57 protein-coding genes (2 of these 57 only partly in view) are annotated in these 54,966 nt (G+C 65.2%); 16 read left to right on the top strand and 41 right to left on the bottom strand.

The annotated features are described in order from the left end of the window. The 4 genes in view from truA to tolB are tightly spaced (at most 44 nt apart) and all read right to left on the bottom strand, a layout consistent with a single transcriptional unit that may run on beyond the window. Positions 1 to 735, bottom strand: the 5' portion of a protein-coding gene (truA, locus tag D619_RS0113445; RefSeq protein WP_026091052.1) for a tRNA pseudouridine(38-40) synthase TruA. 27 nt of this gene lie to the left of the window's left edge; only the first 735 of its 762 coding nucleotides appear in the window; the start codon lies at positions 733 to 735; its stop codon lies off the left edge, out of view. After that, positions 732 to 1,649, bottom strand: coding sequence for a methionyl-tRNA formyltransferase (gene fmt / locus D619_RS0113450; protein WP_033373635.1), 918 nt, complete (start codon positions 1,647 to 1,649; stop codon positions 732 to 734). Before fmt ends, truA begins: the two co-directional genes overlap by 4 nt. Before the next feature lie 44 nt (positions 1,650 to 1,693). Continuing rightward, positions 1,694 to 2,239, bottom strand: a complete 546-nt coding sequence (gene pal / locus D619_RS0113455) for a peptidoglycan-associated lipoprotein Pal (RefSeq protein ID WP_017669122.1) — start codon at positions 2,237 to 2,239, stop codon at positions 1,694 to 1,696. A 30-nt stretch (positions 2,240 to 2,269) separates the two neighbouring features. Beyond that, entirely contained in the window at positions 2,270 to 3,589 is a 1,320-nt protein-coding gene (gene tolB / locus D619_RS0113460; RefSeq protein WP_026091053.1) for a Tol-Pal system beta propeller repeat protein TolB, read from the bottom strand. Positions 3,590 to 3,713: 124 nt separating this feature from the next. Between tolB and D619_RS0113465 the strand changes: the two genes are divergently transcribed. Next, the gene (locus D619_RS0113465) at positions 3,714 to 5,645 is read left to right on the top strand and encodes a S9 family peptidase (RefSeq protein ID WP_017669124.1); all 1,932 of its coding nucleotides are present in this window, start codon (positions 3,714 to 3,716) and stop codon (positions 5,643 to 5,645) included. Continuing rightward, a complete protein-coding gene (locus D619_RS0113470) occupies positions 5,642 to 7,309 on the top strand; it encodes an amidohydrolase (protein ID WP_017669125.1) in 1,668 nt (555 codons plus the stop codon). The genes D619_RS0113465 and D619_RS0113470 overlap by 4 nt, the downstream gene beginning before the upstream one ends. An 18-nt stretch (positions 7,310 to 7,327) precedes the next feature. On the opposite strand, the gene D619_RS18445 is transcribed toward D619_RS0113470, so the two are convergent. The 9 genes from D619_RS18445 to ffh form a co-directional block, all read right to left on the bottom strand. Further along, positions 7,328 to 8,113 (bottom strand): hypothetical protein, encoded by a 786-nt coding sequence (locus D619_RS18445; protein ID WP_017669126.1) that lies wholly within the window; start codon positions 8,111 to 8,113, stop codon positions 7,328 to 7,330. Further along, entirely contained in the window at positions 8,110 to 8,511 is a 402-nt protein-coding gene (tolR, locus tag D619_RS0113480; RefSeq protein ID WP_017669127.1) for a protein TolR, read from the bottom strand. Before tolR ends, D619_RS18445 begins: the two co-directional genes overlap by 4 nt. A 41-nt stretch (positions 8,512 to 8,552) precedes the next feature. Next, positions 8,553 to 9,263: a protein TolQ gene (gene tolQ / locus D619_RS0113485; protein WP_026091056.1), complete on the bottom strand. Its 711-nt coding sequence runs from the start codon at positions 9,261 to 9,263 to the stop codon at positions 8,553 to 8,555. Beyond that, positions 9,263 to 9,709, bottom strand: coding sequence for a YbgC/FadM family acyl-CoA thioesterase (locus D619_RS0113490; protein WP_017669129.1), 447 nt, complete (start codon positions 9,707 to 9,709; stop codon positions 9,263 to 9,265). The genes tolQ and D619_RS0113490 overlap by 1 nt, the downstream gene beginning before the upstream one ends. A 105-nt stretch (positions 9,710 to 9,814) precedes the next feature. After that, positions 9,815 to 10,192: a 50S ribosomal protein L19 gene (gene rplS / locus D619_RS0113495; protein ID WP_017669130.1), complete on the bottom strand. Its 378-nt coding sequence runs from the start codon at positions 10,190 to 10,192 to the stop codon at positions 9,815 to 9,817. A gap of 1 nt (position 10,193) precedes the next feature. After that, positions 10,194 to 10,925 (bottom strand): tRNA (guanosine(37)-N1)-methyltransferase TrmD, encoded by a 732-nt coding sequence (trmD, locus tag D619_RS0113500; protein WP_017669131.1) that lies wholly within the window; start codon positions 10,923 to 10,925, stop codon positions 10,194 to 10,196. Then, a complete protein-coding gene (gene rimM, locus D619_RS0113505; RefSeq protein ID WP_017669132.1) occupies positions 10,922 to 11,410 on the bottom strand; it encodes a ribosome maturation factor RimM in 489 nt (162 codons plus the stop codon). Before rimM ends, trmD begins: the two co-directional genes overlap by 4 nt. Positions 11,411 to 11,422: 12 nt before the next feature. Continuing rightward, entirely contained in the window at positions 11,423 to 11,944 is a 522-nt protein-coding gene (gene rpsP / locus D619_RS16735; protein ID WP_033373642.1) for a 30S ribosomal protein S16, read from the bottom strand. A 35-nt stretch (positions 11,945 to 11,979) separates the two neighbouring features. Then, positions 11,980 to 13,464 (bottom strand): signal recognition particle protein, encoded by a 1,485-nt coding sequence (ffh, locus tag D619_RS0113515; protein WP_017669134.1) that lies wholly within the window; start codon positions 13,462 to 13,464, stop codon positions 11,980 to 11,982. 266 nt (positions 13,465 to 13,730) lie between these two features. Here ffh and D619_RS0113520 point away from each other — a divergent pair, with 266 nt between their 5' ends. After that, a complete protein-coding gene (locus tag D619_RS0113520) occupies positions 13,731 to 16,037 on the top strand; it encodes an EAL domain-containing protein (RefSeq protein ID WP_017669135.1) in 2,307 nt (768 codons plus the stop codon). A 14-nt stretch (positions 16,038 to 16,051) separates the two neighbouring features. Here D619_RS0113520 and ftsY read toward each other — a convergent pair whose 3' ends face one another. The 6 genes from ftsY to D619_RS0113550 are packed head-to-tail and all read right to left on the bottom strand — an operon-like array spanning position 16,052 to position 19,797. Beyond that, the gene (gene ftsY / locus D619_RS0113525; RefSeq protein WP_017669136.1) at positions 16,052 to 16,966 is read right to left on the bottom strand and encodes a signal recognition particle-docking protein FtsY; all 915 of its coding nucleotides are present in this window, start codon (positions 16,964 to 16,966) and stop codon (positions 16,052 to 16,054) included. After that, complete coding sequence (dapF, locus tag D619_RS0113530; protein WP_017669137.1) at positions 16,963 to 17,766, bottom strand: diaminopimelate epimerase; 804 nt, start codon at positions 17,764 to 17,766, stop codon at positions 16,963 to 16,965. The genes ftsY and dapF overlap by 4 nt, the downstream gene beginning before the upstream one ends. Positions 17,767 to 17,775: 9 nt before the next feature. After that, complete coding sequence (locus D619_RS0113535; RefSeq protein WP_033373644.1) at positions 17,776 to 18,612, bottom strand: PhzF family phenazine biosynthesis protein; 837 nt, start codon at positions 18,610 to 18,612, stop codon at positions 17,776 to 17,778. After that, positions 18,609 to 19,196, bottom strand: a complete 588-nt coding sequence (gene pdxH / locus D619_RS0113540; RefSeq protein ID WP_017669139.1) for a pyridoxamine 5'-phosphate oxidase — start codon at positions 19,194 to 19,196, stop codon at positions 18,609 to 18,611. The genes D619_RS0113535 and pdxH overlap by 4 nt, the downstream gene beginning before the upstream one ends. A gap of 41 nt (positions 19,197 to 19,237) precedes the next feature. After that, positions 19,238 to 19,552, bottom strand: coding sequence for a TraR/DksA family transcriptional regulator (locus D619_RS0113545; RefSeq protein WP_017669140.1), 315 nt, complete (start codon positions 19,550 to 19,552; stop codon positions 19,238 to 19,240). Continuing rightward, positions 19,549 to 19,797: a DUF465 domain-containing protein gene (locus D619_RS0113550; RefSeq protein WP_017669141.1), complete on the bottom strand. Its 249-nt coding sequence runs from the start codon at positions 19,795 to 19,797 to the stop codon at positions 19,549 to 19,551. Before D619_RS0113550 ends, D619_RS0113545 begins: the two co-directional genes overlap by 4 nt. 199 nt (positions 19,798 to 19,996) lie before the next feature. Here D619_RS0113550 and D619_RS0113555 point away from each other — a divergent pair, with 199 nt between their 5' ends. Continuing rightward, positions 19,997 to 20,869: a MipA/OmpV family protein gene (locus D619_RS0113555; protein WP_017669142.1), complete on the top strand. Its 873-nt coding sequence runs from the start codon at positions 19,997 to 19,999 to the stop codon at positions 20,867 to 20,869. Positions 20,870 to 21,018: 149 nt separating this feature from the next. Here D619_RS0113555 and D619_RS16740 read toward each other — a convergent pair whose 3' ends face one another. After that, positions 21,019 to 22,509 carry a hypothetical protein gene (locus tag D619_RS16740; RefSeq protein ID WP_017669143.1) on the bottom strand — a complete coding sequence of 497 codons (1,491 nt, stop codon included), beginning with the start codon at positions 22,507 to 22,509 and terminating at the stop codon, positions 21,019 to 21,021. Positions 22,510 to 23,155: 646 nt separating this feature from the next. On the opposite strand from D619_RS16740, the gene D619_RS17955 reads away from it, so the two are divergent. Next, positions 23,156 to 24,604, top strand: coding sequence for a hypothetical protein (locus D619_RS17955; RefSeq protein ID WP_152417466.1), 1,449 nt, complete (start codon positions 23,156 to 23,158; stop codon positions 24,602 to 24,604). A gap of 255 nt (positions 24,605 to 24,859) precedes the next feature. On the opposite strand, the gene D619_RS0113570 is transcribed toward D619_RS17955, so the two are convergent. The 7 genes from D619_RS0113570 to D619_RS17465 form a co-directional block, all read right to left on the bottom strand. Then, positions 24,860 to 25,054, bottom strand: coding sequence for a hypothetical protein (locus D619_RS0113570; RefSeq protein WP_017669145.1), 195 nt, complete (start codon positions 25,052 to 25,054; stop codon positions 24,860 to 24,862). A 9-nt stretch (positions 25,055 to 25,063) separates the two neighbouring features. Then, complete coding sequence (locus tag D619_RS0113575) at positions 25,064 to 25,255, bottom strand: hypothetical protein (RefSeq protein WP_017669146.1); 192 nt, start codon at positions 25,253 to 25,255, stop codon at positions 25,064 to 25,066. Next, on the bottom strand, positions 25,227 to 25,778 hold the full coding sequence (locus tag D619_RS0113580) for a hypothetical protein (protein WP_017669147.1): 552 nt from the start codon (positions 25,776 to 25,778) through the stop codon (positions 25,227 to 25,229). Before D619_RS0113580 ends, D619_RS0113575 begins: the two co-directional genes overlap by 29 nt. Then, positions 25,775 to 28,720 (bottom strand): excinuclease ABC subunit UvrA, encoded by a 2,946-nt coding sequence (gene uvrA / locus D619_RS0113585; protein ID WP_017669148.1) that lies wholly within the window; start codon positions 28,718 to 28,720, stop codon positions 25,775 to 25,777. Before uvrA ends, D619_RS0113580 begins: the two co-directional genes overlap by 4 nt. A 215-nt stretch (positions 28,721 to 28,935) precedes the next feature. Further along, entirely contained in the window at positions 28,936 to 29,349 is a 414-nt protein-coding gene (locus D619_RS17460; protein ID WP_017669149.1) for a hypothetical protein, read from the bottom strand. Positions 29,350 to 29,431: 82 nt separating this feature from the next. Continuing rightward, complete coding sequence (locus tag D619_RS0113595) at positions 29,432 to 29,788, bottom strand: hypothetical protein (RefSeq protein ID WP_017669150.1); 357 nt, start codon at positions 29,786 to 29,788, stop codon at positions 29,432 to 29,434. A 95-nt stretch (positions 29,789 to 29,883) separates the two neighbouring features. Then, entirely contained in the window at positions 29,884 to 30,663 is a 780-nt protein-coding gene (locus D619_RS17465) for a helix-turn-helix transcriptional regulator (protein WP_193743314.1), read from the bottom strand. A 362-nt stretch (positions 30,664 to 31,025) separates the two neighbouring features. On the opposite strand from D619_RS17465, the gene D619_RS0113605 reads away from it, so the two are divergent. Further along, complete coding sequence (locus tag D619_RS0113605; RefSeq protein WP_017669152.1) at positions 31,026 to 32,573, top strand: carboxyl transferase domain-containing protein; 1,548 nt, start codon at positions 31,026 to 31,028, stop codon at positions 32,571 to 32,573. Positions 32,574 to 32,584: 11 nt separating this feature from the next. On the opposite strand, the gene D619_RS16755 is transcribed toward D619_RS0113605, so the two are convergent. Continuing rightward, on the bottom strand, positions 32,585 to 32,854 hold the full coding sequence (locus tag D619_RS16755) for a hypothetical protein (protein ID WP_017669153.1): 270 nt from the start codon (positions 32,852 to 32,854) through the stop codon (positions 32,585 to 32,587). Positions 32,855 to 32,954: 100 nt separating this feature from the next. After that, positions 32,955 to 33,767 (bottom strand): NUDIX domain-containing protein, encoded by an 813-nt coding sequence (locus D619_RS0113615; RefSeq protein WP_017669154.1) that lies wholly within the window; start codon positions 33,765 to 33,767, stop codon positions 32,955 to 32,957. 128 nt (positions 33,768 to 33,895) lie between these two features. Here D619_RS0113615 and ispG point away from each other — a divergent pair, with 128 nt between their 5' ends. The 5 genes from ispG to D619_RS0113640 all read left to right on the top strand — a co-directional run bounded on the left by ispG (position 33,896) and on the right by D619_RS0113640 (position 37,014). Beyond that, complete coding sequence (ispG, locus tag D619_RS0113620) at positions 33,896 to 35,020, top strand: flavodoxin-dependent (E)-4-hydroxy-3-methylbut-2-enyl-diphosphate synthase (protein WP_017669155.1); 1,125 nt, start codon at positions 33,896 to 33,898, stop codon at positions 35,018 to 35,020. Between the two features lie 45 nt (positions 35,021 to 35,065). After that, a complete protein-coding gene (locus tag D619_RS0113625; RefSeq protein ID WP_152417467.1) occupies positions 35,066 to 35,353 on the top strand; it encodes a hypothetical protein in 288 nt (95 codons plus the stop codon). A 111-nt stretch (positions 35,354 to 35,464) separates the two neighbouring features. Then, the gene (locus D619_RS0113630) at positions 35,465 to 36,328 is read left to right on the top strand and encodes a PEPxxWA-CTERM sorting domain-containing protein (protein ID WP_017669157.1); all 864 of its coding nucleotides are present in this window, start codon (positions 35,465 to 35,467) and stop codon (positions 36,326 to 36,328) included. 23 nt (positions 36,329 to 36,351) lie between these two features. Next, positions 36,352 to 36,522 (top strand): hypothetical protein, encoded by a 171-nt coding sequence (locus D619_RS18165; RefSeq protein ID WP_017669158.1) that lies wholly within the window; start codon positions 36,352 to 36,354, stop codon positions 36,520 to 36,522. 21 nt (positions 36,523 to 36,543) lie between these two features. Further along, complete coding sequence (locus tag D619_RS0113640) at positions 36,544 to 37,014, top strand: GNAT family N-acetyltransferase (RefSeq protein WP_017669159.1); 471 nt, start codon at positions 36,544 to 36,546, stop codon at positions 37,012 to 37,014. Positions 37,015 to 37,075: 61 nt separating this feature from the next. Here the strand turns inward: D619_RS0113640 and ppa are convergent, their stop codons facing one another. The 3 genes from ppa to D619_RS0113655 all read right to left on the bottom strand — a co-directional run bounded on the left by ppa (position 37,076) and on the right by D619_RS0113655 (position 40,725). Continuing rightward, complete coding sequence (ppa, locus tag D619_RS16760) at positions 37,076 to 37,660, bottom strand: inorganic diphosphatase (protein WP_051033513.1); 585 nt, start codon at positions 37,658 to 37,660, stop codon at positions 37,076 to 37,078. A gap of 104 nt (positions 37,661 to 37,764) precedes the next feature. Beyond that, positions 37,765 to 39,678 carry a M61 family metallopeptidase gene (locus D619_RS0113650; protein ID WP_017669161.1) on the bottom strand — a complete coding sequence of 638 codons (1,914 nt, stop codon included), beginning with the start codon at positions 39,676 to 39,678 and terminating at the stop codon, positions 37,765 to 37,767. A gap of 39 nt (positions 39,679 to 39,717) precedes the next feature. Continuing rightward, positions 39,718 to 40,725 (bottom strand): cytochrome D1 domain-containing protein, encoded by a 1,008-nt coding sequence (locus tag D619_RS0113655; RefSeq protein WP_033373649.1) that lies wholly within the window; start codon positions 40,723 to 40,725, stop codon positions 39,718 to 39,720. A gap of 114 nt (positions 40,726 to 40,839) precedes the next feature. On the opposite strand from D619_RS0113655, the gene hisS reads away from it, so the two are divergent. Genes hisS through prmC form a run of 3 tightly spaced genes read left to right on the top strand, consistent with a single transcriptional unit; the run spans position 40,840 to position 44,021 of the window. Continuing rightward, positions 40,840 to 42,120 (top strand): histidine--tRNA ligase, encoded by a 1,281-nt coding sequence (gene hisS, locus D619_RS0113660; RefSeq protein ID WP_026091058.1) that lies wholly within the window; start codon positions 40,840 to 40,842, stop codon positions 42,118 to 42,120. Continuing rightward, positions 42,117 to 43,181 carry a peptide chain release factor 1 gene (prfA, locus tag D619_RS0113665; RefSeq protein ID WP_017669164.1) on the top strand — a complete coding sequence of 355 codons (1,065 nt, stop codon included), beginning with the start codon at positions 42,117 to 42,119 and terminating at the stop codon, positions 43,179 to 43,181. The genes hisS and prfA overlap by 4 nt, the downstream gene beginning before the upstream one ends. An 18-nt stretch (positions 43,182 to 43,199) precedes the next feature. Continuing rightward, complete coding sequence (gene prmC, locus D619_RS16765; protein WP_051033514.1) at positions 43,200 to 44,021, top strand: peptide chain release factor N(5)-glutamine methyltransferase; 822 nt, start codon at positions 43,200 to 43,202, stop codon at positions 44,019 to 44,021. On the opposite strand, the gene D619_RS0113675 is transcribed toward prmC, so the two are convergent. Together D619_RS0113675 and mazG are read right to left on the bottom strand one after the other, a co-directional pair. Then, positions 43,989 to 45,653 (bottom strand): serine hydrolase domain-containing protein, encoded by a 1,665-nt coding sequence (locus tag D619_RS0113675; protein WP_017669166.1) that lies wholly within the window; start codon positions 45,651 to 45,653, stop codon positions 43,989 to 43,991. The genes prmC and D619_RS0113675 overlap by 33 nt on opposite strands. Positions 45,654 to 45,690: 37 nt before the next feature. Beyond that, positions 45,691 to 46,497 carry a nucleoside triphosphate pyrophosphohydrolase gene (gene mazG / locus D619_RS0113680; protein WP_017669167.1) on the bottom strand — a complete coding sequence of 269 codons (807 nt, stop codon included), beginning with the start codon at positions 46,495 to 46,497 and terminating at the stop codon, positions 45,691 to 45,693. Between the two features lie 80 nt (positions 46,498 to 46,577). Here mazG and D619_RS0113685 point away from each other — a divergent pair, with 80 nt between their 5' ends. After that, positions 46,578 to 47,165 carry a glutathione S-transferase family protein gene (locus D619_RS0113685; RefSeq protein ID WP_017669168.1) on the top strand — a complete coding sequence of 196 codons (588 nt, stop codon included), beginning with the start codon at positions 46,578 to 46,580 and terminating at the stop codon, positions 47,163 to 47,165. Here D619_RS0113685 and D619_RS0113690 read toward each other — a convergent pair. Next, the gene (locus tag D619_RS0113690; protein WP_017669169.1) at positions 47,162 to 48,127 is read right to left on the bottom strand and encodes an alpha/beta hydrolase; all 966 of its coding nucleotides are present in this window, start codon (positions 48,125 to 48,127) and stop codon (positions 47,162 to 47,164) included. The two genes, D619_RS0113685 and D619_RS0113690, sit on opposite strands and share 4 nt — an antisense overlap. Before the next feature lie 198 nt (positions 48,128 to 48,325). On the opposite strand from D619_RS0113690, the gene D619_RS0113695 reads away from it, so the two are divergent. Continuing rightward, on the top strand, positions 48,326 to 49,375 hold the full coding sequence (locus D619_RS0113695) for a putative sulfate exporter family transporter (protein ID WP_017669170.1): 1,050 nt from the start codon (positions 48,326 to 48,328) through the stop codon (positions 49,373 to 49,375). Here the strand turns inward: D619_RS0113695 and D619_RS0113700 are convergent. The 6 genes in view from D619_RS0113700 to D619_RS0113725 are tightly spaced (at most 33 nt apart) and all read right to left on the bottom strand, a layout consistent with a single transcriptional unit that may run on beyond the window. Next, positions 49,370 to 50,149, bottom strand: a complete 780-nt coding sequence (locus D619_RS0113700) for an MBL fold metallo-hydrolase (protein WP_017669171.1) — start codon at positions 50,147 to 50,149, stop codon at positions 49,370 to 49,372. The two genes, D619_RS0113695 and D619_RS0113700, sit on opposite strands and share 6 nt — an antisense overlap. Further along, positions 50,146 to 50,916, bottom strand: a complete 771-nt coding sequence (locus tag D619_RS0113705) for a TatD family hydrolase (RefSeq protein ID WP_017669172.1) — start codon at positions 50,914 to 50,916, stop codon at positions 50,146 to 50,148. The genes D619_RS0113700 and D619_RS0113705 overlap by 4 nt, the downstream gene beginning before the upstream one ends. 1 nt (position 50,917) lies before the next feature. Continuing rightward, on the bottom strand, positions 50,918 to 52,456 hold the full coding sequence (gene metG, locus D619_RS0113710; RefSeq protein WP_033373697.1) for a methionine--tRNA ligase: 1,539 nt from the start codon (positions 52,454 to 52,456) through the stop codon (positions 50,918 to 50,920). 33 nt (positions 52,457 to 52,489) lie between these two features. Next, positions 52,490 to 53,458, bottom strand: coding sequence for an AAA family ATPase (locus D619_RS0113715; protein ID WP_017669174.1), 969 nt, complete (start codon positions 53,456 to 53,458; stop codon positions 52,490 to 52,492). Beyond that, positions 53,452 to 54,075 (bottom strand): dTMP kinase, encoded by a 624-nt coding sequence (gene tmk / locus D619_RS0113720; RefSeq protein WP_017669175.1) that lies wholly within the window; start codon positions 54,073 to 54,075, stop codon positions 53,452 to 53,454. Before tmk ends, D619_RS0113715 begins: the two co-directional genes overlap by 7 nt. Next, on the bottom strand, positions 54,075 to 54,966 hold the 3' portion of the coding sequence (locus D619_RS0113725) for a D-alanyl-D-alanine carboxypeptidase family protein (protein ID WP_033373698.1). The gene runs 260 nt beyond the window's last position; only the last 892 of its 1,152 coding nucleotides appear in the window; its start codon lies off the right edge, out of view; the stop codon is at positions 54,075 to 54,077. The genes tmk and D619_RS0113725 overlap by 1 nt, the downstream gene beginning before the upstream one ends.

Genomic DNA, 54,966 nt, shown 5'->3' on the forward strand with positions numbered 1-54,966 from the left:
CGGGTAAATTGCACCGACAAAATAGAGTCCATCCGGCGGTGCGTTGAGCCCCAGCGCGTCCCGATCCCGGGCTGCCAGCGCCGCGGCCAGATCGTCGGCGCTCCATTGGCCTGATCCGACCATCTTCAGGCAGCCGACCATCGATCGCACCTGGTGATGCAGGAAACTGCGGGCGGCGGCGACGACATGAATCTCCTCGCCAATGCGGGTGACGTCGAGCCGGTCGAGCGTGCGCAGCGGCGAACTGGCCTGGCATTGCGCCGATCGGAAGGTGGTGAAATCATGCCGGCCCACCAGGCGCTGGGCAGCGGCGTGCATGGCATCGGCGTCGAGCGGAGTCGGCACCCGCCAGGCCAGGCCGGCATCGAACGTGAGTGGCGCGCGGCGGTTGACGATGCGATAGCGATAGCGCCGGCCGGTGCAATCGAAGCGCGCGTGCCAGTCCGGCGCTTCCGCACAGTCCAGGATCGCCACCGGTTGCGGTTTCAGCCGGGCGTTGATCGCCTCCATCAGGCGAAACGGCGTGATGGTCTTTTCGATATCGGCGTGGGCCGGCATGGCGTGGGCATGCACCCCGGCGTCGGTCCGGCCTGATGCGAAAACCTCCACCGTCTCGCCGGTGATATCCATGATCGCCGCCGCGATGGCGCCCTGCACCGATGGGCCATGCGCCTGCCGCTGCCAGCCCATGAAGGGGCGGCCATCATATTCGACCGTGAAGCGGAAGCGGGTCACGCCACGCGGGTTCCCGCCGGCACCCGCCAACCGTTGAGCAAGGCGCCCACCGGCATGGCCGGCTTGCCGGCACGCTGCACCAGCGTCGGCCGCAGCACGCCATCGGCGGTGCCCAGCCCAAGCCGATCATCCACCGTCACGCCCGGCGCGGCGGTGCCTGGTTCGACTTCGGCAGCGAGGATCTTCACTCGCTCCCCGCCAATTTCCGCCCAAGCGCCTGGCGCCGGATTGAAGCCGCGCACCTGGCGTTCCAGCACGGCGGCGGGCAGGGTGGGGGAAAGATGGGCTTCGGCCTTGTCGATGCGCGTGGCCAGCGTGACCCCGTCTTCTGGTTGCGGCACGGCGGCACGTGGGTGCGCAAGCACATCGATCAGCAGATCAGCACCCAATGTGGCCAGTTCGCTGAACAGATCGCCACTGGTCTTGGTGCCAATGGGCGTTTCCACGGTCGCCAGCATCGGCCCGGTGTCGAGGCCTTCCTCCATCTGCATGATGGTGACGCCGGTAACGGCATCGCCGGCCAGCACGGCACGCTGGATCGGCGCGGCTCCGCGCCAGCGCGGCAGCAGGGAACCGTGGATGTTGAGGCAACCGAGGCGCGGCGCATCCAGCACGGCGCGCGGCAGGATCAGGCCATAGGCGGCAACCACCGCCACGTCACAGCCTTGCGCCACCGCCAGAAACTGTTCGACCGCTGCCGGATCGCGGAACGTGCGCGGCGTGAAGACCGGGATACCCAGTGCCTCGGCCCGAGCATGCACCGGGCTCATCTGCAACTGCTTGCCGCGCCCCGCCGGCTTGGGTGCGCGGGTATAGACCGCCATGATCTCGTGCCCGGCCGCCACCAGCGCTTCGAGCGCCGGAACCGCAAAAAAGGGCGTGCCCATGTGGATGATCCGAAGTCTCAGTCCCATGGCGCACGCCTGTTATCGGGTAACCCAAGCCGAGGGAAGGGGCCTCAGCGGCTCATCACCATGGTCACGGCGCGGCGGTTCTGCGCGTGGGCGGCTTCGTCGCTGCCTTCCACGGCCGGGCGTTCCTTGCCATAGGAAATGGTCGACAGGCGGCTCACGTCGATGCCCTGCGAGGCCAGGAAATTCTTCGCCGAATTGGCCCGGCGATCACCCAGTGCCAAATTATACTCGCGGGTGCCGCGTTCATCGCAATGGCCTTCCAGCGTGACGCGCACGGCCGGATTGGCGCGCAGCCAGGCGGCATGCTTGGTCAGCGTGGCGCGGGCCTCGCCATCCAGTTCATAGCTGTCATAGCCAAACAGCACCGTGTCGCTGCCGGCCTGGGCGCGCAGATCGTCCTGGCTGCCGGGGATGATGCTGCTCGGTCCGGTCTCGACCGTGGCAGGCCGTTCCGTCGGTGTGGGTGCCGGTGCTTCGGGCCGGGCCGTGGCAGGTGGCGCCTCCATCATCGCCGGCGGCTTCTTGGGTGTACAGGCAGCAGCGATCAGGACGAGCGCGAGCAGGGGCAGTTTCGGCAGCTGGCGGGTCATTTGGGGGCTCCTTTCCAGTTACGGCAACGATTAAGGCAACAAGGGCGACCAGGCCGGATCGGATGCATCCAGCGGGGTGGCGATCCGACGCTCATTCAAACCGGAAATATCAACGGACCACAAGCCCGATTGCCCCGAACGGTCGCCGCGGGCAAACAGGATGACGCGGCCATTGGGCGACCAGGACGGGCCTTCATCCTGATAACCATTGGTCAGCAGGCGCTCGCCCGATCCATCGGGGCGCATGACGCCAATGCCGAAGCGGCCGCCGCCGATGCGGGTGAAGGCGATGTAATCGCCGCGCGGGCTCCACACCGGGCTGGCGGAACGACCCTCGCCAAAGCTGATGCGTTGTTGGCCGGTGCCATCGGCGTTCATCACATAGACCTGCTGGCTGCCGCCACGATCGCTTTCAAACACGATCTTGGCTCCATCGGGCGAATAGCTGGGCGAGGTATCGATGCCCGGCCCGCTGGTCAGTCGCGAGGTGGCACGGGTGGCGATGTTGAAACGATAGATATCGGTATTGCCGCCCACGGCCATGGAAAACACCAGATTCTGGCCATCCGGCGAGAATCGTGGTGCAAACGTCATGCCGGTGAAAGCGCCCACCGCTTCCTGCCGGCCGCTGCCCAGCGTGTAGAGCCACACCCGGGGCCGGTTGTTCTCGAAGCTCATGTAGGTGATGGTCTGCTGCCCCGGCGCAAAGCGCGGGGTAAGCACCAGATTCTGGCCCGAGGTGAGGAAACGGTGGCCGGCGCCATCCTGATCCATGATGGCCAGGCGCTTGATGCGCCTGGTGCGGGCGCCGGTTTCGCTGACGTAGACGATCCGACTGTCGAAATAGCCGGATTCGCCGGTGAGGCGGGAATAGACGAGATCCGCACATTTGTGCGCCGCCCGCCGCCAACCCGCCGCCGTCGTGACAAAGCCCTGGCGCGCGATTTCGGCGCCGGCAAACACATCATAGGCATAACAGGCCAGCGTTATGCCGCCATCGGGATTGGCCGTCACCGTGCCGGTCACCAGCGCCTGCGCCGCAATCGTGCGCCAGGCCGGGAAATCGGGTTTCAGTACATCATCGATGCCCACGCTGGTCGTGTAGGCGGCCGGATCGATCGGCTTGAACAGGCCTGAGGAGCGCAGATCGCCCGCGATCACCTGTGCCGCCCGCTCCCCCAGCGCCGTGGTGGTGCCGGCTTCGGTGCTGGCCCCGTTGCCCGGCGCGAACGACGGGACGGCAATCGGCATCGGCTGCATCAGCCCGGCATTGATATCCACGCGCAACGGTGCGGATTGGGCGAGAACCGGGGCAGCTGCCAAGCCGGTGACAAGCAGAATCAGTCGCATGGTGCGACCATATCAGTCCGGCCGGATGAACGGGAGTAAAACCGGCAACTATGCTTGCAGAGGGGCCAAGGTTCGTGCGACGATAGTGTATTGCAGAAACAACACACGGACTTTGGGGGGCCTCATGATCAAGTCGACCATCCTTCGCGCGGCGCTGTTGCTGGCAGCGGCACCGGCCCTTGCCGCCGTGCCAACGCCGCCACGCCCGCTCACCGATCCGGCGCTGCTGGTCTCCCCGATCAACCCCAACGCCAGGCCGTTGCCGGTGGCCGATCTGGTCTTCACGCGCAGCGCCGGCGATCAGGTGTGGAGCGCCGATGGCAAGTCCCTGTTTCTCGTCACCAACCTGTCGGGCCGTTTCAACATCTGGCGCATGAGCAGCCATGGCAGTTGGCCGGTGCAGATGGTCCAATCCGATGATGTTCAGTCCGGCCTGGCCGCATCCGCCGATGGTCGCTGGCTCTATTTCACGCAGGACAAGGGCGGCAATGAATATTCCGACCTGTTCCGCATGCCCAGCGGCGGTGGCGCCATCGAGCAGGTGACCCGCACCGATGACGTGAGCGAGGATGAGCCGCTGCTGGCCAAGAGCGGCGCCATCGCCATCGCCCACAAGCGCAAGGAAGCCGCGCAGACCAATATCGCCGTGCTCGAAGCCGGCAGCGTGCGCCTGCTGACTGACGAGAAGGACCCGCAATGGAACTGGCAGGCGGTGGCCTGGGTCGCGAACGACAGCGCCCTGATTGCCAATCGCAGCACCACCGGCGGCACCGAAGGCCAGATCTGGCGCATCGAGGTGGCGAGCGGCAAGGCGACCCTGCTGATCGGAAAGAAGGGCGTCACCTATGCCGCTTCGGCCGCCAGCCCGGATGGCAATGCCATCGCCATCACCAGCGATGAAGGCAGCGGCCAGGATCATGCCGGCGTGCTCGATGCCGGCAGCGGCAAACTGCGCTGGCTGCCGGCGACGCCGTGGGAACAAACATCGGGCGCAATGAGCCCGGATGGCAAATCCCTGCTGGTGCGCACCAACGAGGATGGCCGCTCCACCCTGGCGCTGGTGGATGTCGCCACGCTCGCCGCCCGCCCGCTGCCACTGCCGCCTGGCGTCAACAGTGCGCCGGGCGCCGCGTTCGCGCCCGATGGCCGCAGCCTGATCTTCACCCACGCCGGGGCCGACACGCCGGCCGATCTGTTCCGTTATGATGTTGCCAGCGGCGCCAGCCACGCCATCACCCAAACGGCGATGGCCAGCCTGAATCCGGCGACGTTGCCGAAATCCCACATTGTCACCTTCAAGGGGTTTGACGGCACGCTGCTCAGCGCTGTGCTGACCATGCCGTTGAACCTGAAGCGCGACGGCAGTGCGCCGGCCATCGTGCTGCCCCATGGCGGCCCCACCGGGCAGAGCCAGGACGGCTTCAGCCGCACCGCTGCGCTGTTCGCCAGCCACGGCTATCTGGTGATCCAGCCCAATTTCCGTGGTTCCACCGGCTATGGCCGCGCCTTCATGGAGGCCAACCACAAGGATCTGGGCGGCGGCGATCTGAAGGACGTGCTGTCGGCCCGCGATTTCCTGGTGGCGACCGGCTATGTCGACGCCAGACGCATCGGCATCACCGGCGGCAGCTATGGCGGCTTCATGACGTTGATGGCGATCGGCAAGGCGCCGGGGGCCTTTGCCGCCGCCGTGCAGCAATATGGCATCATCAACTGGCGCACCATGTGGGAAAATGAAGACGCGCGCCTGCAGGCCTATCAGCGCAGCCTGATCGGCGCGCCGGACGAGTACAAGGGCGTCTATGAAGCCGTCTCGCCGCTGACCTTCATCCGTGCCGCGACTGCGCCGCTGCTGTCCTTGCAGGGCGAAAACGATATCCGCGTGCCGCGCGGCCAGGCGCAGGAAGTCGCCGACATATTGAAGGCCAAGGGCAACACGGTGGAAACGATATTCTACCCCGCCGAAGGCCACGGCTTTCGCAAGCGCGAGAACCAGCTGGATGCGCTGCAGCGCACGCTCGACTGGTTCGAACGCCATCTGAAGCCGGCCAAATGAAGCGGTTCGCCCTGGTCGTGTTGCTGGCCAGCCCGGCCAGCGCGGCAGACCTGCTGATCCACGGCGGGCCGATCCTCACCATGGTGGGGGAAAGGCCGCAAACCGTGGCCGCCATTGTGGTCGAAGGCGGCAGGATCGCGTTCGTCGGCCCGCTGGCACAGGCGCGCCGCCTTGCCGGGCAGGGGACGCCGCAGCTTGATCTGAAGGGCCGCACTTTGTTGCCCGGCCTTGTCGACGCGCACAGCCATCTCGCCATGGCGATCGATCTGGCGCGGCGGGTGAATGTGTCGGGCGCGCCGGTGGGCACGGTGGCCAGCATTGCCGATCTGGTGGGGAAACTGGCGGCTGAAGAGGTAACGCTGAAGATCGCGCCCAGTGAATGGCTGGTGGGCTGGGGCTATGACGCCAGCCTGCTGGCCGACAAGCGCGACCTGACCCGCCGTGATCTCGATGTGCGCTTCCCGGATCGGCCGGTGCTGGTGATGCACGTGTCCGGCCATGGTGCCGTGCTGAACAGCGCCGGGCTGGCGGCGATTGGCGTGACGCCGGAAACCAGGGCACCCGAAGGCGGCCTGATCAACCGTGAAGCCGATGGCCGCACGCCCAATGGCCAGATCTGGGAAAGCGCGCTGATGCTGGCCGGGCCGGCGCTGAAACCGCCGCCGCGCGAGCAGCGGCTGCAGAATCTGGCGGCCGTGCAGCAGCTTTATGCGAAAAATGGCTACACGCTGGCCAATGATGGCTTCACCAGTCTTGCCGATCTCGATCTGCTGCAGGCCGCCGCCGCGCAGGGCCGGCTCGTGCTCGATGTGGTGGCGCTGCCGTCATTCGTCGATTTCAAGCGCTGGGCTGGCAATGCCGCCTACCCCATCGCGCAATGGCAGGGCCGGCTGAAACTGCAGGGCATCAAGATCACCCAGGATGGCAGCCCGCAAGGCCGCACCGCCTATATGAGCGTGCCCTATCTGCACGGCGGCCCCAACGGACAGGATAATTGGCGCGCGCAGGGCATCCAGCCCTATCCGGCCTTCCTCGCCACCGCGAAGGCCGCCAGCGCTGCCGGGCTGCAACTGTTCATCCACGCCAATGGCGATGCCGCGATCGACGACGTGATCAATGCGGTGGACACGCTGAAGCTGCCCGCCGATCACAGGACGGTTGTCATCCACAGCCAGGTGCAGCGCCCCGATCAACTGCCGCGCTATGCCGCGCTCGGCATCACCCCGAGCTATTTCACCAACCACAGCTATTTCTGGGGCGACGTCCACCGCAGCAACTTCGGCGAGGAGCGCGCGGCCCATATTTCCCCAATCCGGAGCGCGATGGCGCTGGGCATCAGGGCCAGCAACCACAGCGATTACATCGTCACGCCCTTGGACCCGATGTTCATCCTGTGGACCAGCATGGCCCGCACCACCCGCAGCGGCTTCGTGCTGGGGCCAGAGCAGCGCCTCGACGCCTGGGCCGGCCTGAAGGCGCTGACCATCAACCCGGCCTGGGCCTATCGCGAAGAAAGCCGGCGCGGCAGCATCGAGGTGGGCAAACTGGCGGACTTCACATTGCTCAGCGCCAATCCGCTGAAGACGCCGGTGGCGCGCATCCGGGGAATCAAGGTGGTGGGGACGATGAAGGAAGGGCGGTTCGTGTGGGAGGCGGGGAACTAGCAGGCTTCCCTTTCCTCCTCACGTCATCTCTTCCGGATCGAAATTGATCTCCACGCTCCCCCACAGATCATACAATTCCGCCGGCAGCTTCAACGGTTGGCAGCGCAGCACCGCGCGGCGGGCGGTTTCGGCGAAGGCGCGCGCGTAATCGGCGTTGGTGGCGGTCATGCCGGTGGGGGTGCCGGCTTGCGGCATGCCGATCACCCGGCCGTCGCGGCTGTAGTTCACGGTCACGATCACCGTCATCCGGCGCACGTCGCGGCCGCCCACGGGCGGGTTCCAGCACGGGGCGACCTGGGCGCGGATGGCCTGGGCGAGCGTGGCGGCGGCGCGGGGATCAACGGTGGCGCGGGCGGGCGCGGCGGCGTTCAATTCCTTGGCCAGCTTTGACGTATCGAGCGGCTTCTTCGTCGCCTTGGGCAGCGACTTGTCGATCAGGCTGGCCAGGGTGGAGGTGTCGAGCGGCGAGGGCGGCGCCTTGGTCGGCGTCGCGGCCTTGGGCTTGGGCGGCGAGGGCTTGGTGGGTTCGGGCGGCGGCACGGCATCGGCCTTCACCGGTTCGGGTTCCGGCGCAGCTTCGGCTTCGGGGGCAGCGGCCGCGGTATCCTGCGGCGCGGCTTCCATCGAGGGCTTCGGCGGTTCCGGTGTGCGCGGTGCATCGGATATGTCGACGATTTCCACCGGCACGGCGTCGGTGGGCGCAGCCAGCATCTTCTGGTTCTGCCAGGCGAGGCTCAGCGCGGCCAGCAGCACGATGTGCGCGGTGGCGGCGCCAGCAATGCTGAGGCGTTCGCTGGGCGTCATTGCGGGGTTTTGGGCGCCTTGGTGTTCTGGCCGTCGGTGACGAGCGCCACCTTCTTGAAACCAGCGCCATTCACGTCGCCAACCACCTTCATCACCCGGCCATAATCCAGCCCGCGATCGGCACGCACATACACGCGCGCTTCGTCACTGCGGGCTTCGCGCAGCGCGGCGAGCTTGGCAGGCAGGGCGGCCGGTGCGATGGCCATGCGATCGACGAACAGCTCACCCGCCGCATTCAGGCTGATCTGGATCGGCGACTGGTCCTGCGGCAGGCTTTGCGCCTTGGCGTCGGGCAGGTCCACCGGTACGCCCGCCACCAGCAACGGTGCCGTCACCATGAAGATGATCAGCAGCACCAGCATCACGTCCACCAGCGGCGTGACGTTGATTTCCGCCATGGGCTGGCGGCCTCTTCCCCGGCGGGGTGCACCCATGCCCATTACTGGCTCTCCATCCCGTCAAGCTGGCGGGAGAGGAGATTGAGATATTCCTCGGCAAAGGCGTTGAGGCGCGCTTCCAGCCGGTTCACGCGGTGGAGCAGGCGGTTGTAGCCGATCACGGCAGGAATGGCCGCAAACAGGCCGATGGCGGTGGCGAACAGGGCTTCGGCGATGCCCGGCGCCACCACGGCCAGCGAGGTGTTCTGGCTGGCGGCGATGCTGGCAAAGCTGCGCATGATGCCCCACACCGTGCCGAACAGGCCGACGAACGGCGCCACCGAACCGATGGTGGCGAGCGCGTTCAGCCGGTCTGACAGTTCATCGATATCGCGGCCGATGGCGACGCCCGTGGCGCTGGCCAGGCGCGAACGCAGGCCTTCGCGATCGATGCTGCGGCCGGACTTGCCGGCAAGGGTGCGGCGCCATTCGTTCATGCCGGCGAGAAAGACGCGGGCCGACGGGTGATCGGCGCGGGAGGCGGGTTCGTAGAGGCTGTCCAGGTCCTTGGCCTTCCAGAACCAGTCCTCGAACTTGGCGGCCTCGCCGTTCAGGCGCGATAGTCGCCGCGAGCGTTCGAGGATGATCGCCCAGCTCCAAACACTGGCCAGCAACAGCCCGAACATCACCGCCTTCACGACAATGTCCGCCTGCATGAACAGGGCGAAGGGCGACAGTTCGGCCGCGGTCTTGATGGCGATATCGGCTTGCATCATGGTTCCTGTGCCAGAAGTTCGTGGAACCGCGCCATCCAATAGCGCGGTTGCCGGCGGGGGCGGCCGGCGGGATCGAGGAATGCGGCGACAAGTGTTGCGTCCAGCAGTGGCTCGCCAGCGCGGGTGATGCGTTGGGCGATGGCGCAGGCCGCAGCGCGCACGGAGAGCAGGCGGGTTTCGATGGTCAACACATCGTCCAGCCTGGCCGGGCGCAGCCATTTGATCTGCATTTCGGTCACCGCATAGGCGCCTACACCGGCCTTCACCGCCGCACCGTGATCGATGCCGACCACCCGCAGGAATTCGGTGCGGCCCCGTTCCATGAAGTGCAGATATTTGGCGTGATACATGATGCCGGCCGTGTCCGTGTCTTCGAAATAGACACGCGCGGGCAGGCGGTGGATGCCGCCGTCGATCGCACCGGAGGGGGGAAGGGGGGACATGAATTCAGATAGGGGCTAGGGCAGCAGACACGCAACGAAAAAGGGCGCCAGCAGCAGTGCCACTGGCGCCCTTTCGGCAATCTGAATGGGGATTATTCGGCGAAATTACTCAGCGACGGGGCGCGCGTCGCGCTTTTCGACGATGCGGGCGGACTTGCCGCTGCGACCACGCAGATAATAGAGCTTGGCGCGGCGCACGACACCGCGGCGGACGACTTCGATGGCTTCGATGCTCGGGCTGTACAGCGGGAACACGCGTTCCACGCCTTCGCCGAAGCTGATCTTGCGCACGGTGAACGACGAGTTGATGCCGCGGTTCGAACGGGCGATGCACACGCCTTCATAATTCTGCACGCGGGTACGCTCGCCTTCCACAACCTTCACGCCCACGCGCAGCGTGTCGCCGGCGCGGAACAGCGGGATGCTGCGCTTTTCGGTGAGCTTGGCAATCTGCTCGGCTTCGATCTGCTGGATGAGATTCATCTCATTCCTCTTTCTTCTGTTGTCGCGCGCCAGAGGGCGAATGGATCCGATCATCCCCATGATGATCCCACAGATCCGGCCGCCGTGACCGTGTGTCCATTTCGGACCGCGCGCGCCGCCATCTGGCGATGCGTGCGTGATCCCCCGATCGCAACGCTTCGGGGATCGCCAGACCTTCCCATTCGGGGGGTCTGGTATAATGCGGATGTTCAAGCAGGCCGCTTTCGTGGCTTTCCTCGATCCCGCTGGAAGCCGCGCCCATTACACCGGGCAGCAGCCGCACGCAAGCATCCATCACCACCAGTGCGGCAACTTCGCCGCCGGACAGCACATAGTCGCCAATCGACACTTCCTCGATGGCGCGGCGCTGGAAGATGCGCTCGTCAAAGCCCTCGAAACGTCCGCACAGGATGATGGCGCCGGGGCCGGCGGCGAGTTCGCGCACACGGGACTGGCTGAGGGGCTTGCCGCGCGGCGTCATCGCCAGCACGGGCCGGCCATCGGCCACGGCATCAATGGCAGCGCTCAGCACGTCCACCTTCAGCACCATGCCGGGCCCGCCGCCGGCCGGCGTGTCATCCACGGTGCGGTGCTTGTCGGCCGCGAAATCGCGGATGTTGACGGCGTTGCAGGCCCAGATGCCCTCATCCAGCGCGCGGCCGGCAAGGCTCTGGCCAAGATGGCCGGGGAACATCTCGGGATAGAGGGTGAGGATCGTTGCCTGCCAGCTCATTGCAGCCAGGCTTTATCAACAATCAGCCGGTCCGCCTCCTCGCGCACGACGTGGGCGAGGAAGGGCACCATCACCGTGCCGCCCCTGGCCAGCGCGATATCGATGATGTCGGACGCGCCGAAATTGTCGATTGATTTGACCGTGCCGACCACTTCGCCGGTCTCATCGACCACCGTGCGGCCCAGATAATCGGCAACATAATATTCGCCCTCCGCCAGCGGCGGCAGCGCCGCGCGGGAGACAGACAGGGTGAGCCCACGCATGGCTTCGGCCAGGTTGCGATCGGTCACGCCTTCAAAGCGGGCGATGGCGGTGCCCGGCTTGTCAGCACGGATCGCCGCCAAAACCAGGGCCCGCCCGCCCGCATCGAAGCGGGCGTGGCGAGCGAGGGATTGCGCGTCGTCGGTGAACAGCTTCAGTCGCACCTCGCCGCGGATGCCATGGGCGCCGGCAATGGCGGCCAGCACGATCTGATCGGCCGCCATTGCACGCGTGCCTTAAGCGGCGGTTTCGTCGTCGGCAGCGGCTTCAGCAGGCGCTTCAGCAGCAACTTCCACAGCCGCTTCTTCAGCCGGGGCTTCTTCGACAGCCGGTGCAGCAGCGGCTTCGGCAGCAGCAGCTTCGGCAGCGGCGGCGGCTTCAGCCGCTTCGGCTTCGGCGGCAGCAGCGGCTTCGGCAGCTTCGGCAGCCTTCTGGGCGGCCATTTCGATGCGTTCCTTGGCCTTGGCGCCCGGTTCGCCCTTCTTCGGGTTGTTCTTGGCGGCGCGGGTACGCAGGCCGGCGGCATCGAGGAAGCGGGCAACGCGGTCGGTCGGCTGCGCGCCAACGCCCAGCCAGTAAGCCGCGCGCTCGGTGTCCAGCTTCACGCGCTCGGCCGAATCCTTGGGCAGCAGCGGGTTGTAGGTGCCCAGCTTTTCCAGGAACTTGCCGTCACGCGGGGCGCGGCTGTCGGACACGACAATGCGGTAGAACGGGCGCTTCTTCATGCCACCACGGGCGAGACGGATCGAGATTGCCATTGGTATCTTCCTTCAGTTCATTCAGGTGATTGTGGTTATTTTCTGCCAAACTTGTTGAAGCCGGGCGGCAGGCTGCCCATACCGGGGCGGCCGAACATCCGGCCCACTGCCCCCAAATCGATGGCGCCGCCGGGGCCTTCGCCGCCTGCACCGCCTTCCGGCCCGCCAGCTCCACCCATGCCGGCCAGCATCTTCATCATGCCCTTCATGCCGCCCATCTTCTTCAGGCGCTTCATGACATTGGCCATTTCCTGATGCATCTTCAGCACCTTGTTGACATCCTGCACGGTGGTGCCGGACCCATTGGCGATGCGGATCTTGCGCTTGGCGGTGAGGATTTCCGGCTTGGTGCGTTCCTTGGGCGTCATCGACAGGATGATGGCTTCCATGCGGTCCAGCATCTTGGGATTGACCGCGCCGCTGTCCATCGCCTTCTTGGCGGCGCCCATGCCCGGCATCATCGCGGCCAGGCCCGAAAGCCCGCCCATCTTCTTCATCTGGGCCAGTTGCTGGCGCAGATCGTCCATGTCGAACTGGCCCTTGGCCATCTTCTCGGCCATTTTCTCGGCCTGTTCGGCTTCGAAATTGGCAGCGGCCTTTTCCACCAGGCCGACGATGTCGCCCATGCCCAGGATGCGACCGGCGACGCGGCGGGCGTCGAACAATTCCAGCGCATCCAGCTTTTCACCCACACCGGCAAAGCGGATCGGCGCACCCGTCACCTGCCGCATCGACAGCGCCGCACCACCGCGGGCATCGCCGTCCATGCGGGTGAGGATCACGCCGGTCAGCGCCACGCGTTCCTTGAAGGCGGCGGCCACATTCACCGCGTCCTGGCCGGTCAGGCTGTCGACCACCAGCAATATTTCATCGGGCGTGGTGGCGGTGGCGATGGCGGCCATTTCGGCCATCAATTCCTCATCGATGCCGAGACGCCCGGCGGTATCGAGCACCACCACGTCAAACCCCTGCAGCCGGGCCGACTGGCGCGCGCGTTCGGCGATCTGTACCGGCGTCTGGCCGGCGATGATGGGCAGGGTGGCGATGCCGGTCTGCTCACCCAGCACGCGCAATTGCTCCTGGGCGGCCGGACGGGCGACGTCCAGGCTGGCCATCATCACCTTCTTGCGCTCACGGGTGGAAAGCCAGCTGGCCAGCTTGGCGCTGCTGGTCGTCTTGCCCGAACCCTGCAGGCCGACCATCATCACGACAGCGGGCGGGGTGACGGCGATCTTCAGCGGGGTTGGTTCATCCTCGCCGCCCAGCAGTTCCACCAGGCAATCATTGACGATCTTGACGACCTGCTGGCCAGGCGTGACCGACTTGATGACTTCAGCACCGATGGCGCGCTGGGTGGCGTTCTCGATGAAATCCTTGACAACGGGCAGGGCGACATCGGCTTCCAGCAGCGCCACGCGCACTTCACGCATGGCGGCGCGCACGTCGATCTCGGTCAGCGCGCCACGGCCGCGCAACCGTTCGAATATGCCGCCAAGGCGTTCGGAAAGACTGTCAAACAAAGCCCTGAGGCCCTTTCGAAAAACCCGCTTGCCTCCAAATGGAAACGCGCCGGCGGGCGAAAACTCGCTGGCCGGCGTGCATCCTCGGACGCATGGCCTCCTCCCGGAAGCCGGCGCCTCCTTAGGCGCATGGGGCAGGGCGGTCAAGCACCGTGCCTCGCGGGCGTCGTTCCCGCCGCAAACCAGGCTGCTATTCAGCCTTGTGAGACCATGTTAAGCATCGGGCTGAAATGGTTGGTTCCGATGTTCTTCGTGCTCAGGCGCAGATGCGCCGAAGCTGGCCCCTGCGCTGGGCCCGGAACCTGCTGGGTGCGCTGTTGCCGCCATCCCTGCAGGCCGAACTGACCCGCGATCTGGGCAATTACTTCCTCTCCTTCGTGTTTGCCGGGCCAATCGCCGCGCTGCTGGCCATCGCCACGGCGCTGACGGTGCAGAGCATGGCGGCCCTGTTCTTTGCCGGCCTGGCGCTGGCTGGCTTCGGCTTCGTGATCTCGGCCTGCAGCGCCGTGCGGCTGCCCGATGCCGATGTCGATCTGGAAGACGTGGAATCCCGCTATGTGCTGGGCACCATCATCGTTGCGGTTGGCATTGGCGGGATCGTGACCGTGGTGCTGCGCGGGCCGGCGCCGGTGTTTGCGCAGGCCATGGCGGTGATGGTGGCGCTGGCAACATTGGGGGCCGCCAATGGCACCGGACCGGGTCGCCCGCTGATCGCGCTGGTGCAGTTCCCGGCCATCAGCCTGCCCATCGGCCTGTCGCTGATCCGTCACTGGCCGGCGCCCTGGGGCATTGGCACTGGTGTGGGTGTGCTGGTGTTCGGGCTGCTGTGCGTGGCGATGGCGCGCCGGGCCTATGCCACCAACATGCAGCTGCTGCTGGCCCGCGAAGCGCAGGCGGCCGAACGCCAGCGGCTGGAAACCGCGGTCCACACGCTGAGCCAGGCGGTGACCATTCTCGATGCCGATACCAGGGTGGTGGCGGTGAACCGCAGCGCCCTCGATCTGCTGGGCGTGGCACCGATCGATCCGGCCAATCCGCCCACTTTTGCCGAGCTGCTGGCCGATGCGCCCAATCTGCAGAAGGCCGCCGGCAACCGGGAGGAGTTTCTGGGCCACGCCGCCATGCTGGTCGGCACGCGCCAGGCCTTCAACGCCGCCATGCACCTCGACGATCATCGCGTGATCGATGTGGAATGCCAGCCGGTGCCCGGCGGCGGCTGGGTGACGGTGATGCGCGACAGCACCGGCGAACGCAACGCCATCGCCGAATTGAACCGCGAGGTCAGGCGTTGCCCGGTCACCGGCCTTCCCAACCGCCGCGCCTTCATGGAGGAACTGGATCAGCGCCTGGTGCGCAGTGACCGGTTCGTGCTGCTGCTCGTCGATCTCGATGGCTTCAAGCAGGTGAACGACCGTTTTGGCCACGCCATGGGCGACCGGGTGATCACGCGCGTCGGCTTCCGTTTGCGCACCGCCGATCCCGGCCTGTTTGCCAGCCGGCTGGGCGGCGACGAGTTCGCCATCCTCGCCGATGGAGACGACGCGGAGGCTGCGATGGCGCTGGCCAGGCTGCTGATCGAGGCCGTGGATCAGCCGGCGCGATTTGGTGATGCCGAAATCCAGGTCGGGGCGGCCGTGGGTGTCGCGCTGAGCCCCGGCAATGGCACGGTGGGTGAAGATCTGCTGCGCGCGGCCGATCTGGCGCTGCTGTCGGCCAAGGGCCACCCGGGCAGCCACGTCTGCCTGTTCACGCCCGAACTGAAACTGCTTTCGGCCCGCAACGCCGGTGTGGATTCCCGCGTGCGTGCCGCCTTGCGCGCCGGCAATATCGATGTCGCCTATCAGCCGATGATCGATCTTGAAACTGGCCAGGTGGTGGCCTTGGAAGCGCTGGCCCGCTGGCAGCCCGACGGCGGCGAAGCGGTGGCGCCCGATGAACTGGTGCGGATCGCCGAAGCGCGCGGGCTGGTGGCGACCCTGCGCCGGCTGGTGCTTGAACAGGCGGCTGCCGTGGTGGCCAACCGCGACCCGTCGCTGAACCTGTGGATCAACGCGTCGGTGCACGATCTTCGCCAGCCCGGCATGGTGGACGAGGTGCTCGCCGAGCTGGCCAGCGCCGGCCTGGCGCCGCACCGGCTGGCCCTGGAGGTCACCGAAACCGCGCTGATGACCGATGAAGATGCCTGCCGCGGCAATATCGAACTGCTCAACCGGCTGGGCGTGGGCGTGGCCATGGACGATTTCGGTGCCGGCTTCTCCTCGCTTGATCGCCTGCGTCGGCTGCCGATCAACGCGCTGAAGATTTCGGGCTCGCTCCTGTCTGGCGCCCCCGGCAAGGCGGCTGCCACCGATATCTTCCGTGTTGCGGCCAGCCTGGGCCATTCGATGGACCTGATGCTGGTGGCCGAAGGCGTTGAAAGCCGCGAGGAACTGGAACTGGCCCGCGCGGCCGGCATTCACCGCGTGCAGGGCTTTGCCCTGTCTCCGCCAGTGCCGGCCAATCGCATTTCAGACGCGATCGCCATGGCGGAAGCCGCCGCACTCGCCGGGTTGCGGCTGCGGGCGGCAAGCTAGAGCGCCGCTCGGCCTCAGTCTTCAACCCCGGCCAGCGCCCGGGCAAATTCGCCGGCGTCGAAAGGCTGCAGATCGTCCATGCCCTCGCCCACGCCGATGGCGTGGATGGGCAGACCATATTTCTCGGCCGCCGCCACCAGCATGCCGCCACGGGCCGAACCGTCGAGCTTGGTCATCACCAGCCCGGTCACGCCGGCCACCTCGCCAAATACCGCGATCTGGCTGAGTGCGTTCTGGCCGGTCGTGGCATCGAGCACCAGCAACACATCATGCGGCGCCGAGGGATCGAGCTTGGCAATCACCCGCTTGATCTTGGCCAGTTCGTCCATCAGCCCGGCCTTGTTCTGCAGCCGACCAGCGGTATCGATGATGAGCAGATCGATGCCCTCGTCCATCGCCCGCTTGACCGCATCATAGGCGAGGCCGGCAGCGTCTCCGCCCTGTTCGCCCGACACGATCGGCACACCGATGCGATCGGCCCAGATCTTCAGCTGGGCAATGGCCGCCGCCCGAAACGTGTCGCCTGCAGCCAGCATCACCGATTTCCCGCCCGCCTGCCACTGGCTGGCCAGCTTGGCGATGGTTGTCGTCTTGCCGCTGCCGTTCACACCCACCACCAGCACCACCTGCGGCCGGTGCATTATCTCCAACGGCAACGCCACCGGCGCCAGGATCGCCTCCACCTCTTCCGCCACCACCTGGCGAATGCCGGCGTCATCAATGCCCTTGGCGAATTTCTGATCGGCAAGCCGGGTGCGGATCCGGCCAGCCACCGCCGGGCCCAGATCAGCCGCAATCAGGGCTTCCTCGATCTCGTCGAGCCGTTCGTCGTCCAGCGGCAGCGTGCCGGTGGCCAGCCCGGTGATATTATCGGCCAGGCGCTTCGTGGATTTCGCCAGCCCCTGCGTCAGCCGCCCCATCCAGCTCATGCGTAGCGCTCCAGATCAAGATCGCCGGTAAAGGCGATCACCGCCGGCCCGGCGAGCAGCAGATGGCCATCGTCGCGCCGTGTCACGTTCAGGTCTCCGCCGGGCAGGGAGACACGCACGGCTGCATCCACCAGTCCGCGCCGCTGTGCTGCGGCGACGGCCGCCACCGCGCCGGTGCCGCAGGCCAGCGTTGCCCCGGCGCCGCGTTCCCAAACCCGCAGGATCAGGTGATCGCGGGCGGCTACCTGCGCGATGCCCACGTTCACCCGTTCCGGAAACACAGGGTCATGCTCGATCACGGGGCCGATATGTTCCAGCGCCACGGCGGCGGCATCGGGAACGAAGAACACCACATGGGGATTGCCCACGGACAAGGCGACCGGATGTTCCAGGGTTTCCCAGGCCAGCGGCAGGTTTCGCGTGTCCATCGGATAGGCCAGCGGCACCGCATCCCACTCCCAGCGCGGGGCGCCCATGTCCACCTCGGCGCCGCCGCTGGTGGCCGCGCTCTCCAGCCTGCCGCCCGCGGTCTCGATGCTGTGGTGGCCACCCAGCAGCGCCGCTGCCGCCCGGCTGCCATTGCCGCACGCCGCCACTTCACCGCCATCGCTGTTCCAGAAGCGCAGCCGCACATCGGCGCTGCTGCTGGGTTCGATCAGGATCAATTGATCGAAGCCGACGCCGGTATGGCGATTGGCCAGCGCCCGCACCTGCGCCGCGCTGAGCGCAACCGGCTGCTCGCGCGCGTCGAGCACAAGGAAATCATTCCCCAGCCCGTGCATCTTGATGAAGTGCGTCATTCCCCGGCGTTAGCCGGAGAGAACCGCATCCGGCAAGTCATACTCACCGCGGATCACGGTGCGCGCCGTGCCAGTGAGGAGGACGCTGTCACCGGCCACCCGGCAATCGAGCCGGCCGCCGCGCGCGCTGGCCTGGAAGGCGCTGAACTGCGGGCGGCCGAAGCGCCCGGCCCACAGCGGCGCGATCACGGCGTGGGCGCTGCCGGTCACCGGATCTTCCCCGATCCCGCAGGCCGGCACGAACACCCGCGACAGCACGTCCGTGTCTTCGCCCGGTGCCGTCGCGATCAGCATCAGATCAACACCCGGCGCCAGCGCCAGCACCGCCCCGAAATCAGGCGCCAGGTCGCGCACCTGATCGGGGGAATCAAACACTGCCACCAGATAATCATCACCGCGTGCCCATATTTCATGGGGTAACGCCCCCAGTGCGGACGCCACCGCCGCTTCCTCGGCGCCCGTCACCGGCCGCGCGGCAGGCCAGGCCGGCAGGCTCATCGCCAGTCGCGAGCCATCGCGGGCCACCATCAACAGGCCAGCCTTGCGGGTAAGGAAACGCGCCACCTGCAACTGCGGCAGCGCTTCCAGAACGACATGGCCGCTGGCCAGCGTGGCGTGGCCGCACAGTGCCACTTCCAGTTTGGGTGTGAACCAGCGTAACGCGAAATCCGCCTCCGGCCCATCGTGCGGCACCAGAAAGGCGGTTTCGGAAAGATTGTTGTCGGCCGCAATGCCTTGCAGAACGGCATCGGGCAGCCATTCGGCCAGAAACATCACGGCCGCAGGATTGCCGGTGAACGCCCCATCGGCAAAGGCATCAACCTGGGTGAAGGGCAGGCGCATCAAGGATAAACCAGCCCGAAGCGCCAGCCATCCGCCTCACGCCAGAACACTTCGCGTTCATGCCAGCGGCCATCACGAGCCTGCCAAAACTCGATCCGTTCCGGCACCACCCGCCACCCACTCCAGCGCGGCGGGCGCGGCACTTCAGAGGGGAAGCGTGCCGCCATTTCGGTGATGCGGGCTTCGAAGGTGGCACGATCGGGCAAAGGCCGGCTCTGCAGGCTGGCCCAGGCACCCAGCTGGCTTTCGCGCGGGCGGGTGGCGAAATAGGCGTCGGCCTCCGCATCGGTCACCAGTTCGGCGCGGCCGCCGATGCGCACCTGCCGCTGCAGCGATTTCCAGTGGAAATTGAGATGCGTCTGGCTGTTGGCTGCCAGCTCGCTGCCCTTCTGACTGTCGAGATTGGTGTAGAACACGAAGCCGCGCTCATCCCACGCCTTCAGCAGCACGACCCGCAAGGACGGCGCTGCATCCGGTGTCGCCGTGGCAACTGCCATCGCATTGGGATCATTGGGTTCTGCCGCTTCGGCAGCAGCCAGCCATTCGCCAAAGCGGGTGAACGGGGCAGGGTGGGGCAGCAGGCTCATGCGCGGTGGTTAGCCGCGCCGCCGCCCCCTGTCACCCGTCATCATGCCGCGCACTTGATGCAGCGCGTTGCCGTGGGCAGGGCGGCGAGCCGTGCCGGCGCGATTTCACCGCCGCACGTTTCGCATTCGCCATAGTGGCCAGCCTCGATTCGGGCCAGCGCGGCCAGGATCTGCTCGGCTTCATGGATGTGCTGCACCTCCATGCCTTCGTTGGTCGCCAGTTCTTCCAGATCATTGGCCTGATCGGCAAATTTGGCCGAAAGCGGCTGGATGGTGGCCTGTTCCAGTCGGGCGATTTCGGCGTGCACTTCGGCCAATCGACCCTTCAGCGTTTCCGCGATCTCATTGACATTCATGCCTTTTCCCCTTCCAGCAACACCGCGATCTGGTCCAGCACTGCCAGCCGTTCCTTCTTCAGCCGCTCGGAAACCATATCATCCATTGCCGGCCCCGTCCCGATTTCGCTGCGGTGAATTTCATCATCCAGCACGGCATAACGCTCCGCCAGCGTGCGGAAATGCCGGTCCGTTTCCTTCAGCGCCCGCAACCGGTCGGCGGCGGCGGGGAAGATGTCGTGCAGGTCCTGTGGCAAATGGCTCATGTGGCGCTCCCAAGGGGTTTGTCTTGCCACCAATGTGGGCCGGCCCGGTGCCGCTTCCCATCGTGGCGATTGCGTATCTGCTGCCCATCAGTGCCGGCCTGTTGCCGGCGTGTGCCGGCCTGCTGGCGCAACGGACACATTGCGATTCCGTAATAATCCCGCTATCGCGAAGTCACCCCCAACCCGCCCGAGGCACAAGATGATCCGCCCCGCCGCCGCCCTGATCCTGATCACCGCTGCCCCCGCATTGGCCCAGCAAGGCCCGGCGCCCGGCGTGCCCACCACAGTGCAGGGCGCGGCTGCGATGCGCCCGCCCGCGCCCAAGGCCTGGACCCTCGGCCTCGGCATCGCCCCCATCTATGCGCCCGTCTGGCAGGGCAGCCGCGATTACGGCCTTTCGATCTTCCCGGATCTGCGCCTCAACTACAAGGATGAGGTGTTCCTCTCCGTGCCCGATGGCCTTGGCTGGAACGCGATCAACCAGGATGGCTGGAAGATCGGCCCGCTCGCCAAGCTCCGCTTTGGCCGGCAGGAAAACAGCGGCGGCTCGCCCTTCCTCGTCACTCGCGGTTCCACGGCGCTGCGCGGCATGGGCGATGTCGATCTGGCCGGTGAATTCGGCGGCTTTGCCCAGAAAAGCCTGGCCGGTGGCAAGCTGCGCCTGCGCGCCGAAGTGCGGCAGGGCACCGGCGGCCACGATGGCCTGATTGCCGATACCATCATCGGCTGGAGCGACCGCAAGCAGGACTTCAGCCTGCTGTGGAACCTCTCCCTGCGCGCCACCTGGGCCGACAGCGACTACAGCAACATCTATTTCGGCGTCACCCCGGGGCAGAGCTTCGCCACCGGTCTCCCCAGCTTTCGCACCGGTTCGGGCCTGATCTCCGCCGGCGTCTCCGGCGCGCTCACCAGGCCGCTGGGCCGCTTTGGCAAGAACGGCGCGCTCACCCTGCTCGCCGGTTATGATCGGCTGGGCGACGTGGCGGCGGACTCACCCCTGATCCGCCTGCGCGGGCAGCGGGATCAGCTGTCGGTGGGGCTCAGCTACGGCGTGCGCTTCGGCTGGAACTGAATCCCCTCTCCCCGCCGGGGAGAGGTCGCCTCGGGCGAAGCCCGGCGGGAGAGGGGCGACACGCGCGCCTTACCCCTCTCCCGGGCCGCCCTGCGGGCGTCTCTCGACCTCTCCCCGGCGGGGAGAGGTGAAACGCCTCACGCCACGCCTCAGGCGACTCTGGCCAGCGATCCGCTGCCAACCCCCACGCCGTCGCCGCCACCAGGGCTGCGGCCCACGGTGAGATTGGCCAGCGCCAGCTGCACCAGTTCGCGGTGCAACGCCGGCGGCTGCGCCTTGAAGCGGGACGAAGCGACAATCTGCTCGATCAGGAACCGCGGCTGATAGGCGGCCAGATCCAGCCCCTGCGTCACGGTCAGATCATGCTCGATCGCGCGGATCTGGCCATCCTCGGCCTCGATGCCGTTCGCGGCCGCCACGCTCCTGAAAATGCGCCGCCACGCCTCGGGGGACGGCGGGCCAATCTCCAGCTTGTACGGAATACGCCGCAGAAACGCCGGGTCCATCAGATCGGCCGGCGCCAGGTTGGTGGAGAAGATCACCACCGTCTGGAACGGCACCCGGAAACTCTTGCCGGTGGCCAGCTTCAGATAATCCACCCGGTTTTCCAGCGGCACGATCCAGCGGTTCAGCAGCGCCGTGGGCGACACCATCTGGCGGCCAAAGTCGTCGATCAGCAACACGCCGCCCGCCGCCTTCATGTGCAACGGCGCGGTATAGAAATTGCCGCCCGCCTCATGCTTCAGATCGAGCATCTCCAGCGTCAGTTCACCCCCCGTCACGATGAACGGGCGGCGGCACGGCACGAACCGGCCATCGGCTTCATCCCGGTACAGCGAAGCCACCAGGCGCGGGCGCGCGGCGGCGGCATCGCGATCCACCGGCAGATGCACATCCGGATCAAACACCGTCATCACCTGGCCTTCCACCAGCACGGCATGCGGAATGTGGATCACATGGCGAAACACGCGATCAAGCCGCTGCGCCACCGAAGTCTTGCCGTTGCCGGGCGGGCCATACATCAACAACGCCCGGCCCATGGTGATCGCCGGGCCCAGCTTGTTCACCAGCTCGTCCGCCACTTCCAGGCCATCAAACGACGCGCGCATGCCCGCCGCATCGATGATCTCGTTGGTCACCTTCTGGCGCTCGATCCAATGGGCATACACCTCCAGCGGCACCGGCGCCGGGCCGGTATAGCTGGACCGCGCCATCGCCTCGCGCGCCCGCGCCTTGCCCATGTCGGTCAATTCAAACCGCATGCCCAACTGGCCGCCGCCAATGGAGCCCAACGCCGCCACCAACTGGCCCCGCGTCGCCGCCTCCAGCAACTCCGTCACCAGCCCCGGCGGCAAACGCAACGCGCCGGCAAGATCGGCCGTCGTCTCCGCCGTGCCAACAAACAGGAACTTCAACATCAGATCGATCAGAAACTGCTCGGGCAGGCCGGTCTCCGGGATGGTGGACGGCTCCACCGGCACCCCATCCACAAACTGCGCCAGCGCCTCCGGCGAAATCGCCCCGATCGCCACCAGATTGGGACCCAACCGACCACCCGCCTCAAGCTGACGATCAACCGCCAACTCGATCTGCGCCTGGGTAACCAACCCGGCCGCCACCAACAACTCGCCAATCTGCATGCTCACCCTCGCGCTACACTCATTCACGTGAACGGCCACGCGCAGTTCTCCTGCACTCCAACCGTTCCAGCGACCCCAATCGCGGAAGTGTGTGTACACGCGAAGAGTTTATGATTTGCGAATCAATTTGTTGGGGGGGAAGGGGAGGAGAAGAGGGGGCCTCCGGCGGGCAGGGACGCAGTCCCTGCACCCGTTTGATTTGGGGCGGTCTGTTAGCCGTTCGCTGATCGGAATGCTTCGACCAGTGATACATCAGTGCACCGAGCACCATCAAAGCTGCTGAGGCACGGTATGGAAAAATTGCAGCTCACAAATCTTCCCATGCCGCTGGCAACCGGCTACCAAAATTTACATGAAATGCGCTCAGGTGATCCTTCACAGTTGCCTCACACTACCGCCTTCAAATGCGGGCGTTAGCATATTCGGGTTTGCAGAGTTTTTGGCTGCCCTCGCATTGTTGGTATTGGTCTTCAATTCGACTGACTACTTGTATCGGTTTCGAACTGCGGTTGCCCCGATCCCGCTCGTTCTCATCACGTTTGTGGCAACCGTGTTAATTGGTGCAGGTACGTTAATAACCGACCTTTGGTTCGCCGTACGGTGGCCGTCGCTGCCTTGGGGCCTATCCCTTGCGAGCATCCAGGGAATGTTTGCTACGCTCTTTCTGTTTACGGCGCTTCTCTGGATTTGGTTCGCGTTCATGCGCCCACCAATTTTCGGCCGATTTAACTGCAAGCGTTACCATTCTGCGCTATATAGCGCATTGGTTCGTGGGTCGGACGCCCAACTCCCAATCTTAGCGGCGGAGGTGATGCGGTCTGCTCCGACGTTGATCCGAATTTTGAAGAATAGCAGTTCACAACAACAAATTGACAGTAGTGTAAATAAGAAAAATAATAGTGCAAGTGTCGTCGATTTTGCTCACAACGTATTACTGATGCTAGGAAATCGTAAACTTTGCCGACATATCGTTTCTTCATCTTCTGTCACTGCCATCGTTCTAATGGAAGAGGCTTCGTCAAATAAATGTTATAATGCGCCATTGGGCGAATTTGCCCGTAACATCACTACAGAGGCATTACTTAACAAAGATTCTATCTTGTACCTCGAGGATGGACTTAATGCATCCGACTTAGTTGGCATCATCCAGCCATTTAGTACGGCCATGTACGGAGATTACCAACTTGTGCAGCGAATCGGCTCAGGCCGATACTCTCCATTAGACATAGACTGGCGCGTGGTTTCTTCACTGGATGGTGACCAGTTTGATGCCTACTGTCGGATAACCCTCATAACCTTCAAAAATTTCATTGAAGGTGATTACTACCGACAGCATTCGACGGCGCTCTTTCGCGCATTTCAAAATATTGAAAGCGCAGGCCGGGACATATCTCGATTGAACGGGAGCCCGCCAGATGGCGAGCTTGATGTTGCCTCATTGCGGCTTATGGCAGCTGTCGGCTTTGTCGACGATGTAATCGATTTCCTTGGCGAAAAGCCTGACTTAGATTTCGGGCATCTCCGGGTTCACGAGACTGCACGTTATCATTCATCACCGATATTCGAACAAATCGCTCAGCTAGCCTATGATATTGTGCATAATGCCGCTTATGTTCAATCTCCTCCTGATCGCTCTTGGGGTGTTCAATATGTTCTCGTTTGGGGACGTATCTTTGGTTTCCGAGAAGAGAGTCCGGCTTGGAGAGTACTTCGCTTCAAGATTTTCCGATTATTGTTTAACGACATTAAGGAGATGGAGCGCTGGCCGAATTACAAGGGTGCAAGAATATTAGGGATGTGCCTGAACGTTCTTGGTCTTACGGTAGGAGGGAAAGACGGACGCGACCGGCAAATGTATCCTTTCCGTAAGGCCGTGCTTAATTGGACGCGAAAAAACTATCTTTCGATTGTGAAGGCAAATCCGGACATAGCTGCATACTGCCTATGCGGAGGCGTCAGCTTCGACACAGATAACAATCGCTTAGTGAAGACCTATCGGCGCGGTACTAGGCTTGAACCTCCTCGCGAATATCTTCAACTCGATGATCTGCAGCCCCCTGAAACGGACTCTAGCATCCACGATGGTGCACGCTAGAGTTCTCCTACTGCTTGTCCCAATTGCCTTTCTGGTTGGCTCAGCTGTCGTAAGTCCAACATCTCATTCCACCGCCTGCGGCGCATTCGACAGGAGTAGGGCTATACAACTACAGGCACAGTTGCCAACCCACGCCTCTACTTGCACGGCGATGGTTACTGCCCTGCGCCAGCATAACGGCTGAATGTAAGGCAGGGGCCGCCAGAAAAACGGGTGCAGGGACTGCGTCCCTGCCCGCCGGAGGCCCTTCCTTCCTCAGCCCTTCCCCTTGCGCGCCCGCTTCACCGGGGCCGCCACCTCTGCCTCCACCGCCACATGCGCACCGGCCAATAGCGGCGCGAGATATTTGCCGGTCCAGCTGGTGTTGCAGGCGGCCACGGTTTCGGGGGTGCCGGTCACCACGATCTGGCCGCCTTTGTCGCCGCCGTCGGGGCAGAGATCGCTGGGCAATTTGGGCGGTTACCAGTCGCCGCCCGCTTTGGTGATGGCGGCGAGGAGGGCTTGTTTGCTCTTCGTGCGGCGGGTGCCGGTGTTGCGGGGGAGTTCGGGTTTGCCCAGGGCGGCACGGCGTTGGGCCAGGCGCTCAGCGAACTGGGCGAGCGGCGTGGCTTCGGCGGGTGCTTCAGCGGGTTTCGAGGATGGTGCGGCCATGGTCTCCACCGGTTTCTTCCCGGATACGCCGCTCAAGATAGTCTTCGTCCAGATGTTCGGCAAGGCGGCTGAGCAGGCGGGCTTGTTCCAGCATTTCGCTGGCGGTGCCGGAATGATATTGGGCAACGCGATCAGCGATCAGATCTTCGATGGGTATGACAGCCAGTTTTTCGCCGCTGTTGACGGCGAACAGGCGGATACGGTCCCGGTCGGCATGGCCGTCCATCAGGGTATCGGCGACGATTTCGAAGCCCAGGGCGAGATCGGGATGCACCCAGCCTCTGGTCAAAAGGCCGGGGCCGCTGGGTTTGACGAAGCCTCTGGCTTGCAGTGCGGCTTCCACCACATCTTGCCGGATCGCGACCAGATCGAAATCGCCCGTTGCGATGGCGCTGCCGGAATAAAGCTCGGCGGCTGCGCCACCGACAAGGACGGGGCGGGGGAAGCCTTGCGCGGCGACGGCATCACTGACCTCGGCCAGCACAGTGAGGGCGGCATCAAATTGCGGCCGCCACAGGCTCATGCCTTGGCCTTGCGGGGGCGCTTCACCGGCGCGGCGGATTCTTCCTCCACCGGACGCGGCGCGTTGGCCAATAACGGCGCGAGATATTTGCCGGTCCAGCTGGCGTCGCAGGCGGCCACGGCTTCGGGGGTGCCGGTCACCACGATCTGGCCGCCTTTGTCGCCGCCATCGGGGCCGAGATCGATGATGTGGTCGGCGGTTTTGATGACGTCGAGATTGTGTTCGATGACGACGACGCTGTTGCCTTGTTCCACCAGGGCGTGGAGGACTTCGAGCAGTTTGCGGACGTCTTCGAAATGCAGCCCGGTGGTGGGTTCATCGAGGATGTAGAGCGTGTTGCCGGTGGCGCGGCGGGAGAGTTCCTTGGCGAGTTTGACGCGTTGGGCTTCGCCGCCCGAAAGGGTGGTGGCTTGCTGGCCGATCTTGACGTAGCCGAGGCCGACTTCGAGCAGCATGGCGAGTTTTTCGCGGATGGGCGGCACGGCCTTGAAGAACTCCACGCCGTCTTCGATCGTCATGTCCAGCACGTCGGCGATGGATTTGCCCTTGAATTTCACTTCCAGGGTTTCGCGGTTGTAGCGGTGGCCGTGGCAGACGTCGCAGGTGACATAGACATCGGGCAGGAAGTGCATTTCGATCTTGATCAGGCCGTCGCCCGAGCAGGCCTCGCAGCGGCCGCCCTTCACGTTGAAGCTGAAGCGGCCGGGTTTGTAGCCGCGGGCGAGCGATTCCGGCAGGCCGGCGAACCAATCGCGGATATTGGTGAAGCAGCCGGTGTATGTCGCGGGGTTTGATCGGGGCGTGCGGCCGATGGGGGATTGATCGATGTCGATCACTTTATCGAGGTGGTTCAACCCGTCGAGGCCATCGTGCGGGGCGGCGAGCAGCCTCGCGCCGTTCAGTTCGCGCGCGGCGGCGTTGTAGAGCGTATCGATGGTGAAGGTGGATTTGCCGCTGCCCGACACGCCGGTGATGCAGGTGAAGGTGCCAAGCGGGATGCTGGCGGTGACGCCCTGCAGATTGTTGCCGCGGGCGTTTTTCACGGTGAGTTTCTTGCCCGTGCCCTTGCGGCGTTTGGCCGGCACCGGGATGGAGCGGCGGCCTGACAGATAGGCGCCGGTGATGCTGGTGGGGCTGTTCAATATATCCTGCAGGCTGCCGGCCGCGACGACTTCGCCGCCGTGGACGCCGGCGCCGGGGCCCATATCCACCACATAATCGGCCAGGCGGATGGCATCTTCATCATGTTCCACCACCAGCACCGTGTTGCCCAGATCGCGCAGGCGTTTCAGCGTGGTGAGCAGGCGATCATTGTCGCGCTGGTGCAGCCCGATGGAGGGTTCATCGAGCACATAGAGCACGCCGGACAGGCCGGAGCCGATCTGGGAGGCGAGGCGGATGCGCTGGGATTCGCCGCCCGACAGCGTGCCGGACTTGCGATCGAGGTTGAGATAATCAAGGCCGACATTGTCGAGGAAGCCGAGCCGCTCGATGATTTCCTTCAGGATGCGATCGCCGATGGCGCGTTGTTTGGGGGTGAGATGATCGGCGACGCCGCGCGCCCAGGCCAGCGCCTGGCCGACGGGGCGGCGCACGGCGGTGGAGATGGTTTCGCCGGCGATCTTCACGGAGAGCGCCTCGGGGCGAAGGCGATCGCCGTGGCAGACTTCGCAGGGGGAGGGGGACTGGTAGCGCTCCAGCTCCTCGCGCATCATGGTGCTTTCGGTGTTGAGGCGCTTTTCCAGGTTGCGGACGACGCCTTCGAAGGTCTTGACGACCTCATAGGCCTTGCGCCCGTCTTCGAAGCGCAGCGGAATGGCGCGGCTGCCGGTGCCGTGCAGGACGGCGTGGCGCTGTTCTTCCGTCAGGTCCGCCCATCTGGATTTGAGCGTGAAGCCATAGGCGCGGCCAACGCTGGCCAGCACCTGCAGATAATAGGGCGAGGGCGGGTTGGATTTGGCCCACGGCGCGACGGCGCCCTTTTCCAGTGTGAGCGCGTGGTTGGGGACGATGAGATCGGGATCGAAATGCTGTTTTTCGCCCAGGCCGTCGCAGGCCGGGCATGCACCTTGCGGAGCGTTGAAGGAGAACAGCCGGGGTTCGATTTCGGAAATGGTGAAGCCGGACACCGGGCAGGCGAATTTTTCGGAGAAGAGGATGCGCTCGGCTGTAGGGCTCGCTGCGCTCGCACCCTCCCCCGACCCCTCCCTTGCAGGGAGGGGAGAATCAGCCAGTTCGACGAAGGCGATGCCCTCGGCCAGTTTCAGCGCGGTTTCGAAGCTTTCGGCGAGGCGGGATTCCAGGCCCTCCTTCACCGCCAGCCGGTCCACCACCACGTCGATGTCGTGCTTGTATTTCTTGTCGAGCGCCGGGGCTTCCTCGATGGCATAAAACGCGCCGTCGATCTTCACGCGGGTGAAGCCGTCCTTCTGCAGCTGGGCCAGCTCCTTGCGGTACTCGCCCTTGCGGCCACGCACGATGGGGGCGAGCAGGTAGAGGCGGGTGCCTTCCGGCAGCGCCATGACGCGATCGACCATCTGGCTGACGGTTTGCGCAGTGATCGGCAGGCCGGTGGCCGGCGAATAGGGGATGCCGACGCGCGCCCACAGCAGGCGCATATAGTCGTAGATCTCGGTGACGGTGGCGACGGTGGAGCGCGGGTTCTTGCTCGTCGTCTTCTGTTCGATGCTGATCGCCGGCGACAGGCCCTCGATATGGTCCACGTCCGGCTTGGACATCATTTCCAGGAACTGGCGGGCATAGGCGGAGAGCGATTCCACGTAGCGCCGCTGGCCTTCGGCATAGATGGTATCAAAGGCGAGGGACGACTTGCCGGAGCCGGACAGGCCGGTGATCACGGTGAGCGCGTTCTTGGGCAGATCGACGTCTACCCCTTTCAGATTATGCTCCCGCGCGCCGCGCACCTGGATATGGTTCAGCATGAGCCCGTATGTTCCACATTTGTTCAGGCCGTGCAAGCCGGCTTGATCGGGAGTTACGAGGCGCAGGCGGCCACGGCAAGGGCTGGCGCAGGCGCAGCACTGTCGCAGTGGCATTCAGCATGAAACACGGCAGAGCCACCCCCGGATCAAGCCGGGGGTGGCCGTGCCATGCGAAGCTCTACCAACTGTTGATAGAGCGAAGAAAGAACAGAGGCTTACAGCCCTGCCAACCGTCGGTTGCGGCCTTCCAGCCACGTTCCGGCGAGCAGCGCAGCGATCACCGCGTAGGACCAGAAGATCAGGCCGACCGCATAGGCCCACGCCATGCCACCGCTGGCATTGGTGAGGCTGCCGACATGCACCAGCAGGCCAACCAGCTGGAAGGCAGAGGCATACATCGGCCAGAAGCGATCACTCGTCAGCGCCAGCGCCAACAGGCCGAGCAGCAGACCGAAGTCCACGGCCAGCACGCCATATTCCACGTGCTGATATTCGGCGGTGATCATGCGGGTGGCGAGCGTGGCGGCCAGGAAGCCGATCGCGGCCAATTGTTCATCACGACCGCCGAAGCCAAAGGCCAGCAGGGCCGCGGCGACAACGGTGACAACAGCAAGAATTTCAAGAAACATCGTCCATACTCCAGACGAGAAGCGGTCTCCGGCGCATCAGCGCCATGAACCCAGTTTCAGCTGAAAAAGGCTTGCGCCCAGATCATGCCGCGATCGTGAGGTGACGGCGCGGCGTAACCGTTTCGTCCAGGCTGCCCTGTTCCGGCGGGCAGTTGCCCATGAAGTTCACGGCATCGAGGCCGATCTGGGTCTGGGCGGCGCGCAGGGCGGCGTGCGTGGCGATGATGCGCGAACGGGCCTGCACCAGCTGCTGGCAGGTTTCCATGGCGCCCATCAGGGCGTCCTGGCCGATGCAGGCCGCCAGATTGGCTTCCTGGGCGGCCATGGGCATCACGGCGGTGAGTTGGGCCACAGCCGACACGGCGGCATTGATGGCGGCTTCAGCGGCGAACAGCTGCTCGGCAACCTTGTTCGCGGCGAGACGACGTTCTTTCAGCATAGCACAATCCTTTTGAATAAAAGAACTGGCGGCTGATACGCGCAGCCAGTTGGTTAGACGCCCTTCCGGACGCCACGCAACTGGTTCCGGAAGCTCTAAACGAGTGTCTTTAATGCAGCCAGGGCAGCGAGAATGCCGCCGAAGCTCAGCGCAGAGGCCATGGCGATCCCCATGATCCAGCCAAGCCTGTGGCCGATTCCGAGATCATTCTTCTGGCCCCACGGCCGTGTCTGGTGAAACGGTGTGGTGTGGAATGGCCGGGCACCAATGCCAGGGTCGGGGGCTGCAATGCCCGGCCAATCCGTTGCAAGCGTCGCCGAAGCGATATTGCCTGCTGATGCACCGGGTTGGGCGAGGGAGCCACCTGATGGACCAACATCCAGCCTGCCAAGAGGTGGGTGCAGCGTCCTTGCGAGGGATCCATGTTCTAGCTGATTGGGGTCGCTGGAACGATTGGAGGCTGCACCCGGTTCCTGAGAAGCCGGTGCCCCAATCGTCGCTGATTTCGCGTCGTCAGCAATCTCCGAAGCTTGGTATATCAATTCCTGATACGCATCGCCGGTGCCGTTATCAGCGACGGGCTGGGCGATACCAAGGAGAATCTCGGTATGGACGAGGGCGCGGGCCGCCTCGATCCGGTTGGTGACCTCAAGCTTGCGTATGGCCTGGCGCAGCCGCATATCAACGGTATGCGGCGACACACCGAGCTGGCGCGCGATGTCCTTGCTGGTCATGTGCTGGAAAACGAGACGCAGGCAATCGCGCTCCGCATCGGTCAGCAGCGTCACACGCGGATTGCGCGGGCCATCAGAGTCTTGCCGTGTTGCCACAATAGAACACAGTGACGGGAAGGCGGCAAAGTCAAGCGTTGCCACGCCCGCACCCCCGATATTCTTTGAAATTCGACCACTCAGCATAGCCGCGACCCCATGCGACGCTAAAAACCAAAATGATTTATGAGCCTTTCCCCAGAGGGAAACAAGGCAAAACACGCGTTCTGGCGGCGACGGAATGCCACAACCCGGAAAACATAAACCATTTTGCAGGGGTTTGGCAAGGTTTCTTCCGATTTGGCGTCAAACCCTTGGTGCAAGCCCTGCGAATCCCGTTTTGGGCCCGTTTTGGGAACGAATCGGCCCGGATCCGAATCAGCCTCTCCAAACATGCACTTTCAGCCACCTGCTCGGCCTGCCACGATGGTGACTTATCAATCATTGAGATGGGGTTTGATAGGCTGATGGGCTGGGAATCAGAGATTGATGAGCTTGGCCGCCGCCGCGAGGCCGCGCATGGCATGGGCGGGCTGGAGAAATTGGCCCGGCAGCGCGCGCAAGGGAAATTGAACGTGCGTGAAAGGCTGGCGGCGCTGGTCGATCCCGGCAGCTTCCACGAGGTGGGCGAGCTTGCCGGCTTTGCCCGTTACGACGACGCGGGCGAGATGACCGGGTTTCAGCCGGCCAATTTCCTGTTTGGCAATGCCACTATCGATGGCCGGCCGGTGGTGGCGACCGCCGATGATTTCACCGTGCGTGGCGGCGCGGCTGATGCCAGCCTGCACCGCAAGCTGATCGCGGCCGAGCAGCTGGCCAGCGAATATCGCCTGCCATTGATCCGCATGATCGAGGGCACCGGCGGCGGCGGCAGCGTGCGCACGCTGGAAAGCGCCGGTTACACCTATATCCCCGAAATCCCCGGCTGGGAGCTGATGACCGCCAACCTTTCCCGGGTGCCGGTGGTGGCGTTGGGCCTGGGGCCGGTCGCCGGGCTGGGTGCTGGCCGGATGGTGATGGCGCATTATTCGCTGCTGGTGGATGGGTTGGCGCAGATGTTCGTTGCCGGGCCGCCGGTGGTGGCGGCCGCCGGGGAGAGCCGCACCAAGGAAGAACTGGGTGGCGCCGCCATCCATGCCGCCAATGGCGCGGTGGACGATCGGGTGGCGAGCGAGGCGGAGGCGTTTGCCCGCACGCGCTGGTTCCTCTCCTATCTGCCGTCTTCCGTGGACGAACTGCCAGCGCGGGCCGCCTGCCGCGATCCGGCAACCCGCGCCGAGGAATGGCTGATCGGCGCGGTGCCGCGCGATCCGCGCCGGCTCTATCCGGTGCGGCCGATCGTGGAAGCGGTGGTGGACAAAGGCAGCTGGTTCGAGATCGGGCGGGAGTGGGGCACGGGCGTGGTGACCGGTCTTGCCCGGCTGGATGGCTGGCCCGTGGCGATTGTCGCGTCCAACCCGGAAAGCCTGGGCGGGCTGTGGACGGCAGCCACCGCACGCAAGGTCGAACGCATGGTGGACCTGGCTGACAGCTTCCATCTGCCGATCATCCAGCTGGTTGATAATCCCGGTTTCCTGATCGGACGCAGGGCGGAGGAAGAGGCGACAATTCGCTGGGGTTCCAGAGCGTTAGCGGCCATATATCAAGCATCCGTACCCTGGTGCTGCGTGGTGATGCGCAAGGCCTATGGCATGGCGGGCAGCGGCCACGCACCGGCCGACCGATTCCGCTGGCGCATGGCGTGGCCGTCGGGCGACTGGGGTTCGCTGCCCATCGCCGGCGGGCTGGAAGCGGCCTATCGCGCCGATCTGGAAGCTGCCGAAGACCCGGCGGCGAAGCTGGCCGAGATCAAGGCCAGGCTGGAACAGGTGCGATCGCCGTTCCGCACGGCGGAGAAGTTTGGCGTGGAAGCGATCATTGATCCGCGCACCACGCGGGCGGAACTGTGCCGCTTTGCCACCATGGCGCAACGGGCGTTGAAGCCGGGGGCGAAGGGGCGGGGGCTGCGGCCCTGAGGGCGCGCGCCTCAATCCTGCGGAGGCGGCGTCATCCCCATCGCCTGCATGCGCTTCATGCCTTCCATCAGCTCGGGCTGGGTGACAAAGCCATCCTTGTCGGCATCCAGCATGGCGAAGCCCATCTCGCGGCGACCGGCGGCGAGCCATTCCTCCTTGCTCCACTTGCCGTCCTTGTTGGCATCGGCGGCGATCAGACGTTCCCGCGGGGTGGCGGGCGCGGCTGCCTGTGCGAAAGCGGGCGTGGCGGCGAGCAGGGTGAGGGCAAGGAACAGGCGCATCGATGCAATCTCCGGTTGGATGGGGCCAGCCTATCAACGGTTGAGACAGGCGCAATCCCCCGCAAGATCACCTCTCCCCGCCAGGGAGAGGTGAGCGCGCTTATTCCCGCCGCATGTTGCTGACGCGGTCGCCGGTGACCGGATAGTCGATGCCTTCGGGAATGGTCAGCCACGGCTCGCCGTCGCGGGTGACAAACGCCGGCTGCACATAGGGGGCGGGCAGAGCGCTGACCCGTTCGAACAGCGAGGCCAGCGTTTGATATTGCGCCAGCCGGTGCATGTTGCACCAGGTGGGGAACACCATGGCGGCGCGGCCGGCGTCATAATCGGCGATGGCCTGGGCCGCCGTTGTCCAGCGCAGCGCCTGCGCCTCGAACCCATCGGGGCTGATCACGGCGCTGGCGGAACGGCCCGCATCGGCCAGATAGAAGCGCGTATCAAAGCGGCGGGCGATGGCGGCGGCGGCAGGTGGCTCCCAACGGGCGAAGGGGATGAAGCGGGCGGCATCCACCTTGTGGCCCATGGCGCCCAGCATGCCGGCAAAGCCCACGGCTTCGGCTTCATCCGGCCCGGCGGCGAGCAGGGAGCGGGCATGGGCCAGGGCGGCTTCGTCGGGGTGGGGGCCCTCGGTCAAGAGCACGCCGGTTTCCTCCAGCGCTTCGCGGGCGCAGGTGATGCGGGCGGCGGCGTCGAGATCTTCAAGGCCGTCGAAGCCCATGGCCAGCAGCTCGTTGCGGGCGATGTGGATATCGGCGGCATCGACCCGGCCACCGGGGAAGACCAGCGCGCCGCCGGCAAAAGCGAGATTTTCGCCGCGTTGCACCAGCAGATATTCGGGCACGCCGCCCGGCCCTTCGCGGGCCAGAATCACGGTGGCAGCCTGGATGGAGACGGGTTTGGCGGAGTCAGTCATGTGGCGATGATAAGCCGCGTCTTGCATGGCTGCATCCCTGTGCTATCGGGCAGGGCGACCGCGCGCCGCAACGCGCGACATCAACGAATGTCGCCGGGCAGGGCGTGAACAGCAAGGAGCCTTAGGCCATGAGCGTGCGTCCCTGGCGCGATATCACCCGCCGCAAGAGCCGGCAGATCATGGTGGGCAAGGTGCCCGTGGGCGGCGATGCCCCGATCGCCGTGCAGACGATGACCAACACGCCGACCGAAGACGCCGGCGCGACCATCGATCAGATCCGCGCCTGCGAAGACGTGGGCGCCGATATCATCCGGGTGAGTTGCCCGACCAAGGAAGCCACCGCGGCATTCCGTGCCATCACCCGTGCCGCCAAGGTGCCGATCGTGGCGGACATCCACTTCCACTACAAGCGCGCGCTGGAAGCCGCCGATGCTGGTGCCGCCTGCCTGCGCATCAACCCCGGCAATATCGGCAGCCGCGAACGCATCCGCGAAGTCGTGAACGCCGCCAAGGCCAACGGTTGCGCCATCCGCATCGGCGTCAACGCCGGCAGCCTGGAAAAGCATCTGCTCGAAAAATATGGCGAGCCCTGCCCGGAAGCGCTGGTGGAAAGCGCGCTGGAGCACATGAAATATCTGCAGGACGAGGATTTCCACGAATTCAAGATCAGCGTGAAGGCCAGCGACGTGTTCCTGGCCGTCGCGGCGTACAACGGCCTCGCTGAAGTCTGCGATTATCCGCTGCATCTGGGCATCACCGAAGCTGGCGGCCTGATCGGCGGCACGGTGAAATCCTCCATCGGCCTTGGCATGCTGCTGTGGGCCGGGGTGGGCGATACCATCCGCGTCTCGCTCTCCGCCGATCCGGTGGAGGAAGTGAAGGTGGGCTATCACATCCTGAAATCGCTCGGCATCCGTGCTCGCGGCGTGCGCATCGTGTCGTGCCCGTCGTGCGCCCGCCAGGGTTTTGATGTGGTGCGCACCGTGGAAGCGCTGGAAACGCGGCTGGCGCATATCACCACGCCGCTGTCGCTTTCGGTGCTGGGCTGTGTGGTCAACGGCCCCGGCGAAGCGCGCGAAACCGATATCGGCCTGACCGGCGGCGGCAATGGCCGGCACGCCGTGTTTCTTTCCGGCATTTCCGATCACGTGATCGATAGCGAACAGATGCTGGAACACATCGTGAAGCTGGTCGAGGCCAAGGCCGCCGAGATCGACGCCATCAACGCCGCTGCAGCAGCGGCAGCGGCTTAAGCCATGCATGGGGGGCCGCCCCGGCCGCGCCGGGTGGAAGAACCCGTGCGCCAGCAGGCCGTGGCCTATGGCTATGGCGTCGCGCTCTGGTGTTTTGGTTTGGGCGCATTGGTCGTGCTGTTCGAATCCATCGGCCTCGGTTTCGATGGTGACCGCATCACCTGGATCGCCGGCCTCACCGGGCCGGCGGCACTGGCCTGGCTACTGAAGCGGTTGTGGCTGCCCGATCGGGTCGACCGCGGTGTGCGCTATTGGGTGTTCGCGGTGCCGTCGGTCGGCCTCGCCTTCTTCAGCGTCATGTGGATGTTCAAGGCGATGGGGCGGATGTTGTAGGCCAATCTTGCAAGTTCATTAAGATTGAATTAATCTCTCCCCCGACTTTGTTTCCGGGGGGGACGTAAGATGAAGTTGCGCCTGCTTGCGGCGACGGCTGTCGCCTACTCAATGACCTTGGCCACGGCGGCACAGGCCGATTCCGTAACCTATCGCATGATGCTGCAATCGCGCACCGACACGGCGGCGCCCAATGAGGTGTATGTTGCCTCTTATGCCGACTATCCCAATCTGCAGAGCGGCACGCTGGGCCCCGGTTCCACCTTCACCCAGATCGGCATCTCCTCGGCCTTCGAGATTGCTGGCCTTACCCATGATGGCAGCGCCTATCGCATGATGCTGCAGTCGCGCACCGACACGGCTGCACCCGACGAGGTGTATATCGCCTCCTATGCCAACTATGCTGATCTGCTGATCGGCAAGCTCGGCCCCGGTTCTACCTTCACCCAGATCGGCATTTCGTCCGCCTTCCGCATCGCCGGGCTGGCCTATGATGGCTCCTATCGGATGATGCTGCAATCGCGCGCCGATACGGCAGCCCCGAATGAAATCTATATCGCCTCCTACGCGACCTATGCCGATCTGCTGTCCGGCACGCTTGGCCCCGGCTCCACCTTCACCCAGGTCGGCATTTCGTCGGCGTTCATCGCGCAGGGTTTTGATTGGGATGGCAGCGCCTATCGCCTGATGCTGCAATCGCGCGCCGACACAGCCGCCCCCGATGAGGTGTATATCGCCTCCTACGCCACCTATGCCGATCTCTTGGCCGGTAAGCTCGGCCCCGGCTCAAACTTCACCCAGATCGGCATCTCGTCGGCATTCAGCATCGGCGGCCTGGCTGCCGAGATTGTTCGGGATCCGCCGCCGCCGCCACCACCGCCGGGTATTCCCGAGCCGCAGAGCTGGGCGCTGATGATCCTCGGCTTTGGTTCGACCGGACTCGCCATGCGCCGCCGGCGGCTGCAGCGCGCCTGATTGCGGGGCAACCGGCGCACGCCGTGCTGATCCGCGCAGCGGCCGCTCTGCTGTGGCTGGGTGTCGGCCTGGCCAAGGTGGCAGCGCTGGTCTGGCTGATCGAGCAGCATTGGCAGGGGGCGGTGCTCGCCCTGCTGACCGCGTGGAGCCTGGCCGGGTTGGCGCTGTGGTTGCGCCGCTTGCACCAGGCCTGAACTGTTGCCATGGCAGGGCGCATGATCCGCGCTGCAACCCCTGCCGATATCCCGGCCATCCACCGGCTGATCGTTGAACTGGCGATCTATGAGAAAGAGCCGGACGCGGTGAAGGCCACGCATGACGATCTGGCGCGCGCCCTGTTCGGCGAACGGCCCACGGCGGAATGCGTGCTGGCCGAACAGGACGGGCAGCCCGTGGGCCTCGCCTTGTTCTTCACCAATTTCTCGACCTGGACCGGCAAGCCCGGCCTCTATCTGGAAGATCTGTTCGTGCTGCCGACCGCACGCGGTTCCGGCCTGGGCAAGGCGCTGCTGGTGCATCTCGCCGGCATCGCCGTGGCGCGCGGATATGGCCGGTTCGAATGGAGCGTGCTCGATTGGAACACACCGGCCATCGGCTTCTACAAGGCGATTGGCGCGAAATTGATGGACGAATGGACGGTGATGCGGGTGGAAGGCGAAGCACTCTCGGCGCTGGCGGCGGGGTAGCACCACCAACAGAAAAGGGCGGCCCAAACGGACCGCCCATGCCTGTTCGTAGCGCAGAGGCTTACCCGAGCGGTGACCCCGGGTGTTCCTTGTGCTCCACCATCAGGCGGCCTTCCTTCTCGGCATTGTAGCGCTCGATCGATTCCATGATCAGCCGCTCGGCCGTGGCCCTGCTTTCCCAGCCTTGGCATTTCACCCACTTGCCGGGCTCCAGGTCCTTGTAATGGGTGAAGAAATGCTCGATCTGATCGAGCACGATCCTGGGCAGATCGCCATATTCCTGCACGTCGGAATAATAGGGATAGACCTTGTTGACCGAAACGCAGAGCAGCTTGGCATCGCCGCCGCCATCATCTTCCATCATCAGCACGCCCACCGGGCGCACGCGGGCGATGGAGCCGGGCATGAACGGCGTGCGGGCCACGATCAGCGCGTCGATGGGATCGCCATCATCGGCCAGCGTGTGCGGCACAAAGCCATAGTTGCACGGATAGCGCATCGGCGTGTGCAGGATGCGATCGATGAACAGCGCGCCCGAGGCCTTGTCGAGCTCATATTTCACCGGTTCGCCGCCCAGCGGGCATTCGATCACGACATTGAGATCGTGGGGCGGGGCAACGCCAATCGGGATCGCGTCGATACGCATCATATTCTCCTGATAATCCTTGCAGCGCCGGTTACGGGGCTGGAACCCGCTTGTCCATGGGGCAAAAGGGGGTTCAAATGCCGCGGGCGACCGGGCCGCCGGGTTCATTTGCGCGGGGTCAGCAATTGTTCCAGCGGCGTTGGTGCCGTGGTGCCGATGCGTTCCAGGCGCGGATAGCGCAGGCCGCCGTGCCAGGCCCATTCCACCGTGCGCACCCGGTCATCCGTTTTCACCAGCAGCCGGATCGGCGTGGTCCCGCCCTTGGCGGCCGTCACGGCGGCGCGCAGCGTTTCATCGCTGTAGGGCAGCTCGTTCACGGCCAGCAGCACATCGCCCACTACCAGCCCGGCTTCGAAGGCAGCGCTGTTCCACAGCACCTGTTCCACCTTGCCGGCGGTGCCCAGCAGCAGGCCGCCGGAGAAACTGAGATTGAGCTGCCGGCGGTTGGCATCGGTGAAGGCCGCCGTCGGCTTGTCGAGATAGACCAGTTTCCAGCCCGCCAGTTCCAGGCCCTTCAGCGGCGCGCCCTCGGCCTTCTCAGTGAGCCGGCGCTGCAGATGGGAGGCCCAGTCATGCCGCTGCACCGCATTCAGATCGGCAACGAGGCTATTGAAATCATAGGGCTTCACCCCCCAATCCCCATCGCCGGTGCCAAAGAAGCGGCGCGCAAAATCATCGAGGCTGCGAGTGCCATTGCTGGCCCGCCGGATGATTGCATCGGCTTCCAGCCAGATCAGCAGGCCTTCGTTGTAATAATCCTCGCTGCGCTGGAAGCTGAGCCAACCCTTGGGCGCGCGCGGCGTGATCAGCGGATCGTTGGTGGTATCATCCAGGCTGCGCCAGCTGCGCGCCGGGCGGTTGTCCAGCGTGGCGGCGATATTGGCCAGTTGGTCGAGCGTGTCAGCCGCGCCAACCAGCCCGGATCGCGCCTGCAGCACATAGCCCCAGAATTGCGTCTGCCCTTCATACACCCACAGCATCGAGTTGCGCATCGGCGTGCGGAAATCCGGCGTGACCAGATCGGCGCCGCGCCGGTGCTTGCCGTTCCAGCTGTGGGTGAATTCGTGCGGCAGCAGGTTGCGCCGGCCAGGTCCGCGATCCCAATCGGTGAAATAGCCGGTGTCGACGCCATTTTCGGAACTGCGGTGATGCTCCAGCCCGATGCCGCCCATCTTCTCGGTGAGGCTGAGCAGCAGATCATAATGATCGAACTGGCGGGTGCCAAACAGCTTCACCGCCTGCGCAACCAGCGCCTTGTGCTTGCCAATCTGTTCGTCACTGGCCTTCAGGAAGCGCGCATCATCGGCGACCACGTTGAGCGTGACATTCTGGCCCAGATCCCACCTGGCGAAATGGCGGCCGGCGAAGAAGGGGCTATCCACCAGCGTTTCATAATCCACCGTCTGGTACGCGACGCGGCTGCCATCGCGGCTGGCCTCTCGCATCGCGCTGGCCGCCTGCCAGCCCTGCGGCCAGGTGACGGAGAGCGACACCGGAATCTGGCGCGTGAACCAGCCCGCCGGATAGAGCGAGACGCTGTTGGGCTGCAGGTTGAGCATGTCGGAGGTGACGACGATCCGCCCCTGCGGCCCATCGGTGGCAGAAAGGAACTGGAAGCGCACATCCAGCGCCGTGGCTCCGGCCGGCACCTCCACCCAGAAGGCAAAGACATCAACCGGATCGCGCTGCCAGCGCAGCAACTGGCCCTGGGCACGGATTTCGAGGCCGGCCAGCTTCTCGATCTCGCCGCGCGGCGCGTGCTTGCCGGGCAGGAATTTCGGGAACAGCAGCGCCATGCGCTGGCCCGCCAGTTCGGTCGGCACCGGGATGGTCTGTTCCACCTTGAACACGCCGCGCTGGGTATCGGTTGCGTCCACATGCAGGCGCATGGTGCCGGGGAAGGGCATATCCTTCGCGGCCGGCAAGGCGTCCACGATCGGCAGCGGTTGCGGCATCGAACGCTGCGCAAGGGCAGGGGCGGCGATAAGGGCGGAAGCCAGCAGGAGAAACATGCGCATGGCCGAAGGGTTAGCCGGCAATGTCCGCCTGTTTCAAGCCTATTTGCCCCCCCAGGCCATCCCATCGGCACCGGCGGCCGTGGCAATGGTGCGGATGACCCGCCGCTGTGCCAGATCGATCACGGCCACCGTGCCATCGCCCGCGCAACTGACATAGGCCAGTTTTTCATCAGGCTGGATGACAATGGCCTGCGGGCCTTTCCCGACCGGGATGGTCTGGACGACCGCCATCTTCTTCAGGTCAACCACGGCAACCGCGTCGGATCCGGCCGGTTCACGCATGATGATCAGCAGGGAGCGGCCATCGCGCAACGCGGCGGCGCCATAACCACGGCCGGGCAGGGGCACCCATTGTTTCAGGGTGCGGGTCTTCGTGTCGATCACCGCCATGCGCGGGGCCTGCGTGTCCGACGTGAAGGCAAGGCGACCATCGGCGGAAAGGGCGATGCGCTGCACCTGATCGGCCACCTTGATCACCGCCAAGGTCTTGCGGGCCACCATGTCCAGCACGGAAACCGATCCCGGCCCCACGTTGGCCGTGTAGCCGGTGCGGCCATCGGGTGACAGCACCAGCATGTGCGATTGTTCGGCGCCGGTGGGGATGCGGCCAACCACGGCCCGGGCCTTGGGATCGACAATGGCAACGCTGTTGTCGAGCTCGGTGGTCACGTAAACCAGGCCGCTCTTCGGATCGATCACCGGCAGGTGCGGGCGCACGCCGCGACCGAAATCCACCGTACCGATGATGGTGCGGCTCGGCAGATCGACGATCAGCATCTCGCGGCCATCGCTGCCCGGCCGGCCGACACCGGAATTGCCATAGACCGGCAGATAGGCCGTCTTGCCATCCGGCGTGATCGCCACTTCATGCGCGCGATTCCGGTCCGGCAGGCGCTGCTCGATGCTGCCTACCACTTCAAGCGAGGTGCCATCGATGATGCTGGCCGTGGCATTGCCCTGGTTCACCACCACCAGCGATTGCGCCCACAACGGTGCCGACACGCCGGCCATCATGATGAAGGCCGCGACGGCCCTTGGTATTTGCATGGGCTATCCCCCGATGATCCCGATCCAGTGGACCAGAGCCGTGCGGCAATGTCCACCACCTGAATGCCATGCCGGCGTTGCGCTGGCAGTCTGCCTCGCTTAAACGCCGTTGCCATGAGCAAGGCGCCCCAGAACCCACCCCAGAAACCTCGGGGCACGCAAGACATGATCGGCGAGGCCGCCGCCCGCTTCGATCATGTGATCGAAACCTTCAACCGCGTGCGCAAGCTGCATGGCTTTGGCCGGGTGGAAGTGCCGGTGTTCGAAAGCACCGCCGTGTTCACGCGCTCCCTGGGCGAAACGACCGATGTCGTCTCCAAGGAAATGTATGAATTCACCGATCGCGGCGGCGATGCCATGTGCCTGCGCCCGGAATTCACCGCCGGCATCGCCCGCGCCTATATCGAAAATGGCTGGCAGCAACTGGCGCCGCTGAAGCTGGCGGCGTGGGGGCCGCTGTTCCGTTATGAGCGCCCGCAAAAGGGGCGGTTTCGCCAATTCCACCAATTGGACGCCGAAATATTGGGTGCGGGCGAGCCGGCGGCAGACGTCGAGGTGATCGCGCTCGGCCAGCATCTGCTGGAAGAACTGGGCGTGGCCGATGATGTGGTGGTGACGATCAACAGCATGGGCGATCCGGAAACGCGCGCCGCCTGGAGCGCCGCCGTGGCCGCCTGGTTCACCAGGCATCGCGGTGACCTGTCCGAAGACAGCCAGCGCCGGCTGGACGCCAACCCGCTGCGCATTCTCGACAGCAAGGACGCGGGTGATCAGGCGCTGGTAGCCGATGCGCCGCAGATCGATGATTATTTCAGCGTCGAAGCCGGGCAGTTCTTCGAGCGCCTGCAGGCCGGCCTGGCCGCCAGCGGCATCGCCTGGACGCGCAACGCCCGGCTGGTGCGCGGGCTGGATTATTATCGCCACAGCGTGTTCGAATTCATCACGCAAAGCCTGGGCGCGCAGGGCACCGTGCTCGGCGGCGGGCGCTATGACGGCCTGATCGGCCATATGGGCGGGCCGGAAACGCCGGCTGTGGGCTGGGCGGCGGGGATCGAGCGGCTGGCGATGCTGGTGGCGGAACCGACCTTGCCCAAGGTTCAGGTCGCCGTGGTCGCCGTTGGCCCGGAAGCCGAAAATGGCGCGCTGGCGCTGCTGCAGGGCCTGCGGCTGGCCGGCATATCGGCCGAACAGGGTTGGCGCGGCAATTTGAAGAAGAAGATGGAACGCGCCGGCAAGTCGGGCGCGCGGCTCGCCGTGCTGATTGGCGCGGACGAAGTGGCGGCCGGCAATGTCACCCTGCGCGATCTGGGCAGCGGCGAACAGGTGCCGGTGGCCATGGCCGAAGCCGTCGCCGCCATCCGGGCCCGCCTGTCCGGGGGCGGTCTCAAGGGATGACGCTGCCGGTCGAGCGTATCGCCCAGATCGAGCGTCGCCATGCCCAGTTGGCGCACGACATGGGCAATCCGGCGCTGCCGGCCGATCAGTTCGTGGCGCTGTCCAAGGATTATGCCGAACTGACTCCGCTGGTGGAGGCGGCGCAGGCGTGGCGGGCCCTGCTGGCGACGCGGGACGAACTGCAGGCGATCCCCGCCAGCGATGAAATGCATGCGCTGGCGCAGGAAGAACTGGCCGAAATCACCGCGCGTTTGCCGGGCGCGGAGCGAGCGCTGGCGCTGAAGCTGCTGCCGCGCGATGCTGCCGATGATCGCTCCGCCGTGCTGGAAATCCGCGCCGGCACGGGCGGCGATGAAGCCGCGCTGTTTGCCGGCGATCTTGCCCGCATGTATGAGCGTTATGCGGCAAACCACGGTTGGCGCTGGGAAATCTTGTCGGCCAATGCATCAGATCTCGGCGGCTTCAAGGAAATCGTGGCCAGCGTCGCCGGCGCCGGCGTATTTGCCCGGTTGAAGTTTGAAAGCGGCGTGCACCGTGTGCAGCGTGTACCGGCCACCGAAGCCGGCGGGCGCATCCACACCAGTGCCGCCACCGTGGCCGTGCTGCCCGAAGCCGAAGATGTGGATGTCGCCATCGACGACAAGGATCTGCGCATCGACGTGTTCCGCGCTTCGGGCGCCGGCGGCCAGCATGTCAACACGACAGACAGCGCCGTGCGCATCACCCATCTGCCCAGCGGCATCGTGGTTGCCGTGCAGGATGAACGCAGCCAGCACAAGAACAAGGCCAAGGCGCTGAAATTGCTGCGCACCCGCCTGTTTGATGCGGAACGCGAGCGCCTTTCAGCCACGCGCAGCGCGGATCGCAAGGCCATGGTGGGCAGCGGCGATCGCAGCGAACGCATCCGCACCTATAATTTCCCGCAAGGCCGGGTGACGGATCACCGCATCAACCTGACGCTGCATCGCCTGCCCGAGATCATTGATGGCAGCGGCCTTGATGAACTGGTGGGGGCGTTGATTGCCGAGGATGAAGCTGCCCGCCTGGCGAGCCTTGGCTGAGTTGGGGGGGTGACCCGCATCGCCGATCTCCTGCATTCAGCGGCTCTGCGTATCGGTGGAGACACGGCGCGGCTCGATGCCGAAGTGTTGCTGGCCCATCATCTCGGGTGCTCGCGTGGCGATCTGATCTTGAATCCAGATCGGAATATCCATCCGCAAGACTATGAAAAACTGATCGAACGGCGCGCCAATGGAGAACCTGTTGCGCACATCACCGGCAGCCGCGAATTCTGGTCGCTGGCCCTGAAGGTCACGCCCGATGTGCTGATCCCGCGCCCCGACACCGAGACCCTGATCGAAGTGGCGTTGCAGCGCTGCACCGCGCCGCGCCGCATCCTCGATCTTGGTACCGGGTCAGGCGCCTTGTTGCTGGCCGCGCTCAGCGAGTGGCCGCAGGCGACGGGCCTAGGCATCGATGCCAGCCCGGCCGCCCTGGCAGTGGCGCAGGAAAACGCCCACCGCACCGGACTGGCCGAACGCGCCGCCTTCCGGCTGGGAGACTGGGGTGAGGGGCTGACCGAGAGGTTTGACCTCATTCTCAGCAATCCGCCCTATATTGCTGAAAATGATTCACTTTCCGAAGAAGTCCGCCGCCACGAACCGGCCCGTGCGCTGTTTGCCGGCAGCGATGGCCTCGACGATTATCGCCGGATCCTGCCGCAGCTTGCCGAATTGCTGAACCCCGGCGGTCTGGCGCTGCTGGAGATCGGCCACCGCCAGGGGCCGGCCCTGCTGGACATGGCCGCCGCCCATGGCCTTGCCGCCCGCATTTACCCCGATCTGGCCGGCCGCGACCGCTGCGCGGCGCTACACATCCCGCCGCTCGAGCCGGCGGCCTGACCACTCCATCGCCTGCGGCACACCAGCCACATGCGCCAGGAACCGCAGCCGCTCCGGACTGTTTGGCGCATCATCGGGCACCCAATCATCCTTTCCGGTGCGGCGCAGGGGCAGCACGCCACCCAGGAACAATTTGTCGCCGCGCGCCACCACGGCGGCTCCGCCAATCCACGGATCATCGCTCTGATAATGGCCGGCCAGCCCGGCAAGTTCCGGCGGCGTGGCGGGCAGGGCGGCATTCACGCCTGACCGCACGAAGCGCCGGCTGCCGTGATCGAGCGCGATCACCGCCTTGTCGCGCCGCTGCGCCACCAGAGGCCAATCCACCAGCCCCGGATGGGCAGTGGCAAACATGCCTGGTGCGATCGCCTGCAGCGGCACCCGCGCACCATCCAGCACGGCAATCAGGCCCGGCAATATGTCCAGCTGCTGCTGCCCGTCGCTGTAACTGCCAACATAATCGCCGGCATCCGCGGGCAGGGCGGCGAGTTCGGGGGGCGCCGGAATCGCCCCGCCGGCCGCCGCCGCCCGCAAGGCCCGCAGAGCATAAAGCGTGATCAGGCGCGGGCGATAATTGATGCCGCCCACCGCACAGCTGGCAAAGGCGCCCAGGCCGGCCGCCGCATCGACATGCATGGACGAGGAGAAACACACCATGCCGCCGGTGTGATGCAGCAAGGCACGGCCTTCATCGCTGCGGTGCATCAGGCCCAGCCCATAGGTTTCCGCCGGGTTGGCCGGATCCTGTACCACCGGATTTTCCAGCCACAGCCGCGCCTGCGCATCGGTGAGCAGGGGCGCGCCCTTGCCCTGGCCAACGGCGGCGATGAAATCCAGATAACGGCCCATGTCGGCCAGCGGCGCCGCCACCGAACCGGCGCCCAGATTGGCATCCACCCAGGGTGCCGGCGCCATTGCCATGCCCGGCAGCACCGGGCGATCCGGGCGCAGCGGGCTGTAGCTGGCGGGATAGCGGGCGCGGTCCTTCCACTGGATGGCGCCGCGCGTCGCGGCCATGCCCAGCGGCCGGCACACGCGTTCCTCGATGATCTGATGGAGGATCTTGCCCTCGATGCGTTCCAGCGCATGGCCAACCAGATCATAGCCGGTGTTGCTGTAGCTCCAGCCCTTGCCGGCGTTGAAACCGCGCCACAATTTCACGCCCAGCGATGGCGCGAAATCCGGCAGGCCCGTGGTGTGATCGAGCAGGCCCCTGATGGTGAACGGCCCGCCCGACGACACGCCCGGCAATTGCGCTTCGGGCAGATGCTGGCGCAGTTCATCGTCCAGGGTCAGCTTGCCTTCGGCCTGCAGGGACAGGCAGGCCAGCGCCACGAAACTCTTGGAAATACTGCCGATCTGCCACAATTCATCGCCGGCCAGGGGCTGCGTTTCTCGATAATCACGTGTGCCCGACAGGATGGTGAAATGCCGCCCTGGCCCGGCCGACACGACCACCCCCATGGCTGGCAAGCCGAAATGCCGGCGGTGCGCCTCCACATAGGCAGCCACCGCTTCCAGCGACTTCGTTTCGGCGGCGCTGGCCCCCGGCGCAACCAGCGTCGCGCGCGCCGATCCTGCCAGCGATGCGCCGGCAGCCCCGGCGAGAAACAGGCGACGATTGATGGTCATGGCACTTCCCCCTTTATGCAGGGTTCAGTGTGGCAAGTCAGCCCGCAGCCGGCAAGCCGCGTTCCGCAGCCTTCACCTGTTGCCAATAGGCTTCCTGCTCCGCCAGCAGCAGCGTCGGGAAAGCGGTGCCGGCCAACGCCTCCATGGCGCGGAATCGCCGTTCGAACTTGGCATTGCCGGCGCGCAGGGCGGCTTCGGGATCGATGCCGTGGCGGCGGGCGAGATTGGCGGCCACGAACAGCACGTCGCCCATCTCCTCGGCGCGGTGCGTGTCATCGGTGGCGGCATCGAATTCGGCCAGTTCCTCCTCCAGCTTGGCGCGCACGCCAGACACATCGGGCCATTCGAAGCCGACCCGCGCAGCGCGGGCCTGCAGCTTTTCGGCGCGCATCAGGGCGGGCAGGGCGGTCGCGACGCCATCGAGCGCCGAAACCGGCCTTTCGGGTGCGCCGGCCGCGGCCCGTTCGGCGGCCTTGATGCGTTCCCATTCATCCTTCTGCGCCACGGCGTCGGCCGCGCGCGTGCCATCGCCAAAGATGTGCGGATGGCGCCGCTCCATCTTCTCGCACAGCGCGGTCACCACATCGGCCAGCGCGAAATGCCCGGCTTCTTCGGCCATGCGGCTGTGGAAGACGACCTGAAAGAGCAGATCGCCCAGTTCCTTCTTCAATTCCGCCATGTCGCGCAGCGCGATGGCTTCGGCCACCTCATAGGCTTCCTCGATCGTGTAGGGCGCGATCGTGTCGAAATCCTGGGCCAGATCCCACGGGCAGCCATGCTCCTTGTGGCGCAGGGCAGCCATGATGCCGGCAAGACGATCAAGCGAGAGTGGGGCGGTGCTCATGGCTTTTTCCCTGCCCCACTGGCGCGCGGCTTTCAATCGCGCAGCACGGTCGTTATGGGCTGCGGCCAGGGAGAAATGCCATGTTCACGATCTTTGGCGACAAGGTTTCCGGCAATTGCCTCAAGGTGAAATGGGTCGCCGACCATCTGGGCCTCGCCTATTGCTGGGTTGATGTGGACGTGGTGAAGGGCGAGGCCAAGGCTCCGGCGTTTCTCGCCAGATTCCCGATGGGGCAGGTACCGGCGGTGGAATTTGCCGATGGGCGCTGCCTGGCGCAATCCAACGCCCTGATGCTGCACCTGGCCGAAGGCAGCGCGCTGATTCGGGCGGACAGCTTCGCCCGCGCCGAAATGCTGCAATGGCTGTTCTGGGAACAATATAGCCACGAACCGGCCATCGCTGTGCGCCGCTTCCAGAAATATTACCTCGGCAAGCCCGACAGCGAGATTGATCCGGCACTGACCCGCAAGGGCCGCGCCGCACTCGACCAGATGGAGCAGCATCTGGCCACGCACACATGGTTTGCCGGGCAGGGGCTGAGCTGCGCCGATATCGGCCTGGTGGCCTATACAAGGGTGGCGCACGAAGGCGGCTTTGATCTGGCCGAATGGCCGGCGGTGCAGGCCTGGGTGGCGCGGGTTGAACGCGCCTTGGGTCTGATCACCTAAAGCCCCTTCAGCCCGTCCAGAAAGGCCGACAGGGCGGCATTGGTGGCGGCTGGCGCCTCCTGCTGCACCCAGTGGCCAGCGCCTTCGATCAGGGTCTTGCCGCGAAAATCCCGGCAGAAGGCGCCGGCATTGGCATAGGCATCCATACCCGGCGCAAAGCCGCGCACCGGATCGCGCGTACCGGCAATGAAGGCGGCGGGCTGGGTGATGAACTGGCCGCGCAATGGCACGGCATCATCAAAATCCAGATCCTGCGCGCGATAGCGGTTGATCGGCCCGCGCCAGCCACCGGCGGCAAAGGCGGTCTTGTAGATGGCAAGGTCTTCGGCCGGCAGCCAGGATGGCAGCGGATCGGGCAGGGGCAGGCCGGCGAGCAGCGTGTCGCCCGGCAACTTGCGGCCAAAGCCCGGCCATTGCACGTCGCCTGACAGGGCAAAATAGATTTTCGCCAGTGCGTCCGGATCGGCGGCGAGTTCGGTTTCGGCCACACCATCGGGCTGGAAATGGAATTGATAGAAGAATTTGCCGGCGTGCAACTGGCGCATCACATCGAGGAAACGGGTTTCGCCCCACGGCGTGAATGGCACGCTCAGCCCGGCAACGGCGGCCACGGCCTGAGGGTGACGCAGCGCCGTGTTCCAGACGATGGGCGCACCCCAATCATGGCCGAACAATATGGCGCGGCCGCCCAGCGCGGCAATGACGGCGGCAACATCGGACGCCAGCACTGCCAGGCGATAGGCCGCCACCGCATGAGGCTTGTCGCTGCCGCCATAGCCACGCACGTCCATGGCGGCGATGCGGCGGCCTTGCCCGGCGAAATGCGCGAGCTGGTGCCGCCAGCTGTGTGACAGTTCCGGCCAGCCATGCACGCACAGGATCGGCAGGTCGGGGCTGTCGTCTGGCCCGGCGACGACGACATTGAGCGCGATGCCGGCGTTATCGACTGTCAGGGTGCGCATGGGATGCTCCGCCTTTGGGTACAGGCACGGTGGCGCAACGGGACATCATCTGGCAATCGGCATTGATGGCAGGGAAGCGGAGTGGCGCGTCTGTCATGTAACGCCATGATAGCCTGATAATATATATTATGTTTAATATACGCAGAGCTGAAACGGACCCCCTTGGCGAAGTCCGCCTGGCAGCCTAACCCTGCAACGATGGATGCCGCCAATCAATTGCCACAGGCCGCCGATCTCTACGGCGATATCGAACGCACGCCAGCCACGCGCTGGCGCGATTATCTGCCCGGCCTGCTGGTGGCCGTGCTGGCCACGCTGGCGGCCGCATCGTTGGCAGACCGTTATGGTGCGCCGCTCACACTGCTGGCGCTGCTGATTGGCCTTGCCATGAATTTCCTGTCGGCCGATCGACGCCTGACGCCCGGCCTGACGCTGGCGAGCCGCGAGCTCTTGCGCTGGGCCATCGTGCTGGTCGGTGCGCGCATCACGCTGGAACAGATTGTGGCGCTGGGGCCGCTGTCGCTGGTTGCCGTGGTCCTGATCGTTGCCATCACCATCGGCGCTGGCGTGCTGGCGGCACGAAGCCTCGGGTTTTCCTCGGCCTTTGGCACATTGTCGGGCGGCGCCGTGGCCATCTGCGGGGCCTCGGCCGCGATGGCATTATCCGCCACACTGGGCGAACGCCGCCTGCGCCAGGCGGAACTCACGCTGGTATTGGTCGGCACATCAACGATGAGCAGCGCGGCGCTGGTGCTGTATCCGGCGATCTGCGAACTGTTCAAATTGAATGACTTGCAGGCTGGCTTCGTGCTCGGCGTCTCCATCCACGATGTCGCGCAGACGCTGGGCGCCGGCTATGCCTTTTCCGGGCCCGCCGGTGAAACCGCGACCATCGTGAAGCTGGCCCGTGTGGCCCTGCTGGCGCCGGTCCTGGCGTTGGTGGCACTGGCTGCGCCCCAACCCCTGAAGATCAGTGGCGGCAAGCGCGCGGCGCCGTTGCTGCCGTGGTTCGTGGTGGGATTCTTCGTCGTGGCCGGCATCAACTCAACGGGCATCATCCCGGCGCAAGTCTCTGGTTTTGCAGCCGATGTCTCCAGCTGGATGCTGGCGGTCTCGGTTGCGGCAACGGCCATCCGCTCACCATTGGGCGAGATATTGAAAGCCGGGCCCAAGCCACTGCTGGTGGGCATTGCCGCCAGCCTCACCAGCCTGGCGGCGGCGCTGGGCTTCGCGGTTCTTGCGCTATAAGCTGATCACCTGCCCATCAAAGCCCGGCTCCACACCCGGCGGAAGCTCGGCACGCAGCGTTTCATAGTCCATCGATTGGTCCATGTGGGTGAGCACCGCCCTGCCCGGCTGGCGCTGCGCGATCCACGCCAAAGTCTGTTCCAGGTGCGTGTGCGTCGGATGCGGTTCACGGCGCAGCGCGTCGACGATCCAAAGATCAAGTCCGGTCAACGCGGCATCGGCGCGGGCATCAAAGTCTTTTACATCAGTTGAATAGGCAAGCTTCTTGCCTTGATGATCAAAGCGCACGCCGGTCGATTCAATGTCGCCATGGAGCTGCGGGAACGGAGTGATGACAAGCTCGCCCAGCACCATCGGCGCGGTGAAATCATGCGGTGTGCAGGTGGCCGGATAGCCGGTGGCGCCGTGAAACACATAATCGAAACGCGATTTCAGCACCGCGAACGTTGCCGGGCTGGCCCACACGTCCACCGGGCGGCGCATGGCATGGAAAACCTGGCGCAGATCGTCGATGCCATGGGCATGATCGGCGTGATCATGGGTGATGATCACCGCATCAAGATGCGCGACCCGGGCCGACAGCAATTGTTCGCGGCAATCCGGCCCGCAATCGATCAGCACCGTCTTGCCGGCGGCTTGCACAAGCACGGAGACACGGCGGCGGCGGTTTCGCGGGTTTTCAGGGTCACACAGGCCCCAGTTCCCTGATCCATCCGCCCCGCCGATGCGCGGCACACCGCTGGACGTGCCGCAGCCGAGAATGGTGATCTTCATGCCGCCTTCGTGAACAGCGCGCGGAAGTTGGCGGTCGTGGTGGCGGCCAGTTCCGCCTCGCTAACGCCGCGCAGATTGGCCAGGAAGCGGGCAGTGTGGGCGACGAAGGCCGGCTCGCACGTCTTGCCGCGCATCGGCACCGGGGCGAGATAAGGCGAGTCCGTCTCCACCAGCAGGCGATCCGCCGGAATCGTCCTGGCGGTTTCCTGCAGATCGCGGGCGTTCCTGAAGGTGACGATACCTGACAGAGAGATGTAGAAACCCAGCGCAAGGGCTTCATCTGCAAAGGCCTGTGAGGCGGTGAAGCAGTGGATGACGCCGTTCAGCGGCCCCTCACCCGGCTCCTTCAGCAGCGCCAGCGTATCGGATTCGGCATCGCGGGTGTGGACGATCAGCGGCAGGCCTGTCGCCCGGGCTGCCTGGATATGGCTGCGGAAACTCGTCTTCTGCCGCTCCCGGTCCGATTTGTCGTAATAATAATCGAGGCCGGTCTCGCCGATGGCAATCACGCGTGGGTGGGCGGCAGCGGCGATCAGCGTGGCGGCATCGGTATCGGGATGTTCGTCAGCCTCGTGCGGGTGAATGCCGACACTGGCCCACACGCCATCGTGCGCATCGGCGATGGCGATCACCCCGTCCCACTCGCTTTCCCGGCAGGAAATGGCGAGGAATCCGCCCACCCCGGCCTCGCGGGCGCGGGCCAGCACACCGGGCACATCTTCCCCCAGGATGGCGTAGTTGAGGTGGCAATGGCTGTCGATCAGCATCTCAGCCTTCCAGCGTGATGCGCGGAAACACGCCGGCCGGCGGCGGCAGTTGCACACCGGCCTCAACTGGCGTGTTGAACCCACTGAAATCACGTGCATCAGCCGCCACGCCCAGCTGATCTAGCAGCGCCACCGTGCTGGCCGGCATGAAGGGCTGGGCCAGGATGACGATGCGGCGGGTGGCGTCGAGCGTGGCGGCCAGCACTTCGGCCATGCGCGCCACGTCGGTCTTGGCCAACGCCCACGGCGCATTTTCGGCGAAATAGCCATTGGCGGCCGCCACCATCGCCATCAGCGCATCCAGCGCCTTGTGCAGCGCCAGCGCGTTCATGGCGGCGAAATAGGCCTCGGAACCGGCCACAAAGGCTTCTTTCAGGCGGACTTCCGTCTCGCCCGGCGTGCCGGCGCGGGTTGGCATCACACCGCCCAGGTTCTTGCCCACCATCGACAGGCTGCGCTGCGCCAGATTGCCGATGCCGTTGGCCAGATCGGCGTTGGTGCGTTCCACAATGGCTTCGTCGGAATAGCTGCCGTCCTCGCCAAAGGCGACTTCGCGGCACAGAAACCAGCGCAACCGATCGACGCCAAAGCGCTCCACCATCGCGGCCGGATCGACGACATTGCCCAGCGATTTCGACATTTTCTCGCCGCGGTTGAGCAGAAAACCGTGGCCGAACACGGTTTTCGGCAGCGCGATGCCGGCTGACATCAGGAAGGCCGGCCAATAGACGGCGTGGAAACGCACCACATCCTTGCCCACCACATGCAGATCCGCCGGCCACCATTCGCCGTCCAGCCCGCCCGCACCCGTCAGGTAATTGGCCAGCGCGTCGAGCCAGACATACATCACGTGCCGTTCGTCGCCGGGCACCTTTATGCCCCAGGTGAAGCTGGTGCGGCTGACCGACAGATCCGAAAGCCCGCCGGCAACAAAGGCGCGCATCTCGTTGAAACGACTGGCAGGCTGGATATACTCCGGGTGGCTTTCGTACAGGGCCAGCAGCTTGTCCTGATAGGCCGAAAGCTTGAAGAACCAGCTTTCCTCCACCGTCCATTCCACCGGTGTGCCTTGCGGCGACAGCTTGGCGCCATCTTCGCCGGCGACGAGTTCGCCCTCGTCATAATAGGCCTCATCGCGGACCGAGTACCAGCCTTCGTAACGGCCCAGATACAGATCGCCATTGGCCGCCATGCGCTGCCACAGCGCCTGCACCAGCGCCTTGTGATCTTCATCGGTGGTGCGGATGAAGCGGCTGTAGCTGATGCCGAGCGCATCATCGAGGGCCTGGAACGGCGCAACCATTTCATCGACATAGGCCTTGGGGGCCTTGCCGGCAGCGCGGGCGGCCTGGTCGATCTTCAGGCCGTGTTCGTCGGTGCCGGTGAGGAACCGCACATCAAAGCCATCGAGCCGCTTGAAGCGGGCGATGACATCGGTGGCGATCGCTTCATAGGCATGGCCCATGTGCGGCTTGCCATTCGGGTAGGCGATGGCGGTGGTGACGTAGAAGCGCGGCTTGGAGGATCTTTGATCAGACATGGCCACGGCCAATGGGGCAATATGCCGGCCGATTCAAGCCGGGACGGCGGCGAGATGCAGGGCGAGGGCGTGCGCCACCTGCCCCGGCTCCAGTTGCAGCGGCACGGCTTCACGGGCCAGGCGGCTGGCGGCTTCCCATTCGGCGATGGCCGCGCCCCGCGCTGGGCCGGAAAGGCGCTGCGCCCGCGCCGCAATCAAGGCCGGCACGCGGTCCAAGAGGGCGGCGTAGCGCCCTTCGCGCCCCTTGCCGCCGATGCCGCGCGCCAACATCAGGGCGGCCGGGTTGGCAATCTGCGGCGGCAGGGCGGCGAGCTGGGCCAGATCGCGTTCCAGCGCGGTGATTCCCGCGCCGGCGAGCGCGATGGCGCGGCCGGGGCAGCCTTCGGCCAGGCGTACGAGCAGGGCTTCGTCCTCGCCTTCCAGATCGGCGCTGGCGAGCACGCGGGAAACCTCTGCATCAGTCAGGCGCGAGAAGCGCAACGTGCGGCAGCGCGAACGAATGGTGGGCAGCAGCCGGCCGGGCGAATGGCTGACCAGAAGGAACACCGTGTCTTCCGACGGTTCCTCAAGACTCTTCAGCAAGGCGTTGGCAGTGTTTCGGTTCATGTCATCAGCCGCATCGATCACCACCACCCGGCGCGGACCCAGCATCGGCGTGCCGGACAGGAATTCGCGCAACGGCTGCCCCTCGCTGTCGGGCCGGCGCACGATCTGGCCGATGACGATTTCACTGCGCATCTTGCCGGTCTTGGCCTCGGTGCGTTCGATCAAGCGATAATCGAGGTGCGATCCGGCGGCCATCAAGCGGGCGGCCTCACCGTCAGCCGGCACGGCAAAGCCACACCCATGCGGCGCGCCGGCCAGCAGCCAGGTCGCCGCCTCGCGCGCAAAACTGGCCTTGCCCAACCCCTGCTGGCCGACGAGCAGCCAGGCATGGTGCGGGCGGCCGCCGGTGAAGGCAGCGGTGAAGGCCTCGATCTGGGACTGGTGGCCGATCAGCACAGCGCATCCCGGATGCGTTGGGCCACATCATCGATGCTGCCGCCAGCGTTGACGGCCGTGCAGCGGGCTGGTTCGGCAGCAGGCAAGGCCACGAAAAATTCCTGCACGCGGGCGTGGAAATCGCCGCCGATGGCTTCGAAGCGTGCTTCGGCACTGCCGGTGACTTTGGCGCGCGCCGCCGCCCGGGCCAGCCCTTCGGCTTCATCGAGCAGCAGCACCAGCGTCACATCCGGCCACAGGCCGACCGCTTCATTGTGCAGATCAATCAGGGCGGCATCTTCCAGCCCGCGCCCGGCGCCCTGATAGGCACGGGTGGAATCGATGAAACGATCGCAGATCACCGTGGCGCCGCGTTCCAGCGCTGGGCGGATGACGCGGGCGACGTGATCAACCCGCGCCGCCGTCATCAACAGCGCGTCGCTCCATGGCGTCCAACGATCGGGATCGCCGGTCACCAGCAGGCCGCGAATGGCTTCTGCGCCGGGCGTGCCGCCCGGTTCGCGGGTCAGCACCACTTCGTGGCCTTGCAATCGCAACGCTTCGGCCAGCAGCCGGCCTTGCGTGGACTTGCCGCTCCCCTCCCCGCCTTCCAGCGTGATGAAACGGCCAGTCTTCATCAGGCGAAGAAGCTCATCAGCCAGTTCCAGGCGCGGCGGAACATACCGGCTTCCTCGATGGCCACCGGCGTCACCAGCGGCGCCCTGGCCGGTGCTTGCCCGGGCATGGTGACGGTGAGCCAGCCCACCTGGCTACCCGCCTTCAGCGGCGCCTTCAGGCCGGGCAGGCCCTCCACCACGGTCTTGCGCTCCATCCCGAACCCGCGCGGCAGGGTGACAAAAAGATCCTTGCCGGCCACCGCGTCGATCTGTGGATCAGCCGCGCCATCGATGGCGACCTTGCCCAGCACCTGGCCTTGTCTGCCAAGCGGGATATTCTGCCAGGCGGCAAAGCCCCAGTTCATGAAATCGACGCTGGCCGCCACGCGCGCGCCAAAACTGGGCAGGCCGGCGACGACCATCACCAGGCGGCGGCCGTTCTGCACAGCGGAACCGGTGAAGCCATAGCCGGCTTCTTCGGTGTGGCCGGTCTTCAGGCCATCGGCGCCGGCGACCTTGCCCAACAGCGGGTTGCGATTGCCCTGGGTGATGGCCTGGCCGGCACCCATGGTCTTGCCCCAGGTGAAGCCTTCCTTCTGGTAGAAGCGGGCATAGAGATCGGGGAAATCGCGGATCGTCGCTTCGGCAATCATGGCGAGATCGCGGGCGGTCACATATTCGTTCGGATCAGGCCAGCCATTGGTGTTGGCGAAATTGCTGTTCTTCAGGCCAAGCCGCTTGGCTTCGCGGTTCATCAAGGCGACGTAATTGGCTTCGGTGCCGCCCAGGCCTTCGGCCAGCACCACGCAGGCATCATTGCCCGACAGGGTGACGATGCCGTGCAGCAGGTTTTCCACGCTCACCTGGCTGTTCACGTCCAGGAACATGGTGCTGCCCTGGTTGTTCCACTTC

This window comes from Sandarakinorhabdus sp. AAP62, from assembly GCF_000331225.1.
Lineage (GTDB): Bacteria > Pseudomonadota > Alphaproteobacteria > Sphingomonadales > Sphingomonadaceae > Sandarakinorhabdus.

Excerpts from the sequence above, each read along its gene's own strand:
- D619_RS0113465 (WP_017669124.1), top strand. The coding sequence starts at position 3,714 with ATGATCAAGTCGACCATCCTTCGCGCGGCGCTGTTGCTGGCAGCGGCA.
- D619_RS16740 (WP_017669143.1), bottom strand. The coding sequence starts at position 22,509 with ATGCAGATTGGCGAGTTGTTGGTGGCGGCCGGGTTGGTTACCCAGGCG.
- D619_RS0113545 (WP_017669140.1), bottom strand. The coding sequence starts at position 19,552 with ATGAATGTCAATGAGATCGCGGAAACGCTGAAGGGTCGATTGGCCGAA.
- ftsY (WP_017669136.1), bottom strand. The coding sequence starts at position 16,966 with ATGAGCTGGATGGGGCGGCTGACGCAGGGGCTGGCGAAATCCACGAAG.
- tolR (WP_017669127.1), bottom strand. The coding sequence starts at position 8,511 with ATGGCGGAAATCAACGTCACGCCGCTGGTGGACGTGATGCTGGTGCTG.
- D619_RS0113520 (WP_017669135.1), top strand. The coding sequence starts at position 13,731 with ATGCGCCGAAGCTGGCCCCTGCGCTGGGCCCGGAACCTGCTGGGTGCG.
- D619_RS0113580 (WP_017669147.1), bottom strand. The coding sequence starts at position 25,778 with ATGAGCCTGTGGCGGCCGCAATTTGATGCCGCCCTCACTGTGCTGGCC.
- D619_RS0113700 (WP_017669171.1), bottom strand. The coding sequence starts at position 50,149 with ATGAAGATCACCATTCTCGGCTGCGGCACGTCCAGCGGTGTGCCGCGC.
- pal (WP_017669122.1), bottom strand. The coding sequence starts at position 2,239 with ATGACCCGCCAGCTGCCGAAACTGCCCCTGCTCGCGCTCGTCCTGATC.
- prfA (WP_017669164.1), top strand. The coding sequence starts at position 42,117 with ATGACGCTGCCGGTCGAGCGTATCGCCCAGATCGAGCGTCGCCATGCC.
- rpsP (WP_033373642.1), bottom strand. The coding sequence starts at position 11,944 with ATGGCAATCTCGATCCGTCTCGCCCGTGGTGGCATGAAGAAGCGCCCG.
- D619_RS0113650 (WP_017669161.1), bottom strand. The coding sequence starts at position 39,678 with ATGCGCATGTTTCTCCTGCTGGCTTCCGCCCTTATCGCCGCCCCTGCC.
- tolB (WP_026091053.1), bottom strand. The coding sequence starts at position 3,589 with ATGCGACTGATTCTGCTTGTCACCGGCTTGGCAGCTGCCCCGGTTCTC.
- tmk (WP_017669175.1), bottom strand. The coding sequence starts at position 54,075 with ATGAAGACTGGCCGTTTCATCACGCTGGAAGGCGGGGAGGGGAGCGGC.
- dapF (WP_017669137.1), bottom strand. The coding sequence starts at position 17,766 with ATGACGCACTTCATCAAGATGCACGGGCTGGGGAATGATTTCCTTGTG.
- D619_RS0113690 (WP_017669169.1), bottom strand. The coding sequence starts at position 48,127 with ATGCGCACCCTGACAGTCGATAACGCCGGCATCGCGCTCAATGTCGTC.
- D619_RS18445 (WP_017669126.1), bottom strand. The coding sequence starts at position 8,113 with ATGACGCCCAGCGAACGCCTCAGCATTGCTGGCGCCGCCACCGCGCAC.
- D619_RS0113630 (WP_017669157.1), top strand. The coding sequence starts at position 35,465 with ATGACCTTGGCCACGGCGGCACAGGCCGATTCCGTAACCTATCGCATG.
- D619_RS0113595 (WP_017669150.1), bottom strand. The coding sequence starts at position 29,788 with ATGCTGAAAGAACGTCGTCTCGCCGCGAACAAGGTTGCCGAGCAGCTG.
- mazG (WP_017669167.1), bottom strand. The coding sequence starts at position 46,497 with ATGAGCACCGCCCCACTCTCGCTTGATCGTCTTGCCGGCATCATGGCT.
- D619_RS0113605 (WP_017669152.1), top strand. The coding sequence starts at position 31,026 with ATGGGCTGGGAATCAGAGATTGATGAGCTTGGCCGCCGCCGCGAGGCC.
- D619_RS0113550 (WP_017669141.1), bottom strand. The coding sequence starts at position 19,797 with ATGAGCCATTTGCCACAGGACCTGCACGACATCTTCCCCGCCGCCGCC.
- hisS (WP_026091058.1), top strand. The coding sequence starts at position 40,840 with ATGAGCAAGGCGCCCCAGAACCCACCCCAGAAACCTCGGGGCACGCAA.
- D619_RS16755 (WP_017669153.1), bottom strand. The coding sequence starts at position 32,854 with ATGCGCCTGTTCCTTGCCCTCACCCTGCTCGCCGCCACGCCCGCTTTC.
- D619_RS0113675 (WP_017669166.1), bottom strand. The coding sequence starts at position 45,653 with ATGACCATCAATCGTCGCCTGTTTCTCGCCGGGGCTGCCGGCGCATCG.
- D619_RS17955 (WP_152417466.1), top strand. The coding sequence starts at position 23,156 with ATGTTTGCTACGCTCTTTCTGTTTACGGCGCTTCTCTGGATTTGGTTC.
- ppa (WP_051033513.1), bottom strand. The coding sequence starts at position 37,660 with ATGCGTATCGACGCGATCCCGATTGGCGTTGCCCCGCCCCACGATCTC.
- D619_RS0113575 (WP_017669146.1), bottom strand. The coding sequence starts at position 25,255 with ATGGCCGCACCATCCTCGAAACCCGCTGAAGCACCCGCCGAAGCCACG.
- D619_RS17460 (WP_017669149.1), bottom strand. The coding sequence starts at position 29,349 with ATGTTTCTTGAAATTCTTGCTGTTGTCACCGTTGTCGCCGCGGCCCTG.
- D619_RS0113470 (WP_017669125.1), top strand. The coding sequence starts at position 5,642 with ATGAAGCGGTTCGCCCTGGTCGTGTTGCTGGCCAGCCCGGCCAGCGCG.
- D619_RS0113615 (WP_017669154.1), bottom strand. The coding sequence starts at position 33,767 with ATGACTGACTCCGCCAAACCCGTCTCCATCCAGGCTGCCACCGTGATT.
- D619_RS0113490 (WP_017669129.1), bottom strand. The coding sequence starts at position 9,709 with ATGTCCCCCCTTCCCCCCTCCGGTGCGATCGACGGCGGCATCCACCGC.
- uvrA (WP_017669148.1), bottom strand. The coding sequence starts at position 28,720 with ATGCTGAACCATATCCAGGTGCGCGGCGCGCGGGAGCATAATCTGAAA.
- tolQ (WP_026091056.1), bottom strand. The coding sequence starts at position 9,263 with ATGCAAGCCGATATCGCCATCAAGACCGCGGCCGAACTGTCGCCCTTC.
- fmt (WP_033373635.1), bottom strand. The coding sequence starts at position 1,649 with ATGGGACTGAGACTTCGGATCATCCACATGGGCACGCCCTTTTTTGCG.
- D619_RS0113695 (WP_017669170.1), top strand. The coding sequence starts at position 48,326 with ATGGATGCCGCCAATCAATTGCCACAGGCCGCCGATCTCTACGGCGAT.
- D619_RS0113640 (WP_017669159.1), top strand. The coding sequence starts at position 36,544 with ATGATCCGCGCTGCAACCCCTGCCGATATCCCGGCCATCCACCGGCTG.
- rimM (WP_017669132.1), bottom strand. The coding sequence starts at position 11,410 with ATGGCGGCCGATCAGATCGTGCTGGCCGCCATTGCCGGCGCCCATGGC.
- D619_RS0113685 (WP_017669168.1), top strand. The coding sequence starts at position 46,578 with ATGTTCACGATCTTTGGCGACAAGGTTTCCGGCAATTGCCTCAAGGTG.
- ispG (WP_017669155.1), top strand. The coding sequence starts at position 33,896 with ATGAGCGTGCGTCCCTGGCGCGATATCACCCGCCGCAAGAGCCGGCAG.
- trmD (WP_017669131.1), bottom strand. The coding sequence starts at position 10,925 with ATGAGCTGGCAGGCAACGATCCTCACCCTCTATCCCGAGATGTTCCCC.
- metG (WP_033373697.1), bottom strand. The coding sequence starts at position 52,456 with ATGTCTGATCAAAGATCCTCCAAGCCGCGCTTCTACGTCACCACCGCC.
- rplS (WP_017669130.1), bottom strand. The coding sequence starts at position 10,192 with ATGAATCTCATCCAGCAGATCGAAGCCGAGCAGATTGCCAAGCTCACC.
- D619_RS0113655 (WP_033373649.1), bottom strand. The coding sequence starts at position 40,725 with ATGCAAATACCAAGGGCCGTCGCGGCCTTCATCATGATGGCCGGCGTG.
- D619_RS0113555 (WP_017669142.1), top strand. The coding sequence starts at position 19,997 with ATGATCCGCCCCGCCGCCGCCCTGATCCTGATCACCGCTGCCCCCGCA.
- D619_RS0113705 (WP_017669172.1), bottom strand. The coding sequence starts at position 50,916 with ATGCTGATCGACAGCCATTGCCACCTCAACTACGCCATCCTGGGGGAA.
- pdxH (WP_017669139.1), bottom strand. The coding sequence starts at position 19,196 with ATGAGCCTGCTGCCCCACCCTGCCCCGTTCACCCGCTTTGGCGAATGG.